Below are 56,377 nucleotides of genomic sequence, written 5' to 3' on the forward strand. Positions count from 1 at the left end.
GCGCTCACGCAGCTCGTCCGTGTACTTCCTCGGAACAGGCATGACTCCACCCTTTCGTGGGATCAGACCCTCCACCAGACCCGGGGCGATTCAGTAGTGGTGCACCAGGCTCGCGGTCGCGCTGGTGGTGGCGTACCGGATCTCGGTGGACCCGAACGGACCCTGGTCCGCGTAGAGGGTGGCGCCGCCGGCGTCGCGGGCGATGAGCAGGTTGCCGTCCGCGTCGTACACGTTGGAGGTCGTACCCGTTGGCCCGCTCGTTCCGGTGAGCCGCTCGTGGGCGTCCCAGGTGAGGGTCGTCGTCGCGGAGCCGGTGCTGATGCTCTTCTCGTTCCCGGCCGCGTCCCACCCGTAGGTGGTGCTCGAGGAGGCTGCGCCCGTCGTGGACGCCTGGGACACGGTGTGGGGCTGGCGAGCCTGGGCCGCTGGGTAGGCGTAGCTGGTTGTCGTGGTATCGCCAGCTGTGGTGGTGCTGGTCTGGGTGGTGCGGTTCCCGGTGGCGTTGTCCCAGGTCCAGCTCTGCCAGTAGGGCGCGGGCCCGCCGAGCAGGCCGGCGGCCGGGGTCTGGGCGCACCCGCCGCTGCCGGGTGTCCAGGCAAGAGTTAGATGGCCCAGCGGGTCGTAGCCGAAGCACTGGGTGTCTGACGTGGTTCCCGCTCCCGGGTCGGTCGGGCTGTCCACGACCGACGTGAGCTTTCCGGCGTCGTCGCGGGTGAAGCTCTCGTTCTCGAGGTAGCCGGTCCCCTTGTCGCGTGTGACCTGCCGGTTGAGCAGACGCCGGGTGCCGTCCTCATAGCTGTATGCCGTGTAGATGCTGGACGTGGCCACGCCCTCGGTCAGCAGCCCGACCTCTCCGTAGGCGGAGTAAGACGTCCCGGCGACAAGGCCGCTGGAGCCTCCGTTGAGGCTGTACGGGTGGCCCAAGGAGTCATAGCCAGGGCCCTGGCCCACGGCCGCGACTCCGGCGATGGTGGGCTGCACGTACGTCCGTACGCCCCCGTCGAGGTTGTACGTCTCCGTGGTGGTGTAGGTGCCGGACAGTCCGGTCTCGGAGCCGGGGATGCTCAGGTTGGTGCCGGTGGGCTGATAGAGGTTGTTGTAGCCGGTGACGGCACGGATGTATGCGTCGCCGGCCGCGTCGTAGGTGGTGGACGACGTCAGCTGGCCTTTCACGATGGTGTCGTACAGCCAGGAGGCGGTCTTGGGGCCCGCGCTGCTGCCGGTGTGTTCTTCGATCTTGCGGCCGAGCGGGTCATAGACGAACGCGAGCGTGGATCCTGTGCTGTCGGTCGTAGTGGCGATGGTGCCGTCGTCGTTGTAGCTGGTGGCGCTCGTCCCGGCGTCCGGGTCGGTGCTGGTCGTTCGGCGTCCCATGAGGTCGTATCCGCGGGTCCAGGAGTTGCCCGCGGGGTCAGTCATTGCGGTGGGGTTGCCGTTGGCGTCGTAGGCGTAGGTCGTGTCTTGGTATGCGCCGGCGGTTCCCGAGGTGGTGGTGTACTGCCGACGAGTGATGACCTGGTCGCGGGAGTCTGTCACCGTGGCGGTCGCGGTGCCTCCGGAGGGTGGGGTGACCGTCGTGGTCGGGCCGTCGTATGCCGTGACGGTCGGGTAGTAGTGGTACGTGCCGATCCCGGCGCGCATGGTGGACGTGAGCTGGCGGCTGTCGCCGTCGTACGTGAAGTCGGTTCTGGCGGGCAGGGCGCCGTTGTCGGCATTGACCAGCCCCGTGCCGGGTGCTCCGGTGGCCTTCACGGGTCCGAGCGTGCTAGCGGTGAGTCCTCGGGAGTCGTACAGCGTCTGGGTGACGATCCTGGTGCCTGTGGTGAGGTCGGCGGCAGGTGTCTGGGTCTCGACCGGGCGCAGCATCCCGTCGTAGTACCCGTATGCCGTGGTGTACGTGCCGTTGTTACGCAGCTCACCGGCGGAGACGAGGCTCGGGGCCGTGGCGTTGCCGAGGGTGTAGCCGAAGGTGCGGCTGGCTGTGGCGGTGGTCGCGCGGCCGGGGAGCCAGACGCCGGTGAGGCGCCCCATCGCGTCGTACGTGGTGGTGGTCACCTTGTTGTTCGGGTCGGTGACCGTCAGCGGCAGCCCTCGGTTGACGTCGAAGGTGGTCGTCGTCGCCTGGGGCGTGGTGGTCCCTGCTCCGGTGGTCACGGTCTGCGAGGACGTGAGACCGGCCGTGTTCTGCGTGTCGCTGGTCGTTGTCTGGTGCCCTACGGCGTCGGTCACACTGGTGACCCTGCCGTAGGTGCTCTCATAGGTCGTCGTCGCGGTGGTGACGTAGTTCGGCGTCGTGCCGGAGTAGCTCTTGAGCGTGAGGACCTTGGTCGGGTCGCCCTTCGTCAGGGCCGGGTTCGCGGTCCAGGTGGCTGCTCCGTCGTAGAGGGTCTCGCTTCCGGAGACGACATCTCCCGGGATGGCTGGGGTTGCGGCACAGCCGACCTTGACCCTCTGCACGCTGGTGCTGGCGGTGTGGATCCAGTGGGTGGTGTCGTTGGCATAGGTTGGGACGATCTGTAGGTGTCCGGGTCGATGACAACCGGGTACTGGGTCGAGTCCCCCCGCAGGAGAGCCAGATTCGGCGCTATGGTCATCGCGGATGACGTCACGGCCAGGGCGACGCCGCTTGCGTGGTCGCCCGCCACGGGCTGCTGCAGCCTCGTCGAGGCACCCGCTCCATCGACCGAGGGCGCGTTCGGGCCGCTACCGAGCAGCGCCCCGGAGGCGTCCCACATCAACGGGCTTCCGCCCTGCATGACAAGGCTTTCGGAGTCGCTGCGGACCTCGAACCCGCCCTGTGCCGTTCGCGCGAGCATGCCGCCGGTCGTGTGGACGCCGAGAGCGATGTGTTCCAGCTGGGTTTGGGCCGCGCCACGCGCTGACTTGACGACCAACGCCTCGCCGAACCCGTCCGCATGGGCTACCAGTCGCAGGTCTACGTCCGTGAACACGTCCGGGTAGGTGACGGTGTCACCCGCGACCAATGGCACGGGCAGTGTGCCGGGCCAGGACCAGGCCATCGTCGTTCCACCTCGCGAGAACGACACGAGCGGCCTCGAGCTGCCGCCGCCGGAGAACGACATCAGCGAGGTAGCGGCGACCGGGGACCAGGTCCCGTCCGGCTGCTGCATGAGGGTCGTGTCGACCGGCACCCATGTTGAGCCGGAACGCACACGCACCGGTTCCGAGGCCACCTTCAGGGTGAAGGACCCATCCGGGTTCGCGAACCGCTGCTCGGTCTCCGATGTCTCCGCAGTCACCTCCACGGCAACGCCAGAGGACCGGGCCTGCTCCGCGGCTGCGTCTGCTCCTAGGACGGCCGGTGCCCCGGGAGTGGCTGCCGCGGACGTGGCCTCGGCCTTGACCACCGCGCCTGGAAGACAGGCCCCAAGTGTGAAAGCCGCCATCACCGAACAGAATCGACGCGCACGTCCCGAGCGCTTGTAAGAACCCCTCGCCTGCGACACATCACACCCCTGTGAACTCGTGACCCACGCACACGCCACTCCGATATGGCGCTTCGAACGCGAACCGTCCTTGAAGTTGCGCGCCGCGTCAATCACCCGGAGATGTCCCGTTTCCAAAAGATGGGCAGTTTCTCGGAGTCACTGGTAGTCATCGGTGTCGTGACTGAAAGTCGTTGTGCACCAACCGAACTGGATCCGCGTTGCTTGACCTAGAACGGGAATGGCCGGTCTCTGGACCATCTCGGCGTCGCCGGAATCGTTATAGGTTCTTTATGGAGTTCCCAGCCGAAACTCATGACTCACCCTGCTATTTGGCAGCCGTACTTTACTGCCTCGTGAATGTAGGAGTGACAGGGATGCACTCGTGCCCGAGCCGGGAGGCCGGCTCGGGCACTAACGAGAGGGACGGCATACGTCGTCGGTGGACTCAGCCGCGCGAACGGGTCACCTCGTGCTGATGACCACCTTGAGCGCGTGCTGCTCTGCGGCATTCGCGAAGGTGTCGTAGGCCTCGAGCATCTGGTCGAACGTGAACCGGTGCGTCACGAACTTGCCCGGGTCGATCTCGCCCTTGGTGATCTGATCGAGAAGGTCGGGCGCCGTGGTGGCGTTGACGAGGCCGGTGGTGATGGTGATGTTGTTGATCCAGTCGCGCTCGATGGGGAACGACACGGGCGCACCGTGGACGCCGACGTTCGCGACGCGTCCGCCGGGACGGATCGAGTCGAGCGCCGTGCCGAACGTCGCGGGCAGGCCGACGGCCTCGATGGCGACGTCGACGCCGAGCCCGTCACGGCTCAGGCGCTTGAGCTCGCCGACCACGTCCGGCGTCGTCGTGATGTCGATGGTCTCCGTCGCGCCGAAGTCCTTCGACTGCGCGAGCCGGTAGGCGTTGCCGTCGACCGCAATGATCCGCGATGCACCCTGCGGGGTCGCGGTCATGATCGCGGCGAGGCCGACCGGGCCGGCGCCGATGACGGCGACGACATCGCCCTGCTTCACCGCGCCGCTGAGCACGCCGATCTCGTATCCGGTCGGCAGGATGTCGCTGAGCATCGCGCCCTGCTCGGCTGTCACTCCGTCGGGGAGCGGGATGAGGCCGTTGTCGGCGAACGGGACGCGGACCAGCTCGGCCTGGGTGCCGTCGATGAGGTGGCCGAAGATCCAGCCGATGCCGCCGAGCGTCTGGCAGTGCGACGTCAGCCCCGACCGGCAGTACTCGCACGTCCCGCACTTGCTGATGCACGAGACGATGACCCGGTCGCCGACCTTGGTCGTCGTGCACTCGGGACCCACCTCGGTCACGACGCCCACACCTTCATGGCCCAGGATCCGACCGTCGGCCACGGCGGGGACATCACCCTTGAGGATGTGCAGGTCCGTGCCGCAGATGGTCGTCGTCTCCATGCGGACGATGGCGTCCGTCGGGTCCTTGATGGTCGGGTCAGGTACGTCCTCCCAGGCCTTCTGACCGGGTCCGTGGTAGACGAGCGCTTTCATGGGACAACCCTCCTGGTCGTGCGGGCGCGGTCCGGTCCCGATGGCCGAGCCGTCAGCCCTCGAGACGATGCTCGTGTTCGCGACGGCCCCTGCCCACGGACGAAAGTCCCGAAGGATGCGCGCGGCGAGATGAGAGCGTCATACCTCCCGGCGTACCCTTGCAGTTACGTAACTGACTGGGTACACTATTGGAATGGACGCGGTATTGCAGGCTCTGGCAGATCACAGCCGCCGCACGGTGCTGGAGATCCTGAGGGACCACCCGGCGACCGCCGGCGAGCTGGCCGATGCGCTGCCGATCGCCCGTCCGGGCGTGTCCCGCCACCTGCGGGTGCTGCGGGAGGCCGGGCTGGTCGACGTACGTCAGGAGGCGCAGCGACGGATCTACAGCCTGCGGCCCGAGGCGCTGATCGAGGTCGACGAGTGGCTGGAGGGCTACCGCGCGCTGTGGGAGCACCGGCTCGATGCGCTGCACACCGAGATCGCACGAGGAAAGAAGGCGAGGAGATGAGAACCATCGGAACCATGCGGGCACTCGACGACACCCGCGGAGCGGTGCGCGTCGAGGACGTCTACGACACCGACATCGACGACCTGTGGCAGGCGTGCACCGCGCCGGAGCGGCTCGCGCGCTGGATGGCCCAGGTCTCCGGCGACCTGCGCGAAGGTGGGACGGTCCACGCCGTCTTCACCAGCACGTGGAGCGGCCCCGCCAGGATCGAGGTCTGCGACGCCCCCCACCATCTGCTGCTCACCTCCGAACCAGGCACCGACGACGAGGGTCAGGTCGAGGCCTGGCTCACCGCAGAGGGTCAGCAGACCAGGCTCGTGGTCGAGGAGCGCGGCCTGCCGCTCGGCGCCCTGCACTCCACGGGGCCGGCTGGCAAGCCCACCTGGAGGACCTCGGACGATCGCTGGCGATCGACGGGCCGGTGCATGTCGGCGGATGGTCCGAGCAGACACCGGCAGCTGGCTGGCACGCGCGCTGGACCGAGCTCACTCCCGCGTACCTGGACACGGCGGCCCGCTGATGTCCGACCTCATCACGCTGGACGGGACCACGGTCAACGCGCCCGATGCGCTCGCCCTGGCTCAGTTCTATGCCGAGATCACCGGCGGCGTCGCGAGGGGCACCTCGCACTGGGCAGCAGTCACCGGCCCGAACGGATGCATCGCATTCCAGCAGGTCGAGGACTTCCGACCCCCGCAGTGGCCCGGAAACGATGTCCCGATGCAGATGCATCTCGACTTCTTCGTCGAGGACCTCGAGGCGACCGGGGCGCGAGTTGTCGCCGCCGGGGCCACGCTGCTCGACTTCCAGCCCAACGCCGATCACTGCTTCGTGTATGCCGACCCTGCCGGGCACCCGTTCTGCCTGTCGACCTGGAGCGGACAGGGACTCGTCCGCGGTTCCGGCGGAGACGACGCCGGTTAGGCCGCTCGCTTCGCGCTCAGGGCAGATGCCGGTCCAGGCGGCGCAGCAGTGGTCCGACAACCGGCTTCTCGTGCCAGTGGTGCTCCATCACGAAGCCGCGGACGGAGTCGACCGTCCGCGCCAAGCGTGCCGACACCGACGGTGGCCCGTGACCGGCCCCAGATCGGGACCGGCGCAGGAGCCACCTCGCACAGTCGGCGCAGACGCCGACCTCCGGGTGCTGGCCCAGACGGGTCAGCTCGGCCTCCTCGAAGGTGCCGCCACAGCACCAGCACTCGGGACGACCGATTCCTTCTTCCTGCTGCGCCGCGGAGCTCACCACTACAGTGTGCGTCGCGGGGCCGCCACGCGGCGGCTTGGCGGGTCGGTGACGCGAGCCGGCCGGCATACCCCGGCCGCACGGACGGCATACTCAGGCTTCAGGAATGTCGACGACGGCCACCGGCCGGTCGGCATCGTGGAGGACCTGCCGGCTCACCGAGCCGAGCAGGGCCCGGCGGACCAGGCCCTTGCCGTGCGTGCCGACGACGATCAGCTGCGCGTCGTCGGCATGGCTCAGGATCGCTTCTGCGGCAAGGCCCTCCACCGCGACGCGCTCGACCTCCACTGACGCGGTGCCGCCCTGCGAGTCGCGAAGCGCACGCGCGATGGTTTCCTCCGCCTCCGCCTCGACGCTGGCACGCAACCGCTCGATGAGCTCCGGGTCGGCCGGAAACGCCTGGTGCATGACGTCGTACGCGGCGACGACTCTCACGCCGGTCCTACGCACTGCCGCCTCGGCGATGGCGTATCGGAGAGCGTTCGTCCCGAAGGGTGAGTCGTCGAGGCCGACGACGACCGGGCCGGTCGTCGGGAGCTCCCCCTCCCCCACGACGACGACCGGGCATTTCGCCTGGACGGTCAGCCGGTTGCTCAACGAGCCCAGCAGGGCACTCGCGGCACTGCCCAGACCGCGGCGGCCCACGACGACCAGGACGGCATCCTCGGAAGCCGCCACCAGCGTGGGGGCTGGATGGCCCAGCGTCGATCTCAGGGTGCAGGTCACACCGGGCGCCAGCTCGCGCACCCGCGCTGCCGCGGCCTCGAGCATTTCCTCGGAGAACTGAACGAACCACTCGGCGGGCTGGCTGGACGCCATGCCGTGGTAGCCGAAGAAGTCGAGATCGGGAGTGAGGCTGTACGCGTGGACGAGCTCGAGCTGCTCAGCCCCGAGCCGCGCGCGGGCCACAGCCCACTCGAGCGCCCTGCCGCTCTGAGGCGAGCCGTCGATGCCGACGACGATCCGACCGGTCATGAGAACCCCTCCCGCGAGCCAACGTCTTCGACCCTAACCCCGCGACCTAGGGATGTTCGGCTGATCCCCGTTCAGCCGTCCGCTCGGCGGCATCGAGGATGACGTCGAGTCCCATCGCGTACACGTCGTCGTCACGGAGCGAGCTGAGCTCGGCCCGCACCCGGGCAACATGTGGGTGGACGCCGGGGTCGATCGGCGCGAGGTCGCCGAGCCAGGTCGCGGTGACGTCGCTGCTGCCACCTGGATCGGCCAGCCGGTGTGCGGCCTTCGTGCTTGCCACTCCGAGTGTGTAGTTCGACAGGACTGCGTAGAAGTGCACGGCCTCGCTCGCGGGCAGGCCGGCCTTCGTCAGAAGCGCCAGGAGGATCTCGACACAGCACATCTCGCCCGGGCCGCCGGTGGTGAGGGTGTGCGCCTCGACACCGATGGAGGGGTGCGACGCGCATGCTTCCCAGGTCAGCCGCGCCAGCGCGTAGGCCTGGTCACGCCACGGGAGGGTCTGGTCGACCCCCTCGCAGACCTCGGACAGGAGCTGGTCGAAGGTCGCGCGGACGAGCTCCTCCTTGTCGCGGAAGTGCCGGTAGACGGCGGTGTGGTCCGCGTCAAGGGCGGAGCCCAGGGCACGGAAGGTGATCTGGCCGCCTTCTGCCGCAATGCCTCTCGTCGCCTCGAGGATCGACTCGCGGTTCAGCTGTGCGCGTCGTCGACCAACCCGCTGGACGCGCTCCACGGTCATCTGGGTCTCCTCCTCGAAGTTCGCCCACCGGTCGGGCGCTCGCCGGTCGGGCGTTCGCCGATCCTGACAGATCCGGCGGCACCGACCATCCAACCTCGATGTAAACAATGTAGTCAACATCGTTGACTCGACAGTCGGGTGCCACCTACTCTCGCCGCAACACCGAGTGAGAGAGGTCCTCATGGGTCCCTACGCAGATGTCGCGTTCGTCAACGGATCCCTGTTCACCGCGGGTTTCGCGCGGTCTCGGCCTGGGGCACTCGCTGTCAGGGATGACCGGATCGTCGCCGTGGGCGACGACGCGACCGAGCTCATCGGCACCGACACCGAGGTCGTCGACCTCGCGGGCGGGCTGCTCGTGCCCGGCTTCCAGGACGCCCACGTCCATCCCGTCATGGCCGGGGTGGACCTGCTGCGCTGCGAGCTCCACGGCACCCGCTCCGCGCAAGAGTGCGTGGACCGCATCGCCGAGTATGCCGTTGCTCACCCTGGGCGGGAGTGGGTCACCGGCGGCGGGTGGTCCATGGAGTTCTTCACCGGTGGCACTCCGACACGCCAGCTGCTCGACGCGGTCGTGCCGGACCGTCCCGTCTTCCTCACGAACCGCGACGGGCACGGCGCCTGGGTCAACACGGCAGCCCTCGCCCGCGCGGGTATCGACGCCAGCACCCCCGACCCCACCGACGGCCGGATCGAACGCGAGCCGGACGGCACCCCGAGCGGGACCCTGCACGAAGGCGCCATGGCACTCGTGACCAACCACACGGGCCCGGTCGGGTTCGACGACCAGTACGCGGGCCTGCTCGCCGCTCAGGACGTCCTGTTCAGCCACGGCATCACCTCGTGGCAGGACGCAGCGGTCGGCGACGTGTTCGGCCTCGGCGACGTCTTCGAGGTGTATGTGAAGGCAGCCGAGTCCGGCGAGCTCAAGGGCCGGGTCGTCGGCGCCCTGTGGTGGGACCGCGCCCGCGGCATCGAACAGGTCGAGGAGCTCGTCGACCTGAGAGCCCGAGGCACGGTCGGTCGCTTCCGCCCGCGCTCGGTCAAGATGATGCTCGACGGGGTCGCCGAGAACTTCACCGCCGCCATGACGGAGCAGTACCTCGACGGCTGTGGGTGCGCGTCCGGAAACAGCGGGCTCTCCTTCATCGATCCGATCTCCTTGCGGGAGTTCGTGACCCGTCTCGACGCGGAGGGGTTCCAGGTGCACTTCCACGCGCTGGGCGACCGCGCCGTCCGCGAGGGACTCGACGCGCTCGAGGCGTCGCGCCGCGCGAACGGCCCCACGGACAACAGGCACCACCTCGCCCACCTGCAGGTTGTCCACCCCGACGACATCGAGCGCTTCGCCCAGCTCGACGCGACCGCCAACATCCAGTCCCTCTGGGCCTGCCACGAGCCACAGATGGACGAGCTCACCATCCCGTTCCTCGGCGAGCGCCGCTCCTCCTGGCAGTACCCGTTCGGCGATCTCGTCACGGCAGGCGCCTCGGTCGCAGCGGGAAGCGACTGGCCGGTCAGCAGCCCGGACCCGATGGCGGCCATCCACGTTGCCGTCAACAGGACGTACCCGAACGCCATCCACCCGCGTCCCTTCCACCCCCGCAACCGCATCACGCTGGCCAAGGCACTGACGGCATACACGTTCGGATCGGCCCGTATCAACCATCACGATGACGAGACGGGACGGCTCCGCGTGGGCGCTCTGGCCGATCTGGCGGTTCTGGACCGCGACCCGTTCGCGGGTCGGCCGGATGAGATCGCCGAGACGCAGGTCACCCGCACCTACGTCGGCGGCGAGCTCGTGTATGCCGCCGGGTGACGCGACCCCCACCTGACCCCACCCGAAATCCCTTCCCCAACAACGACGTCGGAGGAACTCATGACCATGCGCACCGCGCGCCGACCCGCCCTTTGGGCCGGGCTCGTCGCCCTCGCACTCGGAGCCACAGCGTGCAGTGGCACTGCCGGTCAGAAGGCGGGCGGTGACGCCACCGCTGCGCAGGCGGCATACGAGCTGACGGAGTCCACGCCACAGCCGAGGGGCGACATCGACTCGTTCACCTGGTCGGTCTACGCCGAGCCTGGCTCCCTGGACTACGCGTACGCGTTCGACTACCCGCCGAACCAGGTGCTCGCCAACGTCTGCGAGAGCCTCCTGCGCTGGAAGCCCGACCTGACCATCGCGCCTGGGCTCGCGGAGAAGTACGAGAACCCGACCCCGACCACGTGGGTGTACACGATCAGGAACGGCGTCACGTTCCACGACGGGACGACCTTGACGGCGGACGACGTCGTCGCATCGCTCAAACGCCACCTGGACCCGAACGTGGGGTCCTACTGGGCCAGCGTGTTCCAGAACGTCAAGTCGATCGCGAAGACGGGTGACCGACAGGTGACCGTCACCCTCGTCAAGGCGGACTCGATGTTCAACCAGCTCATGGCAGCCAGCCCCGGCACCGTCGAGTCGGCACGGACTCTTGCCGCGGCCGGCAAGAACTACGGCAACGCCTCGACCGGCGTGAACTGCACCGGCCCCTTCGCCTTCGACTCATGGCAGCCGGGGCAGAGCATCACCCTCAAGCGCGCCGCCAGCTACTGGGACCCGGCACTCAAGGCCAAGGCCGGGTCGGTGAAGTTCGTCTTCCTCTCCGACCCGAATACCCGCGTGAACGCGTGGTCCTCCGGGCAGGTCGACGGCGGCTGGATGGTGCCGGCGAACGCCTACGCTCAGCTCAGCGCCGGCGGCGCCGGGAAGGTCTACTACGGCATCAACACCGCCGTCGTGGACCAGATCGTCAGCAACACGTCCGGCATCCTCGGCGACAAGCGCGTGCGGCAGGCGCTGCTGATGGCCACCGACCGGGCCGGCGTGGTCAAGACCGGTGAGCAGGGAGTGGCCGAGGTCGCCTCCTCCCTCGTCACCGACAGCACCCGCTCCGGGATGTCGTCGGAGCAGGTGAGCGCCGTGACCGGCGCGCTGCCGAAGTACACGTACGACCCCGCGAAGGCCAAGGCGCTGGCCAAGCAGGCGGGCGTCAACGGCCAGCGGATCGTCATCGCGACGAGCCCCGTCTTCCAGGCTGCCGACGTCGCGACCGCAGCGGTCGCTCAGGCAGCCAAGGAGATCGGCCTCGACCCCAAGATCGAGACGATCTCGCCGGACAAGTACACGACGCTGTTCTCGGACCCCGCGGCGCGCAAGGGAATCGACCTGTTCCTCACCGTCTGGTACACCTCGTCGGCCGACCCGGTCGAGTTCTACAGCGTCCTGCAGACCGGACAGTTCAGCAACTACGGAGCCTGGTCGAACAAGGCGTTCGACACCGCCATGGAGAGCGCCATCGCGACCTCGGTGACCGACCCGGCGCGCAACCAGCACATCGCCGACGCCGAGAAGATCGCCATGGAGGAGCTGCCTTGGCTGCCGCTCTACACCGCGCCGACGAGCGTGTGGCTCGGCAACCGCATCACGGGAGTCCAGCCCTCGATCGACTTCATGTACTACCCGTGGGCCGCGACGATCGGAGCCCGGTGATGGAGCTGCACCACCTGACCGCCACCGAGGCCCGTGACCTGTTCCGTCGGCGCGAGCTTTCGCCGGTCGAGCTGCTCGATGCGGTGGTTGCGCGTGCCGAGAAGGTCGAGCCGCTCGTCAACGCGCTCACCGAGACGATGCTGGACGAGGCTTACGACGCGGCGCGCGAGGCGGAGCGACGCTTCGCCGGCGACGGTCCCGAGCCGCGCGCACTCGAGGGAGTCCCCTTGGTGTTCAAGGAGGAGCAGCCGATCGCCGGCCGGACGATCGAGGAGGGGTCCATCCTGGAGCGCGGTCGCATCTCCGACGCGAGCCACCCGATCGTGCACCGCGTCTACGGCGCGGGTGCCGTCGTGCACGGCCGGTCCACCACCCCGGAGTTCTCCTGCGCCCCCTTCACCCACAGCAAGCTGTGGGGCGTCACGCGGAACCCGTGGAACCTGGACCTGACACCCGGCGGGTCGTCCGGCGGCGCCGGAGCCGTGCTCGCGGCCGGGGAGACCGTGCTGGCAACGGGATCCGACATCGGCGGGTCCATCCGGATCCCCTCGTCCTTCTGCGGCGTGGTCGGCTTCAAGCCGCCCTTCGGGCGGGTCCCCGGCATGGCGCCGTTCAACTCCGACACCTACTGCGCGGACGGGCCGATGGGACGCAGCGTCGCCGACGTGGCGCTGCTCCAGAACGTCCTGGCCGGGCCCCACCCGAGCGACCAGGCGTCGCTGCGGCCCGCGCTCGCCGTGCCCGCCGACTCGCGGCCAGTTCGCGGCATGCGCGTCGCGCTCTGCATGAACCTCGGTGACTACGAGGTGGATCCCGTGATCGAGGCGAACACGCGCGCCGCGGCGGACGCGCTCCGCTGGGACGGGGTCATCGTGGAGGAGGTCACGCTGCCGTGGATGCGGCAGCGCCTGGCCGAGACCGCCTGGGCGCACTTCGGGGCCATCTTCGGGCCGTTCATCGAGGAGGTCGCCGGCGGGTCCGGCGACCAGCTCATGGCCTACACGCGCAGCTTCGCCGCCCAGGCTCGCGAGTGGCGCGACAAGAGCTCCTCGTATGCCGCCGGGCTGGCGGCCGAGGCCGAGGTGTACCAGCCGCTCGGGGAGCTTCTGGAGAGGTACGAGGCGCTGCTCTGCCCCACGGTCGGCACCCAGGGCATCGAGGCCGCGCCTGACGACGCCGAGCCGCTCGTGTCTGTCGGAGACCGCCTCGTCCCCTGGATCGACGCGCTGCTGACCGTGCCGTTCAACATCATCGGTCGGGTCCCGGTGCTCTCGGTGCCATCGGGCATCGCGCCCAACGGCGTGCCGACGGGTGTCCAGATCGTCGGGCGCACGTACGACGACGTGACCGTGTTCCGCCTGGGATCCGCCCTCGAACGCGCCCTGGCGCTCACCACCAGCGGCGAATGGTGGCCGACCCCATGACGTCTGGCGCGGCATACGTCGCACGGAAGATCGCCGCCGTACTGACGACCCTGCTCGCGGCGTCGTTCCTCGTGTTCGCATCGCTCTACGTCGCACCGGGTGACCCGATCGACTTCCTCATCCGGGGTCGCAGCCCGTCGGCGGAGGCGATCGCCGCGGTCAAAGCCCAGTACTGGCTCGACCAGCCGTTCCTCTCGCAGTACCTTCACTGGCTCAGTGGGGTGCTGCACGGCGACCTGGGCCGCTCGTTCCTCTTCCGGGAGGACGTCCGGACGCTCATCAGCGCGCGGCTCGGCACCACGCTGACGCTGCTGGCGATGTCAGCAGTGCTGATCACCATGGTCGGCCTCGGAGCCGGGATCATCGGGTCCCTCGCCGCGGGTGCGTTCGCCGACCGCGCCGTGCTCGTGCTCACGACGGTGCTTGCCGCGGTGCCATCCTTCGTCGCATCGATCCTGCTGATCTCCGTGTTCGCGGTCCGGCTCGGGTGGTTCCCGACCTTCGGTCCCGGCGACGGAGGCTGGGACCGGATCCAGCATCTGTTCCTGCCGGCAGTCGCCCTGTCTCTCACGTTCATCGCGCTCGTCGGACGCGTGACGCGGTCGGCCATGCTCGAGGAGCTGGGCCGCGAGCATGTCGAGGTCGCGATGAGCCGGGGACTGCCTCGGCACACCGTGGTGCGTCGGCACGTGCTGCGCAACGCACTCGGCCCCATCACGACGATCTCCGGTCTGCTCGTGGCCGGGCTGCTCGTCAGCAGCTCGGTCGTCGAGTCCGCGTTCGGGCTCAACGGTCTCGGGTCACTGCTGGTGCAGTCGGTCGACACCGGCGACTTCCCCGTCGTGCAGGCGATCGTCCTGATCGTGGTCTCGGCCTTCGTGCTCGTGAACCTCGTCGTCGATCTCCTGCAGCCGGTCATCGACCCGCGCACCGTCGCCGGGGCAGGTGCCCGATGACCGCGCTGGCTGCGACCGCGCTCGGCTCTGGTCGCATGACCGCGCTGCGTAGGCGGGGCGGATCCTGGCTGGTCGTCGTGTCCGGTGCGGTCCTGTTGGCGTTCGTCCTCGTAGCCCTGCTCGCGCCACTGCTGGCGCCATACGACCCGACGACTCCCGACCTCGCCGACGCGCTCGCCCCACCCAGCCCGCAGCACTGGCTCGGCACGGACCAGCTCGGCCGTGACACGTTGTCTCGCCTGGTCTTCGGCGCCCGCAGCAGCCTGATCGGCCCGCTCGCCGTCGTCGTCGTGTCCACGCTCCTCGGCGTCGTGCTCGGACTGGTCGCCGGCTGGCGCGGCGGCTGGGTCGACGCGACCCTGAGCCGGGTCTTCGACATTCTGTTCGCGTTCCCGGGTCTGCTGCTGGCGATTCTCGCGGTGTCGCTCTTCGGAAAGGGCCTGGGGGCACCGGTCGTCGCGATGGCGATCGCGTACACGCCGTTCCTGGCACGGCAGGTGCGCGGGCTGGTGCTGTCGGCGAAGTCGCGAACCTACGTCGCGGCATACCTCGTGCAGGGTTTCGCCCCGACGGACGTCGCATTCCGCCGGGTGCTGCCCAACATCGCACCGACCGTGCTGGCGCAGGCGACAGTCATGTTCGGCTACGCACTCCTGGATCTGGCGGCGCTGTCGTTCCTCGGGCTCGGCGTCCAGCCGCCGACGCCCGACTGGGGTGCGATGATCAACGAGAGCCGCGGCGCGGTGCTGCTCGGGGAGCCGCTGAGCGCCGTCGTGCCATCGCTGGCAGTGATCCTCACGGTGGTCGCGTTCAACGTGGTCGGCGAGGAGATCGGCGACCGGATCTCGGGGAGGAACGCATGACCGCCTCGCTCTACCGTCGGCCGTTGCTGGACCTGTCGGGCCTCGCGGTGCAGGTACCCGGCGCTGCGCGTCCGGTGCTCGCCGACGTCGACCTGACGCTCATCCCGGGCGAGGTCGTCGGCCTGGTCGGCGAGTCCGGATCAGGCAAGTCGGTCACGGCGCGCGCGGTCCTCGGCCTGCTGCCCCGAGGTGCAAAGGTGTCAGGCAGCATCACGGTGGACGGGGTCGACGTCCTGTCCGCCAGGACGGACGCGCTCCGGGCGCTCCGCTCCGAGACCGTCTCCATGGTCTTTCAGGACCCCCGAGCGGGGATCAACCCGCTGCGGCGGATCGGCGACTACCTGACGGAGTCGCTGCGGCTCAATGCCAAGGTCGACGTCGCCGCGGCCACCGCTCGTGCCCTCGAGCTGCTTGGTGCCGTGGGGCTCCCGGACCCCGAACGACACCTGCGTCAGTACCCCCACGAGCTGTCCGGCGGAATGCTGCAGCGTGTCATGATCGCCGGCGCGCTCATGGGTCGCCCGAGCCTGCTGCTCTGCGACGAGCCCACGACAGCCCTGGACGTCACCACCCAGGCAGAGATCATGACCATCCTCGGGCGGCTTCAGCGGGAGCAGGAGATGGGGATGCTGTTCATCACCCACGACCTCGACCTCGCGGCCCAGGTCTGCGATCGCGTGCACGTCTTGTATGCCGGCCGGATCGTCGAGCACGCCACTGCCCGTGAGCTTTTCGACTCACCGCGTCACCCGTACACAGCCGGGCTGCTGAGCTCGACGCCTCGCCTCGACTCGGTGAGCACACGGCTCGTGCCCATCCCGGGAAGCCCGCTGAGCCTGGACGAGGACCCCCCGGGCTGCGCCTTCGCACCGCGCTGCGTCTTCGCCCGGTCAGGGGTCTGCGACGCCGAGACACCACCGCTGGTCGAGTCAGCCGGCCGGTCCCTGCGCTGTGTCCGCGCGGCCGAGCTCGGCGAGGCTCTCGACGGGTCGCGCGAGATCGCGAGGAGCACCACATGACGACGACCGCTCCCCCGCTGCTCGAGGTGCGGGACCTGCACAAGAGCTACCGGAGTCACGGGACCACCGTCGACGCGGTTTCCGGGATCGGCTTCACACTCCGACCGGGCCGGTCGCTCGGCATCGTCGGCGAGTCCGGGTCGGGCAAGTCGACGACAGCCCGGCTGCTGGTCGGGCTGGAGGAGCCCGATGCCGGGCACATCCTCCTGCACGGGGCCGCGCCGGCTGGCTCCCGGGGGCGACGTGCCAGGCTGGCGCGGGCACAGGGCATGCAGATCGTGTTCCAGGACCCGTACCTCTCGCTCGACCCCCGGGTGCCGGTCGGCGCGGCGATCGAGGCCGTGCTGAGGCTGCACACCGGCCTGCGGCGTCGCGCCCGTGGCACCAGAGCTACCGAGCTGCTGCACCAGGTGGGACTTGGCCCCCGGGAGGCGGATGCGCTCCCCCGGCAGCTGTCGGGAGGCCAGCGCCAGCGCGTCGCGATCGCTCGGGCCCTCGCCGTCGAGCCCCAGGTGCTCGTCCTGGACGAGGCGGTGTCGGCGCTCGACGTCTCGGTCCAGGCCCAGGTCCTGAACCTTCTCGGTGATATCCGGCGCGACACCGGGATCGGGCTCGTGTTCATCAGCCACGACCTTGCTGTCGTCCGCTACGTCTGCGACCACACCCTCGTCATGCGTCGGGGCCGGGTCGTCGAGGACGGTGCGACGGCCCAGGTGCTGGGCAACCCGCGGCACGCGTACACCCGGCTGCTGCTGTCAGCCGTGCCGCGACCACGCTGGGCGACGCGGTAACGGCGCACGTGGGCGGGGCCGGGGCGGATGGCTAGGTGCGTTCGTCACGCGAAGATATGTGGCCGTGGCGGCGTAGTGGCTCGACCGCGTCGGCAGACTCGACCGCCGGACGGGCGCTGCGGGCCCACGACCCGTAGCGCTGCGCCCAGGGCGTCGCCGTGAGGCCGTGCGCGAGCACGCTGAGCACGACCGTGATCGCGACGACGCCCAGCACGGTAGCGACCGCGGGCTCGGCGTCGAGCGACTCGTACGCGATCAGCGCGAAGATGATCGACGCCAGTCCGCGCGGGCCGAACCAGCCGACGAATGCGATGGTCTGCGGCCGCAGCCCGGACCCGAGAAGCGAGAGTGCGACCGGCACCATGCGCAGCACCGTCAGCGACAGGACGGCGAACACCAGGTTCTGCCACGTGGCAAGCGGCGCGAGATGTGCCGCCGCGACGGCACCGAAGACCATCCAGACGCCGAAGCCCAGGAGGGTCGACGTCAGTCCGGTGTAGGCGACCGTGTCGTGCGCGTCCGTCACGCTCGTCTGGCTCGCTGCGTATGCCGTCCCGGCCACGAACGCGGCTATGAATCCGTTGCCGCCCAGGGCGTGCCCCCCGTAGTAGCAGAGCACCGGGACGGCAAGCGTCGCGAGAGGAAGCAGAGCCCGCTCCGCCCAGGCGCGGTTTCGGGCCAGCTCGACCAGGAGCCCGGAAAGGTATCCGACACAGGCACCGACGACGGCACCGACGACGATCTCCCGCATTGCCGTCACGAAGCCATGCTCCGCCGAGCCGTCGGCGAACCCGCTGGCCGCAGCAACTGCGAACAGGACGACGGGAGTTGCCAGTCCGTCGTTGAGGCCGCTCTCGACGTTGAGGATGCGGCGGACCCGTGAAGGCACGACGGGGTTCTGCACGGTCGCAGCGCCCAGGCCGGCGTCGGTCGGCGCCAGGGCCGCAGCCAGCAGGAGGGCGAGCCACACGCCGATCTCCGGGAACATGACCCGCGCCAGAAGGAACCCCGCGCCGATGGTGAGCGGCAGGCCCACGAGCAACAGTCGCACGGTGAAGCCCGCGTCCGACCGCAGCTCACGCGGCTGGAGCTCCGCCGCGTCGTGGAAGAGCACCAGGACCAGCGTGACCTCGGCAAGCGTCCGGATCGCTGCACCCTCGCCCTCGGGCTCGAGCACGGACAGCAGCGCAAGACCGCTGCCCGCGACGAGGAAGACCATGGGACCGGTCAGGTAGGCGCGGCTGAAGCGGGCCGAGAGGCTGACGAACCCGATGACCAGCAGCGCGAAGACACAGATCGCCGCGACCATCGCACCCTCCTCGCCTGCCGCACCGCACCGCGGCCTCGCGGGGAAGTCCGGTGCGGTCGGATCCATGCTGATGGCGAGGGTCTGTGCGACGGCACACCCGCCAGGGGTGACTTGAGCGCGCGAGCGACCATGGCACCGGGCGACGCAGGCACGGGGAACCCTGCCAGCGGGCAACCCTGGCAGCGGGCAACCCTGCACCTGTCCGGCCGACCGGGCCTCCCTCCCGGTCGAGTGGGCGCCCCGTCCCACCAGTCACACGACGTGGCTCAGGGGCAGGTCAGGATGCCGGCCACGTATGCCGGCATCCTGATCTGCCACTACTGAAGGCCGGCCGGAACGCCGCCCGCTCAACCCGTGGTCGCGCTGAAGATGTCGTTGTTGCCGAAGCTGCCCGCGCAGTCGAGCGGCCATGGCGCCGGCAGGACCACGTGTCCTGCGTCCGAGGACGCCTGACGCCAGGAGTCGAACGCCGGGCAGTCGACCGTGCGCCGGGTATCGGTCCAGACCCCGGCACCGTAGGTCTCCGTCGCAACGGCGTACACATAGTCGCCGAGGAACTCGTTGTAGAGGATCCGGCCCTGAGTCGCACCGCGAGCGTCACCGAGCGGCCCTGTGTACTCCGTCACCCAGCCGCCGGGCGCACCACCTGCCCCGACAGCCGCAGACAGCAGCACCCCGTGCTCGGGTCGCTCAGCGGCCGTGGTGGTCTGGAACGGCGCGGTGAACGCCTGGTACACGACATACACCCGAGCACCGTTCGGGCTGATCGCCGGAGCGGCGTAGGTCGGGATGTCCCGTGGCTGGGTTATCGCCACCGGCGTGCTGAACGAGGCGGCTCCGTCGGTCGAGTACGCCAACATCGTCTGCTCCTTGTCGGGGCCCTGGGCTCCATCGACCCAGACGTCGACGATCTCGTTCGTCGCCTGCGCCCCGGTGGGCGCACCGTTGGCGATGTCGACGCTCGGCATGGCGGCCAGGTCGGTCCGAGCACCGGCGATGCCGTCGATGATGCACCGGCCGGTCACGCTGTCGGTGTGGAAACACGGATCGGTGATCGCCACCACGTCCTGCGGCGCCCGCCAGGTCTGGCCGCCGTCGAACGACTTGACGACGGCGTGGTTGCCTGCGAGGCCGGTCCCGCCGTAGTGCGTGAAGAAGGCGTAGACCACGCCATGGCTGTCGGTCCGCAGGGTGCACCCGTCGTAGAGGCCCTGCTTGGCGTTCGCGATCGCCGGGGCGACCTGGTGCTGCTTCCACGTGACGCCGCCGTCACGAGACGTTGACACCATCGGCTTGAGCGGGAACGAGTTGCCCCCGCTGAGGCTGTGGAAGTCGGAGTAGCACACGTAGACGTTGCCGAAGAAGGGGCTGGATGCCGCGTTGTCCGCCCACACCTGCTCCTTGTCCAGGCCCGAGCTGAACGCCGCGTGCGGAGCCGCGAAGTACGGGCGCGACCAGTTGGACTGGTCAGCGACCCGTGTCGGCGTCACGTTGTCGATGTGCGACACCGTCACGCCGAAGGTGCCGTTCTGGCCCTGGTCGACGTCGCGCATCACCGTGTCGGTGAGGTTCGTGGCCAGGCTCGAGAAGTACAGCCGGTCGCCGTTGGCCCAGGAGAACCCATCAGGCCCCGGTGCCGGCCCAAAGGTCACTCCGGTGTCGCTTCGCGAGCGCAGGCCGTTCTCGTAGAAGTTGGGCACCGTGTGGATCGGGCCCACATGGGGGGTGCACGGCTCCACGGTCGGGCTGCAGTCGGCAGCGGTCAGCCCGGAGTACGTCGGCTGGACCCAGTGGTGGCCGCTGTCGAACGAGAAGTGGACGGCGGACAGGCCGACGCCCAGGTTGAACGTGCCGAGTGGGAACGAGCAGGCCGCATGCTGGGTTGCGGCCGCCTGGGAGCACGGCTGCATGTCGACCAGGTCGTTGGAGCCGGCAGCCAGGACGTTCGGCCGAACGGCACTGACCGCCAGGGACGGCTCGTTGGACGAGTTCTGTGGATGGTGGTCGGTGGGACTGGCCACGCTGACCAGCGCGTCGGAGGCCGGTGCGGCATACGCCGTCTGAGCTCCGAAAGCCACGCCGAGCTCCAGTGCCGTGGCCAGGACCAGCCATCGTCGCAAGAAACGCACGGGGGACTCCTCTCCGCGCGACCCAGGTCCGGGCAAGCGGAGCGTTCACCACAGGGGATGGCCTGGGCCGTGACAAACGTGTCCGCCGATCAGGCTACGCCCGCTCGCCGCCCTGGACGACCCCAGTCAGGCTGGGGAAACGCCCGAGCTCCACGCCGTGGTGGTGCGCCGACCGATGGCAACGAGCCGCCAGGTCAGGACCTTCGGCACTGCATTCGCAGAGCGCCACGAACGACAGTGAAGGTGCTGGAGAGAGTCTCCGTGCGATGCGAAGGAGTGCGGTCGATGATGTGGGATTGGGGACACATGAGCATGGGGAGCTCGCAGGTCCTGTTCTGGCTGGTCCTCTTCGCGCTCATCGCGGGAGGCACGGTGGTCGCGGTGCTCGTCCTGACCCGGGATGAGCGGGCCCGCAACCGAGGTCGACCCGACGACGACGTGTCGGCGACGGGCGGTGCCGCTGGCAGCCCGGCGGAGGCCGAGCTCGAGATGCGGTATGCCCGTGGAGACATCGACGCGGAGGCCCTCGCACGCGGCCGCGCCGCGCTCCGTCAGCGCTGACGAGCCGACCGCCGGAGGACCTTCGGCCCTGACCGCCCGGCGGCTTTGTCGCGAGCCTGAAGAGATGACGAGTCCGACCACCGACCCGCTTCGAGGCCACGCCATCAGCGAGATCCCGGCGTCGCAGCTCGACCTCGTCCAGTGCCCACCGGTCGCCGCCCTCACGACGGTCTCGCGCGACGGCTCCCCGCAGACCTCGGTCGTCTGGTGCGACTATGACGGCGGCTTCGTGCGAGTGAACACCATGCGCGGCTTCGCCAAGGAGCGCAACATGCGCCGCGACCCGCGGGTCACCCTGCTCTGCTACGACCCTCGACGACTCGCCCGCTACCTCGAGGTACGCGGCATCGTCGTCGACCTCATCGAGGACGGGGCGCGGAAGCATCTCGACGACATCGCATCGAGGTATGCCGGCCGGCGGGTCAGCTACTTCGGCGACGTGATCCCCGCTCGCTTCGCCGAGACCGAGATCCCTGTCCTGTGCCGGATCGCGCCGACCTGTGTCGTCGTCGGCCAGGGCCCGATCGCACTGAGCGGTGCAGAGCCGCGGCCGAAGCGCAGCCCCACGACGCCGACAGGGTCGCTCTCGGAGTGCCGGGTGCCGCCCTCACACGTCGACCTGCTCAGCGGAGCGACCTGCGGCGTCCTCACGACGATGGGTGACACCGGCCAGCCTCACTCGAGCCTGGTGTCGGTTGCCTACGACGGCGACGCCGCCTTCGTGACCACCTCGCGGGAGCGTCAACCAGACCGGGACCTGCGCGTCGACGCGCGGGTCGCCCTGCTCGTCGTCGACCCCGACAACACCTCACGCTACGTGCAGCTCCGCGGCGATGCCGTGGTCGTCCCCGCCGATGCCGTCCCCGCCGAAGCCGGGGCCTGCACGTCGGCCGGGACTCGGGTGACCTGGCAGATCCATGCGCGTCGTGTCATCTGCGACGCGATCCACGCCTGAAGGAGAGCGAGATGAAGGTCAAGGAACTCGTGGGTAGCGGTGACCGGATCGGCCTGTTCATGGTGCCGTTCGTCGTGGTCGGGCTGAGCCTCAACATCGCGTTCCCGGCAGCGTTCGATGTCGGTGGGCCGCCCCCCGGCCTCCGGGCCGCGTCCATCGCAATCCTCGTCGCGGGCATCGTGGTGTGGGCCTGGTCTGTCGTGCTCATCCTCACGAAAGTCCCTCGGGCAGAACTGATCACGAGCGGGCCGTTCGCCATCGTGAAGCACCCGCTCTACACCGGCGTCGCCCTCCTGGTCCTGCCCTGGGCGGGCTTCCTCCTCGACACCTGGCTGGGCGCCGCCCTCGGCATCGCCATGTACGTCGGGACCCGCAGGTACGCGCCGGCGGAGGAGGCTGAGCTGTCGCGGGACTTCGGCACCTCGTGGGACCAGTACACGAGCACGGTCAAGCTGCCCTGGTTGTGACGCGCCGTCAGTCAGGTGGAACGGTCGCGGTCGCGCCGGAGCATGAACCACCAGAGCAGGATCAGGGGCACGATCTGGAGGCCGATCCCGAGCACGAGGAAGTGCCCGAACCCGCTCATGTTGTCGACGAGCCACTGGAAGTTCTGTCCGAAGAACCCGGTGACGAAGGTCAGCGGCAGGAACACGGTGGCCAGGATCGTCAGGCGCTCCATCGTCCGCCCCTGGTGAACGCTGAGCTGCGTCTGCTCGACGGAGATCACCGCCATGTTCGCCTCGAGGATGGTGGCCAGCAGGTCGCGCTGAGCCGCAACCTCCTCGTTGATGAGCAGCAGGTAGTCGTGCACGTCGTGGAAGTACGGTGCCAGGGGGCCTTCCCGGTGCGACTTCTCGATCGTCGTGAGGACCGTCAGGAGCGGGTGGACGGCGCGGTAGAAGTCGGTCACCTCGCGCCGCAGGAAGTAGATCCGCTCGGTCGGTGCGGCCTCACCGGCGAAGACGGTGCTCTCGACCTGCTCGATATCGCGCTCGAGCTCGGCGACCACCGGTCCGTAGCTCTTGATGACCTGGTCGAGGACGGCCCAGAGCACCGCCGGGGTGCCGATGGTCAGCAGGTCAGGATGGTGCTCGAGCTTGGTGCGGGCCGAGTGCAGCTCGCTCGCGGGCCCCTGTCGAACGGTGATGACGAACGTCGGCGCGATGAAGACGCTGATCTCGCCGAAGTCCACCTCTTCGCGCGCGTCGTCGTAGCGGGCGGTGCGGAAGATGACGAGCTCGACCCCCTCGTCGTACTGCTCGACCTTGGGTCGCAGGTGGAAGCTCTGGACATCCTCCACCGCGAGCTCGTGCAGGCCGAAGCTGTCGCGGATGTGGAGCAGCTCTTCGGGATCGGGCTCAAGGGTCCCCAGCCAGGCGAACCCCTCGCTGCCGTCCTGGTGCAACGCGGCCGCCTGCTCCAAGGTCAGGGTGTCGACGTGCTGGCGACGCCCGTCTCGGTACAGGGCACAGTCGATGATCATGGCGCCTCCTGTGGCTCTTGACGCTCAGTGTGACCAGTGTTCGCAGGGTATCGAGTGCAGCTCACAGAGGTTTGGACGCGGACGCCCCGGGATCACCAGTGGGCCACGACCGTCCCCTGGAGCAAGTGAGAGCCCCGGAAAGCGTTCTCCCCGGGCATCGTCGGACGACTGCGCCCGCAGAGGTCAGGTGTCCAGCTGGGCCTCGGCTCCGGCGATGAGCTCGACCACCCGGGTGCCGAAGACGATGTCCAGCTCGTGCGGCTCGCCGGCCGCAGCGGCGACGAGCTGGCCGACGGCGGTGCGGTACGCGTCGACGTACGTATCGTCGGGTCGCGGCGGCATGAACGACAGTCCGGCCTCGCCCCAGACGGCTGCCTCGAACCCGACCGCATCGGACGGCGCGAACTGGGTCAGAGTCGCGGTGCTCAGTGCACCGGACTCGTGCTGGAACGCGAGGTTGACCAGATCCCCCGCGCCCTTGGCCGCGGTCACAGACCGGATCGGCCCGAGGCAGGCGCTCAAGGTCGAGATGGCGTGCGGGCCGATGTCCCAGAGCGCACCGCGCTCCTGGCGCCACGGCGACGAGCCGAACGGGTTGCCGGGATCCTGCAGCGCGCTGAACCATCGGAGCCAGGCGCCGCGCCACCCGCGCTGCGCGGCGACCTGGTCGAACCAGGCCAGCGACACCCCGACGAACCGGTCGGTGAAGAAGACCAGCGTGGCGACGCCGGCTTCGAGGGCGGCGTCGCGAAGTCGACGCGCGCTCTCGGCGTCCATGGCCACGGGTTTGTCCAGCAACAGGTGCTTCCCGGCACGCGCCGCCACCAGCGCCATCTCAGCCTGCACAACCGGCGGGACGGCGAACGCCACCGCATCCACAGCCGCGAGCAGCTCGTCGTAGTCCTCGAAGACAGCGGTGCCCAAGCTATCGGCCAGGACCCGGCATTTGTGCGGGCTGCGTCCCCACACGCCCACGAGGTCGACACCGCTCGCGGCGACCAGCCCTGGGCCGTGTGTCATCGTCGCCCACGGACCGGTACCCACGAGACCAAACCGCATGCGCGCACACTACGCCGCGAGGGGTCCCGCAAGGCAGTCCCACCCTCGAGAAGGAGAACGTGAGCAGGATGCGCACCATCGCCGCGGCCGTCGCCCTCGTCGTGACCGCGCCATACGACGGCGACCTCAAGTCGGGCGGCGAGGGGGCCTGCATCGACCCCGGGCGTTTGCACACTCACGCGGCGGAGTCATGAACACAGGCCCCATCCACCGTTGATTGCGTAGTTTGCCAGCAAACGGCCATTTGCTTTGAGTTAGCGTGAGACTCGTGGTTGAAAGTCCGTCTTTCGGAACCCGGTTCGTCGGCCGGGAGCGGGAGCTCGGGGAACTGCGTGACGTGATCGCGGTCAACCGCTTGGTCACGCTGGCCGGTTTCGGCGGCGTCGGTAAGACGCGCCTTGCGGCACGCGTGACTGAGCAGATCGGTACCGAGTTCGCCGACGGCGCTTATCTGGTGGCCCTGGCTGACCTGACCGACGCGGCTCTCCTGGGGCATACCGTCGCCGGAGTGTTCGGTCTGCAGGTGCCCGGCTCAGGGTGGGATCCGGCGGTCCTGACCGACTTCCTCCGCGATCGGAGGGTGTTGCTGTGCCTCGACAACTGCGAGCACCTCGTCGACCACGTGGCGCCGCTGGTCTCCCAGGTCGTGCGGGCATGTCCGGGTGTGACGGTTCTGGCCACGAGCCGCATGCCGTTGGGTGTCGCAGGCGAGGCCGTGTACGACGTTCCGCCGATGGATCTTCCACCGACAGACACTGCCGGCGGGTCCGGAGTGTCGCCCGAGGATCTGGCGGGTGTGGATGCGGTGGCGCTGTTCGTGGACCGCGCCCGTGCGGCCTCGGCCTCGTTTCGGCTGGTCCCGGAGAATGCGGCCGCGGTGGCTGAGCTGGTCGGGGTTTTGGACGGGATCCCGCTGGCGGTCGAGCTCGCGGCGGCCAGAGTCCGTGTCGCGGCACCGCAGGTCATGGTGCGCAGGGTGCACGAGCTGCGGCTGCTGAGGGGCGGGTTCGTCGATGCCCCTGCGCGGCATCGGTCGATGGCGGCGTCGGTGGAGTGGAGCTACCGGCTCTGTCCCCCGGACGAGCAGGTGGTGTGGCGCCGCCTGAGTGTGTTCGTCGGTGGGTTCGACATCGAAGCCGCCGAGTCCGTCTGCGCCGCGGGCGACCTGGTGGCCGAAAGCGTGCTGGCGCAGCTGCTGTCGCTCTCGGACAAGTCGGTGATCTCGCCCGACCCCGACCATCCCGGTCGGTACCGAATGCTGGAGCCAGTGCGCCAGTACGGGGCTCGCCAGGCCGAGAATGCCGGCGAGCTGGCCCCGTCCCGGGACGCTCACCTGGCCTGGTTCGAGGAGCTCACGACCGACATGTGGTCGCACTGGTCCGGCCCCGACCAGACCCTCTGGCTAGCTCGGCTACGGCGCGAACACGCCAACGTGCGTGCTGCCCTCGAGCACGCCGTGGCCGATCCGGGCACCTCGCCGGCCGCGCTTCGGATCTGCCGCAACCTCGAGCCGTACTGGAACTGCGGGGGCCGCTTCAACGAGGCCCGGCACTGGCTGGATCTGGCCCTGGCCCAGCCGTCCGGAAGCCCGTCAGAGCGCGGGCGGGCCGCTGCCCTGGCAGCTTGGTTTGCCGCACCCCAGCTGGACTTTGAGTACGCTCGCGCCCGGCTCGCCGAGTGCCTGGCCCTTGTCGACACCGACTTGGCAGTCTCCACGGAGGAGTCCCGCGTGCACACCCACGCGGCCGACAGGTGGACGCCGGACTGCTACGCACCCAGCGACGCAATGATCGCCTCTGCGCTCGTCTCGCTGTACGACGGCCGGATGGACGATGCTGTCGAGCAGCTCACGACCGCCGCCGCCGAGCTACAGCGGACAGGTCACGCCGGGGGACACAGCTATCTCCAGACGAGATATGTCGTCGGGCTGATCCGTGCGCTGCAGGGCGACCACGTCGAAGCCACGCGACTGTGCTCGGAATCGCTCGCACTCAGTGAGGCGCTGGGTGAGAAGTACATGAGGTGCACCAGTCACTGGGTCCTCGGTCTGACCGCCTTCAGAACCGGACAGCTGGCCACTGCCGAGAGGCACCAGCTGCAGGCCCTACGGATCGCGTCCGAGCTGCAGGACAAGTTCCAGACAGCCATGGGTCTCGAGGCGCTCGGCTGGACGGAGTCAGCGCTGGGACGCGGCATCGCCGCAGCAACCCTGCTCGGCGCCACCAAGACTCACTGGCGGCTCATCAACATGCCTGCCGTTGCCGCGCCATTCCTCGCAATCCGGACCACCGCCGTAACCCAGGCCACGACCGCCGCCGGGCCCGGGGCCTACGACGCCGCGTTCGCGCGCGGCCTGGCCATGGACTCGCCCACCGTGGTTGCCTTCGCCGTCGAGGCAGCCGCGCATGTCACGAAGCAGGACCCCTCGGCGTTCTCCCCGCTCACCGCCCGTGAGGCCGATATCGCCGGGCTCGTCGCCGACGGCCTGAGCAACCGCGAGATCGCCGAGCGGCTCGTCATCTCCGAACGCACCGTCCACGGCCACATCCGCAACATCCTGACCAAGCTCGACGCCACATCCCGCGCCAAGATCGCCAGCTGGTACGTGCAACGGGCTGGGTCAGACCAGGCACTTCCGTCCGACGAACGCACGTGACGGCTGCAGCGCACGGCCCCCTGAGCCGGCGTGTGGAGGTTCGTTGTCGTCAGGGCAACGACGAATCTCCAAACCCTGCCGTGCCAGGTCGCCGCGAGGCGTCGATGGGTGGTGGGACGATGGACGATGCGTGAGGTCGACCGAGACTTCGCCATCTACGTGCGGGCCCGGCAGCACCAGCTGCTCCGGGCGGCATACCTGCTGCGCGGTGACCAGCAGAGCGCGGAGGACCTGGTCCAGGACGCCCTCGAGAAGCTGGCGCTGCGCTGGGACATGATCCGCGACGAGCACCCGGACGAGTTCGTGCGCACGGCGCTGTACCGGGACGCCGTGCCGTCCCGGCGATGGAGCCGTCTCCGGCAGCCGATCCCCGATCCCGTGCTCCCGCGGCCCCCCGGAGACGCCGCTGTCGCGACCCGGGTAGGCCTCGAACGCGCGCTCGGCCAGCTGAACCCACGCCATCGAGCCGTCCTCGTGCTCCGGTTCTTCGAGGACCGCAGCGAGGCGGAGACCGCCCACACGCTGGGCGTCTCCATGGGAACGGTGAAGATCCAGACCCACGACGCCCTGAACGGGATCCGAGAGCTCGTCCCCTCCCTCGCGGTCACCGAAGGCGATGGCGTGAGCCTCCACCGACTTGGGCAGCTGCTCGAGGAGATCGCCGCCGACGTGGACGAGGTCGACTGCGCCGAGCGCGCCTGGAGCGGGGCGGATCGCCGACGATCGCGGTCGCGACGACGGCGAAGGCTCATCGCGGCAGCCGTCCTCGTGGCCCTGCTCGCCGGCGGCGGGACGTCCTGGGTGGTCTCTGGGCAGGACCAGCCGGCCCGAGGGCCGTCGCAGACTCCTGTTGCCGAGGCTCCCAGCAGCGGCACGGTGCCCCTGTTGACACTCCCGGCGCCTCCCGCCTCGGCACCGTCGGCGTGGATGCCGCCCGGTGGCTGGCTTCCGGCGCCAGGCGGCGTCGAGTACGTCGTCGGCCCTGGAGCCGACATCGCCAGCCTGCCCCAGCTCTCGATCGGCCTCCCCGCGCAGTCGCCCTCGCCGCGCACCGACCTGTCGGACCTGGCGCCGGGCAGGCCGCTGACCATCCCTGCCGCCGTCGGGTTCGAGATCCCCGACTTCCGTCCTCCGGACGAAGGCACCTACCAGCCGGTGCTGATCGGTGGCGAGGACACCGTCGTGCTGGACACGATCGATCTACGATTCCCGCGCGAACCCGACACCTTCACCTTCCTGGCCGGACCACAGGCGGTCTCGGCCAGCGGGAGCCGGATCGTGTTCGCGCAGCATCGCGAGGTCGTCGTCTTCGACCTGAGCACCAGGCGGGTGAGCCGAGTTGCGGTGCCCGACAATGCGATAGCGGATGCCGGGTGGTCGGCCACCGACCCCGACACCATCGTCGTGCGTTCGGCATCCACCACGTGGCTCGTCCATCCGGACACGGGCGTCGTGACCCGGGCCCCGGGTGCGTCGGCTAGTCGCTGGACCGTAGCCGGGGACACCGACAGCCACGCCAGCCTGCTCCTTCGGTCCCAGGTCGGAGGACCTGCCACCTCGATCACGCTGGACGCGAGCTGGCTCGGGCCGCCGACCCGCATTCCGTTGGACACCGGGCTGGCTCACCAACCGGTGGTCTCCGGCAGCCTGCTCGCGTTCACCACAGGCCGCGCCCCGGCCGGCGACAACCCGAAGACGGTCGACCTGCCGAAGCTCGTGGTCGTGGACACCTCCCACGGTGCGTCTCGGCCGGTCGTCCACGCAGCGCTGCTCACGCAGAGGTTCTGGGCCGAAGTGGTCGGCTGGGACCCCAGCGGGCGCTATGTGCTGTTCATGTCGAGCGCTGCCCGCGGGGAGGACCTGCTCGCCTGGGACCCGGAGAGTGGAGGCTTCTACAAGGTGACCAGCGCCCTCGATCTCAGCATGCCGTCGCTCGGGCCCGCCTACCCCCACCAGTGACCGGCGCGGCCGCCCTCAGGTGCGGCCGCCGCCTTGCGGTACGGCTCCCACCAGGGGCATCAGCAGATGAGACCCTGGTTCGGTCTCCTGCTGCACGAAGCGTTCGGCCAGGTCGCCCAGGGCGTCGCGGAGGTCCGCGTCGGCGACGCCCCAGTCGCCGAGCTCGTCGGAGAGCCAGGCGTAGACGGCGTCGACGAGCTTGCCCATCTCGGCCTCGCCGGCTGCCGTGAGCGAGAGGCGGTCGCTGGGCCCCTCGATGTAGCCATGACCGGTGGCGGTGTCGACGGCAGGCTGCAGCACCGTGTTGGGCACCAGATGGCGGCGGCTGATGTCCTCGAGGCTTGCGGTGTGGCCCAGGCGTGTGCGCAGGTAGACCTGCCCGACGACCCAGCCGTCCGAGCTGTCGAGCGCCGACCCGGAGCTCTCCCGGACCGCCGTCATCGCCGCGGGCCCCTTTCGGCGCACCAGCCGGGCGATGACGAGCTGCAGCTGCAGCCGCGCGTCGGCCGCTTCGGGCATGGCGAAGCCTTCGCCGACGTCCGTTGCCGTGCTGCGGGCCGTTCCTCGCAGCGGCACCTCCTTGAGGAAGAGCGCGAGGACGAACGCCACGAGCGGGACCGGGACCGCGGCGAGGAACACGACGTGGATCGCATGGGCGTAGGCGTCGACGATGGGAGCGATCTGCTCGGGTGGGTAGGCGTGCAGCGCTTCGGGTGTGGAGATCGCCTGCGGGTTCACACCGGGCGAGGCAGCGACTGCGGCGGGCAGCTGGTTGCTGAGCACGTTCGCGTACACCGTGCCGAAGACGGCAGCACCGAACGAGCTGCCCAGCGTCCTGAAGAACGTCACGCCTGAGGTCGCCACCCCCAGGTCCTCGAAGGCCACCGTGCTCTGGACGACGATGGTCAGCACCTGCATACATGAGCCGATCCCCAAGCCCAGCACGAACATTCCGAGCGCGAGCTGGGCATACGGCGTCGACGCGTCGGCCCGGGACAGCAGGAACAGGCCCAGCGCCATGACCACCGAGCCGACCACCGGGAAGATCTTGTAGCGCCCGGTCCTGCCCACGATCGTGCCGGACGTGATGGACATGACGAGGAGCCCGACCACCATCGGCAGGGTCTGCAGGCCGGACTCGGTCGCCGAGGAGCCCTTGACGTACTGCAGATACGTGGGCAGGAAGGTCATCGAGCCGAGCATCGCGAAGCCGACGATGAAGGACAGCACCACGCAGATGGTGAACACGGGCGAGAGGAACAGCCGCGGCGGCAGGATCGGCTCGGCGGCCCGGCGCTCGACGAGCACGAAGATGCCCAGCGAGATCACCGAGCCGATGATCATGAGGATGATCGTCGCCGAGGCCCACGGGTACTGCGTCCCACCCCAGGACAGAGCAAGCGTCAGGCCGGCCGCGCCGAGCGAGACGAAGACGATCCCGAGGTAGTCGATGACGACCCGGCCCTTCGCGCGGATCGAGGGCATGGTTACCGCGGCGAGCAGGATCACGGCGATCCCGACCGGGAGGTTGATGTAGAAGGCCCACCGCCACGACAGGTGGTCGGTGAACAGGCCGCCCAGCAAGGGGCCGATGACCGTCGTCACCCCGAAGACCGCGCCCAGCGCGCCCTGGTACTTGCCCCGTTCACGCAGGGGGATGATGTCGGCGATCACGGCGGTCGCGGTGACCATGAGGATCCCCGCGGCGAAGCCCTGCACCGCACGCCAGGAGATCAGCCACGTCATCGACGCGGAGAAACCGCACAGGGCTGAGGACACGACGAACAGCGCGGCCGAGCCCTGGAACATGAGCTTGCGACCGAACTGGTCGCCGAACTTGCCGGCGAGCACCGTGGCGATCGTGTCGGCGAGCATGTACGACGTGACGACCCACGACAGGTGGTCCGCTCCCCCGAGATCGCCCACGATCGTCGGCAGGGCCGTCGAGACGATGGTCTGGTCGAGTGCCGCGAGCAGCAGCCCGGTCATGATCGTGATGAACACGAGGTTCATCCGGCGCCGGTCGAGCGGCTCCGCCTCAGGCTCGGGTTGCTGCGTCCTCAGTCCCGCCGTAGCGGCTGTTTCCTGCGCGTCCACTACCGCCCTCCAGAGAGTTGGCCTGCACCACGGCACACCCTGGTCGAGAGGCGAGGGTCTGCGTGCTGCTCCTCTACTGCCCTGTGCCTGCATCCCCACCGCGGGCTCGGGAGGCCGATACCCACGACACTGCAGGAGACACTCGACAACATAGTAGGGCGGCCGATTGCCAGCGCTTTCCGGTCGGGCATCGTCCGGATCATCCACGAGACTGGGCGCACTCCGCCCACGCCTCGAAGGGGACCGCATGAGCCTGCTGGCCGACCTGATCACGACCGCGACGACCGCGTCGCAGCGCGCGCTGGATCCCGTTCTCGACAGGGACTGGAGCGTCACCGCGGGCGACCTCGAGTGGACCTGCCGGCATACCGCCGCGCACATCGCCGACGATCTCTTCTCGTACGCCTCGCAGGTCGTCGCTCAGCCCCGGGAGACCTACCTGCCCGTCGAGGCGGCCGTCGACCCTGCGGCCACACCGCGGCAGCTCGTCCGGTGCATCGCGATGTGTGGCGAGCTCCTTCGCCTCGCCGTCACCGCGGCGCCGGCGACGTCACGGGCCTGGCATCCCTACGGCATGTCGGACCCGGACGGCTTCGCGGCCATGGGGATCACCGAGACGCTGGTCCACACCTACGACATCGCTCGTGGTCTCGGCCTCGGCTGGGCGCCGCCGGGCGAGGTCAGTGCCGCCGTGGTGGCTCGGCTCTTTCCCGAGGCACCGGTCGGCGACCCTTCGGCCGTCCTGCTCTGGTGCACCGGTCGCACCACGCTGGCTGACCACCCTCGCCGCACGAGCTGGCGATGGGACTCCGCCGTCCGGGACGCGGCGGCATAGACCGAAGCAGCCCGTCGAAGGGGCACCTCAGAGGTAGAGGCCGGTCTGGCCGTCCTCCATCCGCTGGGCTGCGACGGCGTGGAGGTCGCGCTCGCGGAGCAGGATGTAGTCCTGGCCGTGGAGCTCGACCTCGGCACGGTCCTCGGGGTCGAAGAGGACCCGGTCGCCGAGCTGGACCTGGCGCACGTTGGCGCCCGTGGCGACCACCTCGGCCCACGCGAGGCGCTTGCCGACCGACGCCGTCGCCGGGATGAGGATGCCTCCGCCCGAACGCCGCTCCCCCTCGGACTCGACCGAGACGAGCACCCGGTCGTGAAGCATGCGGATGGGGAGCTTGGCGGCCGTCGACCCACCGGAACTGCCTTTGGTCACAGGGTGTTCGACCTCGTCCCGATCAGCGGCGCAGCCGGCGCAACAGCCCGACGACGACCACCACGGCAACCGCCGCGGCGACCACAGCCACGACCCGCTCGACGCGCAGCTCGCCGTCCTCGGTGTGGGTGGCCGCGTCCAGCTTGAGCTTCAGCGACTGGGCCTGGCGCTGCGCGATGACCTGAGGCTGGCTGCGGTACGCCAGCTCGTTGACGGTGCCCTGGAGACGTGCCCGGGCGGTCTGGATGTCCTGCTCGATGCGCGCGGTGTCGGTCATCTGCCCTCCTATCGGCTTGGTCCGACTCTAGTCGGCGATTCCGAGGTCGCGGCGGAGCTTCGACACGTGGCCGGTCGCCTTGACGTTGTAGAAGGCGTGGCTCAGCGTGCCGTCCTCGTCGACGACGAACGTCGAGCGAAGCACGCCCTCGACCGTCTTGCCGTAGAGCTTCTTCTCGCCGTAGGCGCCATAGGCCTGGTGCACCGCGAGGTCCTGGTCCGACAGCAGGAGAAGCGTGAGATGGTCGCGCTCACGGAACTTCGCGAGCTTGGCCGGCGCATCCTTGGAGATGCCGACCACGTCGTAACCGTCGCGCTTGAGGGAGTCGAGCGACTCGCTGAAGTCGCAGGCCTGCGTCGTGCAGCCGGGCGTCATCGCCGCCGGGTAGAAGTACACGATGACCTTGCGCCCGGCGAAGTCCGACAGGCTCACGGTCGCGCCGGTGTCGTCCGGCAGGCTGAAGTCGGGGGCCTTGTCCCCGGGCTCGAGGCGGGCGCTCACGGCATGCTCCTTCGTCGTCGACGGATGGTCTCGTTCGTGCGGACGGCGGGACTCGAACCCGCACACCTGAGGCACAGGAACCTAAATCCTGCGTGTCTACCAGTTCCACCACGTCCGCCAACCGGTGCGCCCCCACTGTAGTTGGCGCGTCGCCCACCAGGAGCAGGGGTGAGGCCGAGCGCCTACGGCTACCCTCGTGGGATGCGCCAGAACGTCGACTCAGGCAGCGCGTGGGAAGCGGCCGTCGGCTACTCCCGGGCCGTCCGGGTCGGCGACACCGTCCATGTCGCGGGCACGACGGCGGTGCGCGACGGCGACGTCATCGGTCGCGGCGACCCGTACACCCAGGCCCGAGTCGCGCTCGAGATCATCGCGGCCTCGCTCGCAGAGTGCGGTGCCGACCTCGCCGACGTCGTGCGCACGCGGATCTTCGTCACCCACATGTCCGACTGGGAGGCCGTCGGCCGCGCGCACGGCGAGGTGTTCGCCGACATCCGGCCGGCGGCCACGATGGTCCAGGTGGGCGCGCTGATCGACCCTGACCTGCTCGTCGAGATCGAGGCGGACGCGGTCGTCAGTCGACCCTGACGTTGACGACATGGATGCCGGTCGCGCCATCCGGCGCGGGCGGCGCCTCGAGGGGCGACTGCACCTCGCCCTTCCCGTCGTAGGCACGAACCCGGATGTCGTGGTCCCCGGGGGTCGCGTCCCACTCGTAGACCCACTGCCGCCACGTGTCGATGCTCGCGTCAGCCGCGAGTCGTGCTGCGGTCCAAGGCTGCTCGTCGACCTGCACCTCGACCTTCGAGATGCCGCGGTGCTGTGCCCACGCGACTCCCGCGACCGCGACGGTGCCGGCCTTGACGGTCGCACCCGCCTGGGGCACGTCGATCCGCGAGGCGGTCTTGATGGGACCCATCGGCGACCACCCGCGCGGCGTCCAGTAGGCGACGTCGGCGGCATACGTCGTCACCTTGAGCTCGGTCACCCACTTGCACGCGGACACGTAGCCGTAGAGCCCCGGCACGACGACCCGCACAGGGAAGCCGTGCTCGAAGGGAAGGGGCTCGCCGTTCATACGGATGGCGAGCAGCGCGTTGCGGTCGTCGGTCAGTGCGCCGAGCGGCGTCGAAACGGTGAAGCCGTCGACGCTCGTCTGAAGCACCATGTCGGCTCCGGGCTTGGGGCCCGCCATGGCGAGCAGCTCGCGCACCGGCCACCCCGTCCAGACCGCGTTGCCCGCGAGGTCACCGCCGACCTCGTTGGAGACGCACGTCAACGTGATCAGGGCATCCTTCATCGGCTTGCCCTGCAACGTCTTCCAGTCGATGACGACCTCACGGTCGACCATGCCGGTCACCTTGAGGCTCCAGGTGCTCGCGTCGACGCGGGGTACAACGATCGCGGTGTCGATCCGGTAGAAGTCGGCGTTGGGCACGACGTAGGGCGTCAGCCCCGGGATCTTGAGGTCAGCACCTTCGGGGATCGGGACGCCCGTGGCCTTGACGGGCACGTTCTTCAGCGCGTCGCGCGAGGAGGTGGCCGCGGCCGAGTCGCCGGTGATGAAGGTGCCGAGGTATGCCGTCACCACCCCGGCCGCTCCCCCGAGCAGCCAGCGCCGGGTCGGGGCGGAGGGTGGCGCGCTCGCGTCGCCCGCTCCGTCCGTCCCCGCGCTGGACGCCCTTCGACTCAGGAACCACAGGCCTGCGACAGTGCCGACGACGGTGGGCAGGATGTCGACCGGTCCCGATCCGGGTCTGGACAGCACCGCCCCGACGCCGACCACGCCGAGCACGACGAACGCCGCGAGGGCGAGGCTCAGGCGACGACGTGCGAGGACCCCGATGCCGGCGCAGACCAGGGTGAGCACCACGACGACGCCGACGAGCAGGGCTCGCTTGTCGTTGGTGCCGAACGTCGACACGGCAAAGTTCTTGAGCCACGGCGGAGTCCGGTCGATGAACGCCTCGCTGACTGCCGCGATCGGCGCCGGCTGCCCTGAGGACCAGCCGAGGCGGGTGAAGACCGCGGCGACCAGCGTCGCCAGGCCGACGGTGAGCAGCCCCGCCACGATTCCGTCGATGGCGCCCCACCAGACGGGCGCTCGTGCCGCCGGGGCGGTCTCGGGACGGGTGACCGGACTGGTTGTGGTCATGGCCTCAGATGCTCCTTCAGATGTGGCACGAGCGCACGGAAGGCAAGGGCGCGGTGCGAGACATTGTTCTTCTCGGCAGCGTCGTACTCCGCGAGCGTGCGACCGTTGCCGTCAGGCTGGTCAGCCGGGACGAAGATCGGGTCATAGCCGAATCCGCCTGTGCCACGGGCCTCCCGGCCCACGGTGCCGGGAAACCGGCCGAGCTCTGCTGCGGACCGTCCGTCAGGGAGCACCAGCGCGGCGGCGCAGACGAAGGCCGCAGCGCGATGCTCGTCGCGGACGTCGTCGAGCTGCTTGAGCAGCAGCTCGAGGTTGGCGCGGTCGCCACCACCACCCGACCAGCGGGCGCTGAAGATGCCGGGCGACCCACCGAGCACGTCGACAGCCAGACCGGAGTCGTCGGCGAGAGCGGGCAGGCCCGTGGACCGGGCTGCCGCGGAGGCCTTGAGGATCGCGTTCTGCTCGAACGTCACTCCGTCCTCGACCACATCAGGCGAGTCCGGGAACTCGTCGAGCCCGACGATGTCGAGATCGAAGTCGGTGCACACATCGGACAGGATCGCCCGAAGCTCCTCGACCTTGTGGGCGTTTCGGGTGGCGAGCACGACCTTGGTCACGCGACGGACCCCCCGTCGAGACGCTCGGCCCGGGCCGCCTGCTGGCGGGCTGTGAGGTCGGCACACCCCTTCGTCGCGAGGTCGAGCAGCTGACCCAGCAGCGCTCGGTCGAACGGGTCCCGCTCGGCAGTGCCCTGCACCTCGACGAAACGGCCGTCACCGGTCATGACGACGTTCATGTCGGTCTCGGCGGTGGAGTCCTCCGGGTAGTCCAGGTCGAGGACCGGACGACCACTGACCAGACCAACCGACACCGCGGCCACCGAGCCGGTCAGGGGCTGGGCGTCCTTGCCGATGAGCCCCTTGGCGCGGGCGTCCTCGATCGCGTCGGCGAGGGCCACCCAGGCGCCCGTGACGGCAGCCGTCCGCGTGCCGCCGTCGGCCTGCAGCACGTCGCAGTCGAGCACGATGGTGTTCTCGCCGAGGGCCTTGGTGTCGATGACGGCTCGCAGGCTCCGGCCGATGAGCCGCGAGATCTCGTGGGTGCGCCCGCCGATCCGGCCCTTGACGCTCTCGCGGTCGGACCGCGTGTTGGTCGCCCGGGGCAGCATGGCGTACTCCGCCGTGACCCACCCGGTGCCCTTGCCCTTGAGCCACCTCGGGACGCCTTCGGTGAAGGAGGCCGCGCACAGCACGCGCGTTCGACCGAACTCGACGAGCACGCTTCCCTCCGCATGGTCGAGCCAGTTGCGCGTGATGCGCACCTCGCGCGTCTCGTCGGGGGCACGTCCGTCATGTCGAGTGGTCATGCCCAAGAGGCTAGCCATGGCTTCACGCTAAGTCGGAACCGCGCCCAGGACACCCGCGACCAGGCAACTTGTAAGCAGGCCGTAACGGGGGCGGCAGCCGGGCGGTCAGAGCCGGTGGGTGTCTCCGGCCTCGGCCAGCTCCACCTCGCCCGGCCACACCTGGGCCGCCTGGGCCAGACACACGTCTGGGTCGTTCCACGCCGGCAGGTGGGTCAGCATGAGGCGCTTGACGCCGCCGGCGCGGACCGCGGCCTCGGCCGCACGTCGACCGGACAGGTGCACGCCCCGGGCGTGGTCGCGCCCGTCGATGAAGGCAGCGTCGGCCAGGACGAGGTCCGCTCCTGCCATGAGGTCGGACAGGGCGTCGCAGTCGTCGGTGTCGCCGGTGTAGACCAGCACCCGGCCGTCGCACTCGACCCGGAAGCCGTACGCCTCCACGGGGTGTTTGACGCGCACCGGGGTCACCGTGAACGGCCCGACGCGGATCGGCTCGCGATCGCGCAGTTCGTGGAAGTCGAACACCCCGAGCACATCCTCGCCGTCGGAGCTGCCGTAGGCGCGAGCGAGGTGGACCCCCGTGCCCGAAGGCCCCCAGGTGGGAATCGTGTCGCGGCCCGGCCCTCCCGGGACGTACTTCATCATCACGTACAGGCCGCACATGTCGATGCAGTGGTCGACGTGCAGATGGCTGAGCAGCACCGCGTCCAAGGCATAGGGCTTGATATGCCGTTGAAGCGAGCCGAGCGCTCCGCTGCCGAGGTCGAGCAGGATGCTCCACGTGCGGCCTTCGTGCTCGGCGCGCACGAGGTAGCTCGACGCAGGTGAGTCGGGCCCGGCGAAGGAGCCGGAGCAGCCGACGATCGTGACATCCACGGAGTGAAGCCTAGGTGGCTCACGCCCCGCCCACTGCGGACCTGAGCGTCTCGTGTGTCACATGCGCGTGTCGCCGCCCCGGCGGCCATCATCGTCCAGGCCGCCGTCCACCCCGTCGTCCGTCAGGTCGTCGGTCAGGTCGTCCCACTCGTCGTCGTCGGCGAACGTCGCCCCGACGTCGGACAGGTCGGTGCCCATGAGCGCGTGCGTCAGGGTCTCCTGCAGCCAGGTGAGGAAGTCGTACCAGGCCATGGCATAGCCCAGCGGGTCGTCGTCGTCGATGACCTCCATGGCCCGGTGCAGCGCCTCGGCGTCCTCCTCGGTGCGCATCCCCATGCGCTCGCCGAGCAGCAGCCGGACGTCGGTGAGCGCCATGAGGAACGACGGGGCCTGGTCGGGGTCGAGCTCGACACGGTCCTTGGTCGACGCCGACAGGCGGGCAAGAGCCACGTCGAGGTTGCCGCTCTTGCGCTGTCGCAGCCCCTCCTCGGTGAGCCTGCGGAACTCCGCGGCGATCGTGTCGTCGCCGCGGTGGGCGTCGGGCAGGAGCCGGTCGAGTGCCGGGTCGCGCATCCCAATGACATCCGGATCGGCTTGTGCCACAGCCGCTTCCGGGTCGAGGGAGACGCCGATCGACGCGGCGAGATCGTCGAAGACGTCGCCCGTCGACTCGACCTCCGGCGAGAGCAGCATGCGCGTCTGCTGCATGAGCCCGTACAGCACCGTGCGCTCGGTGTCGTCGAGTATCGCCACGTAGCGGCCGTCCTCGTGCAAGAAGGCTCGAGCCATCACTCGTCCTTCTCGAACGTCGCCCACAGGCCGAACCCCTGCAAGGCCTCGGCGTCGCGCTCCATCGACTCGCGCGGGCCGTTCGACACGACGGCGCGACCCTTGGTGTGAACATCCAGCATGAGCTTCTCGGCCTTGGCACGGGCGTAGCCGAAGTAGGTCTCGAAGACCCACGTCACGTACGTCATGAGGTTCACCGGGTCGTTCCAGACGATCGTGACCCACGGCAGGGCAGGGGCCACGACCTCCTCGGTCGCGACCTCCTTCTGCTCGACGGGAGCGAGCGACAGGGTGGATGACGTCACAGGCCAACCCTAATGGGGGTGCATCACAACGGACCCCCGTGTGATGGCTGACCTCGCCTCCGCGCCGAGCCGACCGTGCATGCATAGGCTTTGGGACGTGAGCCCGACGAGCCCCCGCGCCGCGAGCACGGCGCTGCTGACCGACCACTACGAGCTGACCATGGTCCAGGCCGCGCTCGCCTCGGGCGAGGCCGGCCGCCGGTGCGTCTTCGAGGCCTTCGCGCGCCGGCTCCCGGACGGGCGGCGGTACGGCGTGCTCGCCGGCACCGGGCGCCTGCTCGAGTCGCTCGAGAGCTTCCGGTTCGGCGACGACGAGCTGCGGTTCCTCGCCGACAACCACGTCGTCGACCGCCCCACCGTGGACTGGCTCGAGCGGTACCGGTTCTCCGGGACCATCAGCGGCTACGCCGAAGGCGAGTGCTACTTCCCCCAGTCACCAGTGCTCGTCGTGGAGTCGAGCTTCGCCGAGGGGGTCGTGCTCGAGACCCTCGTGCTGTCGGTCCTCAACCACGACACGGCGATCGCATCGGCGGCCTCCCGGATGACGACCGCCGCGGGCGGACGGCCCTGCATCGAGATGGGCTCACGCCGCACCCACGAGGACGCAGCCGTCGCGGCTGCCCGGGCGGCATACATCGGTGGCTTCGACGCGACCAGCAACCTCGAGGCGGGGCGTGCCTACGGTGTGCCGACCACGGGCACCGCGGCACACGCGTTCACCCTGCTCTACGACTCCGAGAAGCAGGCGTTCACCGCCCAGGTCGACTCACTCGGTCGCGGGACGACGCTGCTCGTGGACACCTACGACGTCAAGACCGCGGTCGACCTGGCGATCGAGATCGCCGGCCCCGAGCTCGGCGCGGTCCGGCTCGACTCCGGCGACCTGCTGATCCAGGCCCGCGAGGTGCGCGCCCAGCTCGATGCTGCCGGCAACCGCGACACCCGGATCATCGTCACCTCCGACCTCGACGAGTTCGCCATCGCGGCACTCGCGGCGAGCCCGGTCAGCGGCTACGGCGTGGGCACCGCCCTCGTCACCGGCTCGGGTGCACCCACGGCGTCGATGGTCTACAAGCTGGTCCAGCGCGAGGACGCGACCGGCGCCATGCAGGGCGTGGCCAAGAAGAGCAAGGACAAGATGTCCGTCGGCGGGCGCAAGTGGGCGATGCGACGGCTCAGCGACTCCGGGGTCGCTCAGGCCGAGGTCATCGGGATCGGCGACCGGCCAGCAGGCGACGACAACGACCGTCCGCTCATGGTCGAGCTCGTCCGCAACGGCGATCTCGTCGAGCGACCCGACATCCACGCCGCCCGCGACCGTCACGCCGTCTCGCGTGGCGAGCTGCCCCGGGCCGCCGCCCAGCTGTCCCGTGGCGAGCCTGTCATCCCGACCATCTACGAGGAGGAGGACTGAGCCATGGGCGAACGCGCGCTCATCATCGTCGACGTCCAGAACGACTTCTGTGAAGGCGGCTCGCTCGCCGTGGCCGGTGGCGCCGACATCGCCCGCGAGGTGACCGAGCACGTCAGCCGGCACGCGGCCGACTACGACCACGTCGTCGCGACCGCCGACTGGCACATCGACCCGGGACCGCACTTCAGCCCGACGCCCGACTTCGTCGACACCTGGCCGGCGCACTGCGTCGCGGACAGCGACGGAGCCCAGTTCCACCCACGCCTGGCCGGCGCTCTCGGCCACGTCGAGGCGGTCTTCCGCAAGGGTGAGCACGCGGCTGCATACAGCGGGTTCGAGGGGACCAGCGACGACGCCGAACGAGCGAGCCTCGCGACCTGGCTCCGCGAGCGACACGTGTCCCGCGTCGACGTCGTCGGCATCGCCACGGACCACTGCGTCCGCGCGACCGCGCTCGACGCGAAGCGCGAGGGCTTCGACACGACAGTCCTGCTCGACCTCACCGCCGGAGTCGCACGGGCCACGACCGACGATGCACTGTCGCAGCTGCGCGAGGCCGGAGTGCACCTGCTCGGCTCCCCCGTCGTGGCCGGCTGAGCCGCCGCGGCCGGCTGACCCGTGGTCGCCGGTGGGCGGTCGCGGTCGCGGCCGCCCGGGCCAGGCGCACCGCGACCCCCTGATCGCGGCGCGCCTGCCCGTCGCTCGTGTGAGCGACCGCGACGTCACTTCCCGTTGCGGCTGACCTGGACCTTCTGCTCGACGAACTGTTCGGTGCACTCGATCAGGCCGCAGGCGAAGACGACGCTGACGTTCGCCGCCTTGCCACCCGCGAAGAGCCCGTTCTCGCTGGTGACAAGGGCCTGCCACGGGTGCGTGGATCCGTCGCACTCGAGGCCGAAGAGGTCGAAGAACCCGGTGATCTTGACCCGGCCGACCCGCTGCACGACCTGCCCCGAGAGGTCGCTGAAGAAGTCGGCGTTGGTGCACGAGTAGGTGCCAGACAGCAGCATGCTGCCGTCCTTGTATGCCGACGCGCGCGATGACACGGTCAGCGCGGCCGTGGGCGACGGCGGAGCCTTGTCGAACGTCGCGACGAGGTTGCCGCCGACGACGCCGGGCGTGTCGGAGAACGCCATGACGTAGTAGGTCGTGCCGGCGGGCCCACCGACGGTTGCGGTGACGCCGGGACCGCAGGCCACGAGCTCCCCACCGTTCGTCGGGTCGCCCTGCACGATCATGGCTCCGGCAGAGAAGTCCGAGCCACTGACGTCGACGACGAGGCCTGCTCCGGTCGTGTCGGTGTAGGTGAACCAGACACTGCCGTTCGTGACGGGGGCTCCGCAGTTGGCGTTGAGGCTGGCGTCGAGTGCATCCGTCGTCGCCTCGGTCGTGGACTGGCTCTTCGTCGTCGGGACGCTGGTGATGGCGACCGCCCCCGACGGTGTGTCGTTGCCGGGCGGTGCGGCCAAGGCCGTGGTCGCCGCCGCCGGGACGAGCATTGCGGCCGTGACAGCCGCGACGAAAATGTGTCTTCCCCTCATGGTGTATCCCCTGCCGATCTGGGCGCTCGTCGTTGAACGCCTGCATGCTTAGGACACCGCTCGAGGCCAAACGGTTGCCACGGGAGCGAAACCCTGACCAAACCTTTAAGGTCGCACGCTGCAGGTCGCACGCTGCAGGTCGCACGCGCAGGACGCTCGAGGCGGGGGCTCGTTCAGCGCAGGACGGATCGCAGTGCACGGGCGGCGCGCTGCAGCCGTGGGCCGACGGTGCGCGCGTCGAGCGGCTCGAGGGACACGACGCCGACCGAGGCCTCCACCGCCGACGCGGGCCGCTCACCGGGCCCGACCGGCTGGCCGGAGGTCGCCACGACGGGGACGGCGAGCCCGTGGGCGCCTGCCTGGAGCTCGCTGTCGGTCGCGACGACACCGGACCGGCCGGCGCGGCCCGCGAGGATCGCGCGTCCGGCCGCACCCTGGTCGAGGCGGTGCCGTGCTCCGGACCGGTAGGCGACGTGCAGGTCGGTCCACGACGGCTCGACGACGACGAGTGCCAGGGCCTCGTCGCCCTCGGCGATGGTCAGGTGGGCGGTGGCACCGACGGCGTCCGCCAGCTCGCGCAGCACCGGGCGGGCCTCGTTGCGCACGATGGGCGTCACGGCGGCTGCCAGCCGGCTGATGCCGAGCGCGAGCCGGACCTTTCCGTCCGCGTCGCGAGAGACGAGATGGTGCTCCTCGAGCGTCGCCACGAGACGGTAGACGACCGGACGGCCCACGCCGAGAAGGCCAGCCAGCTCGGTGATCGTCGACCCAGCGGCATACCCGGGACGGGCCAGCAGCTCGAGCACGCGGATCCCACGGTCGAGCGTCTGTGACGCCTCGGGCCGCCCAGGCCCGGATGTGCCGGATGTGCTCGATGTGCTCGCTTGGCGCGCCGCGCTCGTCGAGCCCGATCGGCGCGATGCCGGGGCGACCACCCCGGTTCAGCCCTCGGAGTGGACGCCGCGGCCGGGCTCGGCGCTCACCCGCGACATCCCCTTGGACCACGACATCGCGTAGAGACCGTCGTCCACGGCGAGGCCCGCCTCGCCGAGCTCGAGCGGCCGGAAGGTGTCGACCATGACCGCCAGCTCGTCGAAGCGCTCGACCCCGAGCGACCCCTCGGTGGCGCCGGGCTGGGGACCGTGGGCATGGCCACCGGGGTGCACCGAGATCGAGCCCTTGCCGATGCCCGAGCCCTTGCGTGCCTCGTAGTCACCGTCGACGTAGAACATGATCTCGTCGCTGTCGACGTTCGAGTGGTAGTAGGGCACCGGGATGGCGAGCGGGTGGTAGTCGACCTTGCGCGGCACGAAGTTGCACACGACGAAGTTCCAGCCCTCGAAGACCTGGTGGACCGGCGGTGGCTGGTGGATCCGGCCGGTGATCGGCTCGAAGTCGCGGACGTTGAAGACGTACGGGTAGAGGCAGCCGTCCCAGCCGACGACGTCGAGCGGGTGGAACGGGAGGGTGTGGACGGTCCCGACGACCCCGCCCGGACCGTTCCCGCGATGCTTGATGTACACCTCGGTCTCCTCGTCGGGACGGGCACCGATGTCCTCCGCGACCAGTGGCCCCTCGGGCTGACGCAGGTCGCGCTCGCAGTAGGGGGCGTGCTCGAGGAGCTGGCCGTACTTGGACAGGTACCGCTTCGGCGGTGCGATATGGCTGTTGGCCTCGATGCAGTAGGTGCGCAGCGGGTCCTTCGTCGAGCGTCGCGGCAGCCACCGGTGCGTCGTCGCCCTCGGGATGATGACGTAGTCGCCCTCGCCGACCTCGAACGAGCCGAACACCGTCTCCACGCGTGCCCGTCCGCGCTCGACGTAGACACACTCGTCGCCGATCCCGTTGCGGTACCAGGGACTTGGCTCAGCGGCCACCGCGTAGGAGATCCGGACGTCGCCGTTGCCGAGGACGAGACGCCGGCCGGTCACGACGTCGGTGCGCCGGATCGCCTTGGCGTCGAACAGGTCGTGCAGCTTGAGGTGGCGGGGCGTCAGGGGATGGTTCGGAGTCGTGGACTGGTCGGGCAGCTCCCAGACGGCCGCGCCCACAGTCGTAGACGGGATGTTGCGGTGGTAGAGCAGCGACGAGTCGGAGGAGAAGCCCTCCTCCCCCATCAGCTCCTCGTAGTAGAGCTCGCCGGGCGCCTTGCCTCTGCCGGGTCGGCGGTGCTGGGTATGCCGCTTGGGCGGGATGCTGCCGACCGCGTTGTAGTGCGCCATGTGCCGAGCCCTTCCTCGCGCGTCCGATTATCGGACGGACGTGTATCACTAATGCAACAGTGGAGTACGCTCCCGGTCATGTCAAGGACGCCGTTCGCGCCGCTGTTCGACCGGCTCGTCGACGACGCCGCCGTCTTCCCACCCGGACTCGCGCCGGTCGACGTCGCCGTCCGCGAGCATCTCGACCGCCGCTCGGGACCGTATGCCGCCCACATCGGCCCGCTACTCGTGCCGGCCACAGCCGCCGGTGAGCTCGCAGAGCACGCGGCACGCGACGACCGAGCGGCCCGCGAGCCGCTCGAGGTCGGTCTGGTCGTCCGGCCCGACAGCCCGATCGACCCGCTGCTCGACGCGGTCGAGCTGCTCCGCGACGAGCCGAGGGTCCTGGTCACGCAGGCAGAGCTCGGCTGGAGCAGCGAGTGGCGGCGGGCCCTGCCGACCGAGCTACCGCTCGTCGTCGAGGTCGGCGTCGGGACCAGCCGGGACGCCGCGCTCGACGACATCGCCGAAGCCGTCGACGACGAGCAGGACGTGGTGGCCAAGTTCCGCACCGGAGAGACGCCGGCGTGGCCCTGGCCGGACGAGCAGGCGCTCGCCGCGTTCCTCGACGACGTGATCCTGCGGGGCCTGCCGTTCAAGCTCACCGGCGGCCTGCACCACGCCGTGCGCGGCGACCACTCCGGCAAGCCGATGCACGGGCTGCTCAACGTCCTCATCGCGACCCAGCACGGCCTCGACGGTGCCGAAGCCCCAGAGCTGGCCAGCATCCTGGCCCGCCGCGACACCGAGATCGTCGCCTCCGCCGTGTCCGCGATCCACGCCGACGACGCCGAAAGGGTCCGGCGCAGCTTCACGGCATACGGCTGTTGTGGAGTCCTCGACCCCCTGACCGAGCTCGAGGCACTCGGCCTGCTGACCCCGGGAGCGAAAGCGTGACCTGGCTCGACATCCCCGCCGACCATCTCTTCGGCATCGACAACCTGCCCTACGGCGTGTTCAGTCGCCGCGGTGGCGGCAGCGAGAAGCGGGTGGGCGTGCGGATCGGTGACCTGGTGCTCGACGCCGGCGCCGTCGCGGCCATCGGCCGTGACGCGGGCCTCGTCGGAGACGGCCCCGACCTGGCCACGGCGTGGCTGACCCCGAGCCTCAACGCGTTCCTCGCACTGGGCCGGCCCGCCTGGACGGTGGCACGCCAATGGCTCACCGAGATCCTCACCGACGAGGTCCACCGGATCGGGGTCGAGCCGCACCTGCATCCGCTCCACGAGGTCGAGCTGCATCTGCCTTTCGAGGTGGCCGACTACGTCGACTTCTACGCCAGCGAGCGCCACGCGACCAACGTGGGCAAGATCTTCCGGCCCGACAACGCGGCGCTGCCCCCGAACTGGAAGCACCTGCCGATCGGCTACCACGGGCGAAGCGGAACCGTGGTCGTCTCCGGCACCGACGTCGTGCGGCCGACCGGGCAGCGCAAGGGCCCCACGGACCCGGACCCGGTGTTCGGCCCGAGCATCCGCCTCGACATCGAGGCCGAGCTCGGCTACATCGTCGGTGGCGCGACGCCCCTCGGCTCACGAGTCAGCGTCGACGAGGCCCCCGACCACCTGTTCGGCCTCGTCATCCTCAACGACTGGAGCGCCCGCGACATCCAGGCCTGGGAGTACGTGCCGCTCGGCCCCTTCCTGGGCAAGTCGTTCGCAACCTCCGTCTCCGCGTGGGTCACCCCGCTCGACGCTCTCGAGCAGGCCCGTGTTTCCCTTCCGGGGCAGACTGATCCGCCGGTCCTGCCCTACCTCGAAGGGCGCGCTCGCGGCATCGACATCCACCTCGAGGTGAGCCTCAACGGCACGGTGGTCTCGCGGCCGGAGTACTCGACGATGTACTGGTCGCCCGAGCAGATGCTCGCCCACCTCACCGTCAACGGCGCATCCCTGCGCAACGGCGACCTCTTCGGCTCCGGCACGGTGAGCGGCGCCGAGAAGGACTCGCGCGGGAGCCTGCTCGAGCTGACCTGGAACGGCACCGAGCCCCTGACCCTGTCGGACGGGTCGACCCGAGGCTTCCTCGAGGACGGGGACACCGTGACGATGACCGCCTGGGCCCCCGGTCCCGGCGGCGCGCGGATCGGCCTGGGCGAGGTGACTGGCACGATCCGGCCGGCGTCCTGACCGTCCAAACCTCCACGACGGGTGCGAACCGGGCCGACCAGTACGCCTGTGCACCTGGGGCCCAGGCGCCGCGCCGTGGACCGGGCAGTGGATCTCAGGACATGCCAGAACGCGGCTGGGCTCGCGGCCGGTGAGGTGCTGCACTCGCGGCTAGCGGCGGCAGGCAGGCATGCTGGGCTCCTCGGCCCGGACCTGCCGCCAGCAGCCATCGGTGTTGCGACCACGCTAGGGCCCGTTGCGCGACCCGGTCCACCAGACGAATTCGCTTTGAGCCGTGCGGATTGTGCATCATCCTCGTCCGACAAACGCGCCCGAAAACGTCACTCCTCAGCGACGACGGCTCGAACTTCGATTGGTGAGATCCCGAGCCCGTCTTCGGTGCGCACCAGCACCTCTCCCTTGACGGCCGCCTGCCTCAGGCGGGTGGCGTCCTCTGGTGTCGCACAGATCAGGTGCACCTGGGTGGAAGCAGCCTCCAAGCGCGGGAATGCCCCGACGTCACCTGCGGTCGCGAACGCTATCGGCCCCGGCCCCAGCACGCAGTCGAGCATCCCGACGATGCCCGGCTCCATACCTGACTCGTCCAAGCAGTCACGCATCCGTTGGACTCGGTCCCGGAGCCACGCGTCGGTCTTCACATCGTCGGTCTTCATGCTGACTTCTTCCGACTCACCTTGGCCTCCTCACGGTCGGCACTACCGCGAGTGCCCGATCCCACCTGGCTCATGTTTTCCCCTCATGGATCAGCCTCGTGAGCCTTTCGCCGAGTCAAGCGAGTAACGGTCCTCCTCAGCCGGTGATCGGGCAAGCCCTGTCGCAGGCTGTCGACTTGGCTCTGCCTCGACGAGCCGCCCTCGATCAGGGCCTGCTTGTGCTGCTCAGACGTCATGGCAGATCTGGCCACCTGCGGCACCAGCCGGAACAGGATGGCCATCGGCCAGGCCCGCCTTCTGTAACGCCTGTGCCCTGAAGCGGAAGAACTCGGCCTGGTCGACATAAGGGCGAATTCCCTTGCGCCACTTACAGTTTGCCGTCTGACAGGCCCGCCCCAACCCCAGCGGGCCACAGTTGGCCGCTGGGCGACTTTCAGGCCTTGCCGGGCACCGCCATCCCCGGCAAGTTCAGGGCGCTCGTAACTGAGATCACATAAGAGTCCCATAGAAGCCTGATAGAACCCTGATAGAGTTGGGTTAGCCACACGAGACGCGAGAGGGCGTTCGCCCGCTGCGCGAACACGGCAACTCACCAACCAAGGAACACGGAATGAACAACACCCTCAAGTCCACCCTGGCTGCGGTGGTCGTCGCCGCCGCCCTCGTCACCACAGCTGCCGCGTGCGGCTCTGTCGACGGAGCCGGCACCGCTGCTGACCGGGCGGTTGCGGCCGAGCAGTCGCAGCAGGCGCAGAAGGGCGCCAGCAAGCCCACCACCGAGACCAAGAGCTCATCCGCCCAGAAGAAGAAGGCCGAGCCCACGATGACCACGGCGCAGAAGAACGCCGTCGGGGCTGCCCGTGACTACCTCGACTTCAAGGCGTTCTCCAAGAAGGGCCTGATCAAGCAGCTGTCATCGGAGTACGGTGACGGTTTCTCCAAGGCCGACGCCACCTTCGCGGTCAACTACATCGCGGTGGACTGGAACCAGCAGGCCGTCAAGGCCGCCAAGGACTACCTCGAGTTCAAGTCGTTCTCCCGCAAGGGGCTTATCCAGCAGTTGGAGTCTGACTTTGGGGATGGCTTCACCCACGCGCAGGCCGTCTACGGCGTGAGCAAGAACGGCCTCTGAAGCCGCCATCCGGGCGTAGACCTGCGCGACGCAGTCGAGTGGCCACGGTGGTGCGGCCTGACCGACCGATCCGCGTGCGCGTCTCCGGCCGCCGATCGTCCGGAACCGGCGCTACGGTCGCCCCATGGCCGAACACAGCAACGAGGATCTCAGGGGATCGCGGTTCGAGCGGGTCGATCTGCGCGACAGCATGTTCCGGTCCACCGACCTGACCGGCTCCACCTTCCGCAACGTCGACTTCCGACATGTGCTCATGCGCGGCGTCGAGCTCGAGGATGTCGACATCACCGGCGAGCTGCTCGATGTGCGAGTCAACGGGGTTGAGATCGGGCCTCTGGTCGAGGCCGAGCTCGACCGACGTGACCCCGAGCGCGTCAAGATGCGCCCCACCGACGCGGACGGCTTCCGTGAGGCGTGGGACGTTGTCGAGCGGCTCTGGACGGGAACCGTCGAGCACGCGAGGCGACTGGACCCGGAGCAGCTCCATGAGTCCGTCGACGGCGAATGGTCGTTCATCGAGACCCTCCGACACCTGTGCTTCGCGACCGACGCATGGGTGCGCCGTTGCATCCTCGGCGACCCGGCTCCGTGGGACCCGCTCGACCTGCCGTGGGACGAGATGCGCGACACTCCGGGCATCCCACGCGACCGGGAGGTTCGCCCGTCCCTTGAGGAGGTGCTGGAGCTGCGTCGCGGTCGGATGGCCACGGTCCGCCAGGTCGTCGACGGGCTCACCGACGAGTCGCTGGCAGCCCACACCGTGCCCGTGGACGGGCCGGGATGGCCACCTGCCCAGAGCTTTCCGGTGCGGGAGTGCCTGCTCATCGTCCTCAACGAGGAGTGGGAGCACCGCCGCTATGCCGAGCGCGACCTCGCCGCTCTCCAAGGTCGCACCACCTGAGGATGCTCGTGTGCCGGGGCGCTCACTCGACGGGGTACGTTTCCTCGGTCGAGTGGGCGCCCTGTCCCATGCGTCACACGCAGCACCGACGCGTGAAAAGCCGACGGCCGGCCTGGTCGCGGGGACCAGGCCGGCCGTCGGAACGGGCCGATGGCTCGTCAGTGCAGGACGGCGGGCGCGGCTACTTCGGCCTCGTCGTCGAGCAGGTGCGACTCCTCGTGCTTGCGCGGCAGGAAGAGCGACGCCACGAACGTGACGGCGCAGAGCACCGCTGCGACGAGGAACGTACTGCCGAAGACGTTGGCCAGCGCCGTGATGGCTGCCAGCATGCCCTTCGGACCGAGCTGCTCGGCAATCGCAGGGTTGGAGTGGGCGGCCACCGCGGCCCCAGCGAGCTGCGACTCCTTGACGTAGTTGGTGAACACGACCGAGATGACCGCAATACCGATGGAGCTCGCGATCTGCTGGGTGATGTTGAGCAACGTCGAGCCTCGGGCCACCTGGTGTGCACGCAGCGTCTTCAGCGCCGAGGTCATGACCGGCATCATCGTGGCACCCATGCCGAGACCCATGATGAACAGCACCGGGATGATGTAGCCCCAGTAGGACGTCGCCGGTCCGACCTGGGTCAGGGCGAACATGCCGCCCGTGATGAGGATGAGGCCGAACGGGGCGATGCGGCCGACCGGGATGCGGTCGGCCAGGGCGCCGGCGATCGGCATCGTGATCATCGCACCAATTCCCTGCGGGACCATGAGGTACGCCGCGTGGAGCGGGTCCTCGCCGCGAACCTGCTGGAGGTATTGGGGGACCAGCAACAGTCCACCGAAGAACGCCGCGGCGAACAGGAACATGACGATCACCGCGACGGTGAGGTTGCGGTTCGTGAACAGCCGCAGGTCGAGCAGCGGATGCTTCGGCTTGAAGCTGTAGATCACGAAGGCCAGCAGCATGGCCAGGCCCACCAGGGTCGGTATGAGGACCTTGGTCGAGAAGAACGTGCCCTCGCCCGGGATCGAGCTGATGCCGTAGAGGAAGAGCGCCAGACCGGGCGACATGAGCAGCATGCCGATGAAGTCGAACGACTCGGAGGGCTCGGGCCGGTCGGACGGCAGGGCCCAGAGTGCGTAGATCACGGCGGCGATGCCAATGGGCACGTTGATGAGGAAGATCCAGTGCCACGAGTAGTTGTTGATGAGCCAGCCGCCGAGGATCGGGCCGAAGATCGGGCCGAGCAGCATCGGGATGCCGAGCACCGCCATGAGCCGGCCCATCCGGGCGGGACCGGCCGCGCGCGTCATGATCGTCATGCCGAGCGGCATGAGCATCCCACCGCCGAGGCCCTGGAGCACCCGGTAGCCGATGAGCATCTGGATCGAGCCGGCGGTGGCGCACAGAGCCGAGCCGGCCGTGAACAGGACGACCGCCATGATGTAGAGCCGCTTGGTGCCGAAGCGGTCGGCGGCCCACCCGGTGAGCGGGATGACCGTCGCCAGGGCCAGCGTGTAGGCGGTGACCGTCCAGGCGACGGTCGAGTAGTCGAGAGGGTGCGACGGGTCGCTCGCGAACACGGTCTGGAACCGCGTCAGTGCGATGTTGACGACCGTGATGTCGAGGATCGACATGATCGCGCCGAGCACGACCACGCCCGCGACCTTGAGGACGGCACCGTCGATCTTCTCGGGATACTGGGTATTTATCGGTGGAGCAGATGTGGACACGGGTTGACTCCCCTGATCAACGGAAGGTGGAACGGCGTCGTTGCCGTGGCTGCGGTTTGACCCGCGCAAGACAACATTCTGCCTCGCACCCCCGACAACGGTGCAAACGACTTGTCAGCCCTGCTTCTTCGGCTGCTTGCCCTCGACCACCTGCGTCTTGGCCACCTTGTCGTGCAGAGCCTGCCGTTTGTCGTCCCAGAGCGGCCAGAGGTAGTCGATCAGGGTCAGCACGGAGACGAACAGCCCGGCGAGCGGGACGAGCCGGCGCGCCAACGATGTGCCGATGCTGAGCGGGCCGGGCTGGTCCATCCGGCGCACGCTGATCCCGAGCGCCATCTTGCCCGGCGTCTGCGCGACGGTGGTCCAGAAGACGACGCAGTAGGCCGTCACGATCAGCCAGAAGATGATGTTGAACTGGAAGGTCGGGGCGATGATCTCCTGCGAGAGCCGGTTGGCCGCCGCGGTCTCGTTGCCGCTCGACACAGCGTCCACGTAGTTGCTGATCGCCCGGCCCAGGTTCGGCGTTGCGGCCCAGGCGATAGGCAGGCCGATGACGGCCAGGATGACACCGTCGATGAGCCAACCGGCCGCCCGCTTGCCCCAGGAGGCGAGCGGGACGCCGTCCGCCGTGGTCTTGATGTTGTACATCCACTGGGCGTTCTGCGGAGCACCGGGGTACTGCGGCGCCTGCTGGTAGGGCTGGTACTGCTGCTGCGGCTGCTGGTACTGCTGCGGCTGCTGGGTCTGCCAGCCGCTCCCCTGCGGCATCGGGCTGGTCGGCGTCGGCACGCCCTGGGTCGTCCCCGCGTCAGGCGGCACCTGCCCCTGGTAGGGCAGGCCGATGGTGCTCTGCGACGCGGTCGGCGACTTCTTCGGCGCGGTGTGGTTGGTCCACGTGACGCCGTCCCAGTAACGAAGCATGTCGGGGTTGCTGGGGTCGTCGTACCACCCAGAGGGCTGCTGGCTCATACCCCAACTCTGCCACGCCCGGCGGGCGCGTCCGCACCCGCCGGGACGATCGAATCAGGATCGTTGTGCCGCATCGCCACCTGGCGCGGGGAACCGCCCCCGCAACCGCTCGGTACCCGCGCTGGCCTGCACGTCAGAGGTTGCCGCGCTTGTCCTGCTCGCGCTCGATCGACTCGAACAGCGCCTTGAAGTTGCCCTTGCCGAAGCCGAGCGAGCCGTGCCGCTCGATGATCTCGAAGAAGACCGTCGGGCGGTCGCCGAGCGGCTTGGTGAAGATCTGGAGCAGGTAGCCGTCCTCGTCGCGGTCGACGAGGATCTTGCGCTTCTTGAGCTCTTCGATGGGAGCGCGGACCTCGCCGATCCGGGCACGCAGCTCCGGGTCGTCGTAGTACGTGTCAGGGGTGTCGAGGAACTCGACGCCCTCGGCGCGCAGCCGGTCGACCGTGTCGAGGATGTCGTTCGTGGCCAGCGCCAGGTGCTGGGCGCCCGGGCCGCGGTAGAACTCGAGGTACTCGTCGATCTGGCTCTTCTTCTTGGCGACCGCCGGCTCGTTGAGGGGGAACTTGACCCGGTGGTTGCCGTTGGCCACGACCTTGCTCATGAGCGCGGAGTAGTCGGTGGCGATGTCGTCTCCGATGAACTCCGCCATGTTCACGAAGCCCATCACCTTGTTGTAGAAGGTGACCCACTCGTCCATCCGGCCGAGCTCGACGTTGCCGACGATGTGGTCGAGGGCCTGGAAGAGGCGCTTCGGGGAGCCTTCGCGCTTGACGAAGGTGGACTGGGAGGGCATGTACCCGGGGAGGTACGGGCCGGCATACACCTGGCCGTCGACGCCGCGCTGGACCAGGGTGTGGCGGGTCTCGCCGTAGGTCGCGATCGAGGCGATCCGGACGGTGCCGTGCTCGTCGGTGTGGTTCTCCGGCTCGACGAGCACCGTGGCGCCGGCCTTCTTGGCCTGGGCGATGCAGCGGTCCACGTCCGGGACCTCGAGGGAGATGTCCACCACGCCGTCGCCGTGCGCGGCGTGGTGTGCGACCAGCGGGCTCTCGGGGTCGACCGCACCCTTGACGACGAACCGGATGGAACCGCTCTTGAGGACGAAGGCCTTGTGGTCGCGGTTGCCGTTCTCCGGGCCGGAGTAGGCGACGAGCTCCATCCCCCACGCGCTCTGGTAGTAGTGCGCGGTCTGGGTCGCGTTGCCGACGACGAAGACGATGGCGTCCCAGCCCGTGACCGGGAAGACGTCCTTCTCCTCGTCGTACTCGACGAGTCCGACGAGCTGCTTGAGCTGCTCGAGGTCGAGGTTGGCCTCGCGCTCCTGGTCGGTCAGCTCGATGTGGGCGGCCTGAGACGGCATCGTGTCAGTCATGCCCCGAGCGTGCCGGGAGCCTCCGGTGGTGGTCAACAGAAGCCGATGTGGCTGGGCACCATGCACAAAGTGTTGCCCGTATGCCGTCTCGTGCTGGACACTTTGCCCATGTCGTCCCAGCCCTCCCGCGTCACCGTCGATGCGCTGGACTGCCGCATCCTGCTGCTGCTCCTGCGCGAGCCGGGCGTCGGGGTGCTCGGCGCCTCACGCCGCCTCGGCGTGGCCAGGGGCACGGTGCAGGCGCGCCTCGACCGGCTCCAACAACGCGGCGTGCTGCGCTCCATGGCGCCGGACGTCGACCCGGCGGCGCTCGGCTATCCGGTGACGGCGTTCTGCACCCTCGAGATCCGCCAGGGCCGGGGCGGCCACTCCCCTGTCGTCGAGCACCTGGCTGCGATCCCCGAGGTCCTCGAGGCGCACACGATCACCGGGTCGGGCGACGTGCTGATCCGCATCGTCGGCCGCGACAACGCTGATCTCCAGCGGGTCATCGACCAGGTCGTCGACGACGAGCACGTCACTCGCGCGTCGACGGTGATCTCGCTCGCGACCCGCCTGGACCATCGCACCATTCCACTCGTGGAGCACCTGCTTGACACGACAGACTGAGCCCCGTCCGGACCACCGAACACCAGGAGAGCCCGTGCCCCTCAACGCCTACGAGCCGGCCCCCGAGATCCGTGTCACCCATCCCGAGTGGAGCCGGAGCGCGACGATCTACCAGATCAACCAGCGGCAGTTCACGCCGGAGGGCACGTTCCGCGCAGCGGAGGCACACCTGCCCCGGCTGCGGGACCTGGGCGTCGACATCGTGTGGATCATGCCGGTCAACCCGATCGGCGAGGTCAACCGAAAGGGCCCGCTCGGCAGCCCGTATGCCGTCAAGGACTACCTCGCGGTGAACCCCGAGTTCGGCACGCTCGAGGACCTTCGCCACTTCGTGGCGACCGCGCACGACCTGGGCCTGCACGTCATCCTCGACTGGGTCGCCAACCACACCGCGTGGGACAACCACCTGGTCACCGAGCACCCTGAGTGGTACGCCCGCGACTGGAAGGGCGACTTCCGGCCCACCCCGTGGTGGGACTGGGAGGACATCATCGACCTCGACTTCTCCCAGCCCGGGCTTCGGGAGTACATGACCGAGGCGATGAAGTACTGGGTCCGCGAGGCGGACATCGACGGGTTCCGCTGCGACGTGGCCGGGTTCGTCCCGGTCGACTTCTGGGACAACGTCCGTCGCGAGCTGGACGAGATCAAGCCCGTCTTCATGCTCGGCGAGTGGGAGGCCCGCGACCTTCACGTCGGCGCCTTCGACATGACCTACGCGTGGAGCTGGAACGAGACGATGCACCGCATCGCCAAGGGCGTCACCGACGTCGAGGCTCTCAAGGTGTACTACGCCTGGAACGACCGCTTCTACCAGCGCGACGCCTACCGCATGCTCTTCGTGAGCAACCACGACAAGAACGCCTGGGAGGGCACGGAGTACGAGCAGTTCGGCGACGCGCTCGAGCCGGCCATCGTGCTGTCCGTCGTCAGCGAGGGTATGCCGCTGATCTACAACGGCCAGGAGGCGGGCTCGGACAAGCGGCTCGCCTTCTTCGACAAGGACGAGATCGAGTGGCGGCAGGACCCGCAGGGCGAGCTCTACCGCCGCCTGTTCGCCCTGAAGAAGGCGCACCGCGCGCTGTGGAACGGCTCCTGGGGCGGGCGCATGGTCCGCGTGCCCAACACTGACGAGAAGTCGGTGCTCAGCTTCGTGCGCGCGGCCGATGGTGACCGGGTCTTCGCGGCTTTCAACCTCAGTGCGGCGCCGCAGACCGTCACGCTGGGCGACGGCCCGCAGGTGGGCGCATGGGTCGACGCGTTCGACGGCACACAGGTCCGTCTGGGCCGGGACGACCAGATGACTCTCCCGGCGTGGGGCTACCGCGTCCTCGTCGGCGCCTGACCCGCGGCCCCACCACGTCGAGTGGCCCCGCATTCACATCCGACCGCGTGACAACGCGGCCACTCGATGTCGAGTGGCCCCGCATTCACACCCGACCGCGTGACAACGCGGCCACTCGATGTCGAGTGGCCCCGCATTCACACACCCGACCGCGTGACAACGCGGCCACTCGATGTCGAGTGGCCCCGCATTCACATCCGACTGCGTGACAACGCGGCCACTCGACGTTGGTGGGTGTATGAAAACGACCACTCGACCGGGGAGCTCCCCAGTCGAGTGGTCGTTCTGATTCGGCCCGAGCCCTAGGACCTCAGGGGGTGATCGTCACCGGGGCACCGTTGCTGACGAGCTTCCAGTCAATGCTCGCGAACTTCGCCGGGTCGATGACCTTGTTGGCCGTCGTCCAGTCGATGAGCATCTGCCGGATCTCGATCTGGCGGTTGTAGACCACCGGCGCCGCCGTCACGTGCGGGAAGCCGCCACCGCCGGACTGGCGGTAGTTGTTGATCGCGATGACGAACTGCGCGTCCGGCGCGACGGTGCTACCGGCATACGACAGGTTGAGGATGCGCGAGCCGACCGGCTTGGCGATGTCGATGTCGTACGTGAGGTCGGCGTCGAGCCCGCCCATGATGTCGTAGTTGTAGTCCGGGGTGCCGTTGTTGTTCGTGACGGCGGATGCCGCGAACGGGCCGGGGCCGCTGACCTGCTTGAAGTAGCTGGCGCTCTTCTCGAGGTAGTCCTTGATCTGTGCGCCGGTGAGCACGATGCCCAGCAGCGTGTTGTCGTAGATGTAGAGCCCGGCGACGTCGCGGATGGTCACGTCGCCCTTCGGGATGGCGGCAAGGGCGTTGAACGGCGCCGCGATCGACAGCACCGGCAGGCTCGCCTGCGGGGTGCCCGCGAGCGCGGCCTTGACGGCGTCAGCCTGCACGTAGTTGATGAAGTCCATCGCAGCGGTGTCCTCGTAGCGGGACGTTGCCGCGGACATCGCCTCGGCGCAGGTGCCGACCACGCCGTTGACATAGCCGAGCACCTTCTGGTGCGCGGCCGCGACGGCGTTGGCCACCGCGGGGTCCTCGGGGACGGCGTTGGAGTTCCACAGCTTGGCCGCGGTGTCCACGACCTGCCACTGTCCGCGGACCTTCTGCAGGCTCAGCGTCATCTCGGCCACGCGCATGCCCCAGTAGAGCGGCTCGACCAGCAGCACCTTCTTGCCGGTCTCCTTGTTCGTGGCCCAGTCGAGGACCTCGACGTGGGAGTGGCCCACGAGGATCGCGTCGATGCCGGGAACCTCCTCGGCAAGCATCTTGCTGGCGTTCTCGACGTAGGGCAGGGCGTCGCCCCAGGAGGACTGGCCGTTCGTGCCCGAGTGCGCAGAGACGATGACGACATCCGCGCCGGCCGCCTTGAGGCGAGGCACGAAAACCTTTGCCTGCTCGACGATGCCCGGGAATCGAAGCCTGCCATCGACGTTCGCCTTGTCCCAGATCGCGACGCCCGGCGTGACGAGGCCGAGGATGCCGACCTTGATCGGCTTGCGGTCCTCGAGCTTGACCGTCTTGATGACCCACGGCTTGAACGCCGGCGCACCGGACGTCCAGTCGACGGTGTTCGCCGACAGGA

General features: G+C 69.2%; 52 protein-coding genes, 1 tRNA gene and 1 pseudogene (1 of these 54 cut by a window edge). 26 read left to right on the forward strand and 28 right to left on the reverse strand.

Features of this window, described 5'->3' with window-relative positions:
- Positions 1-90: 90 nt before the first annotated feature.
- On the reverse strand, positions 91-2,457 hold the full coding sequence (locus tag ACWEOW_RS12925) for an RHS repeat domain-containing protein (protein ID WP_452269611.1): 2,367 nt from the start codon (positions 2,455-2,457) through the stop codon (positions 91-93).
- A gap of 1,454 nt (positions 2,458-3,911) precedes the next feature.
- Positions 3,912-4,967: a zinc-dependent alcohol dehydrogenase family protein gene (locus ACWEOW_RS12930; RefSeq protein WP_452269612.1), complete on the reverse strand. Its 1,056-nt coding sequence runs from the start codon at positions 4,965-4,967 to the stop codon at positions 3,912-3,914.
- 193 nt (positions 4,968-5,160) lie between these two features.
- On the opposite strand from ACWEOW_RS12930, the gene ACWEOW_RS12935 reads away from it, so the two are divergent.
- The 3 genes and pseudogenes from ACWEOW_RS12935 to ACWEOW_RS12945 all read left to right on the forward strand — a co-directional run bounded on the left by ACWEOW_RS12935 (position 5,161) and on the right by ACWEOW_RS12945 (position 6,402).
- Positions 5,161-5,478 (forward strand): ArsR/SmtB family transcription factor, encoded by a 318-nt coding sequence (locus ACWEOW_RS12935; RefSeq protein WP_452269613.1) that lies wholly within the window; start codon positions 5,161-5,163, stop codon positions 5,476-5,478.
- Positions 5,479-5,603: 125 nt separating this feature from the next.
- Positions 5,604-5,771, forward strand: a pseudogene (locus ACWEOW_RS12940) (hypothetical protein); the annotation flags it as partial.
- Between the two features lie 226 nt (positions 5,772-5,997).
- Positions 5,998-6,402: a VOC family protein gene (locus ACWEOW_RS12945; RefSeq protein WP_452269614.1), complete on the forward strand. Its 405-nt coding sequence runs from the start codon at positions 5,998-6,000 to the stop codon at positions 6,400-6,402.
- A gap of 16 nt (positions 6,403-6,418) precedes the next feature.
- On the opposite strand, the gene ACWEOW_RS12950 is transcribed toward ACWEOW_RS12945, so the two are convergent.
- The 3 genes from ACWEOW_RS12950 to ACWEOW_RS12960 form a co-directional block, all read right to left on the reverse strand.
- Complete coding sequence (locus tag ACWEOW_RS12950; RefSeq protein WP_452269615.1) at positions 6,419-6,721, reverse strand: hypothetical protein; 303 nt, start codon at positions 6,719-6,721, stop codon at positions 6,419-6,421.
- Between the two features lie 93 nt (positions 6,722-6,814).
- Positions 6,815-7,696, reverse strand: a complete 882-nt coding sequence (locus tag ACWEOW_RS12955; protein WP_452269616.1) for a universal stress protein — start codon at positions 7,694-7,696, stop codon at positions 6,815-6,817.
- A 46-nt stretch (positions 7,697-7,742) separates the two neighbouring features.
- A complete protein-coding gene (locus ACWEOW_RS12960; protein WP_452269617.1) occupies positions 7,743-8,432 on the reverse strand; it encodes a TetR/AcrR family transcriptional regulator in 690 nt (229 codons plus the stop codon).
- A 181-nt stretch (positions 8,433-8,613) separates the two neighbouring features.
- Here ACWEOW_RS12960 and ACWEOW_RS12965 point away from each other — a divergent pair, with 181 nt between their 5' ends.
- From ACWEOW_RS12965 to ACWEOW_RS12995, 7 genes are read left to right on the forward strand one after another with little or no spacing between them, the layout of a single operon-like run.
- Positions 8,614-10,254, forward strand: a complete 1,641-nt coding sequence (locus ACWEOW_RS12965) for an amidohydrolase (protein ID WP_452269618.1) — start codon at positions 8,614-8,616, stop codon at positions 10,252-10,254.
- A gap of 60 nt (positions 10,255-10,314) precedes the next feature.
- Positions 10,315-11,970, forward strand: a complete 1,656-nt coding sequence (locus tag ACWEOW_RS12970; RefSeq protein WP_452269619.1) for an ABC transporter substrate-binding protein — start codon at positions 10,315-10,317, stop codon at positions 11,968-11,970.
- On the forward strand, positions 11,970-13,394 hold the full coding sequence (locus ACWEOW_RS12975) for an amidase (RefSeq protein ID WP_452269620.1): 1,425 nt from the start codon (positions 11,970-11,972) through the stop codon (positions 13,392-13,394). Before ACWEOW_RS12970 ends, ACWEOW_RS12975 begins: the two co-directional genes overlap by 1 nt.
- Positions 13,391-14,350 carry an ABC transporter permease gene (locus tag ACWEOW_RS12980; protein ID WP_452269621.1) on the forward strand — a complete coding sequence of 320 codons (960 nt, stop codon included), beginning with the start codon at positions 13,391-13,393 and terminating at the stop codon, positions 14,348-14,350. The genes ACWEOW_RS12975 and ACWEOW_RS12980 overlap by 4 nt, the downstream gene beginning before the upstream one ends.
- Positions 14,347-15,213 (forward strand): ABC transporter permease, encoded by an 867-nt coding sequence (locus tag ACWEOW_RS12985; RefSeq protein WP_452269622.1) that lies wholly within the window; start codon positions 14,347-14,349, stop codon positions 15,211-15,213. Before ACWEOW_RS12980 ends, ACWEOW_RS12985 begins: the two co-directional genes overlap by 4 nt.
- Entirely contained in the window at positions 15,210-16,232 is a 1,023-nt protein-coding gene (locus ACWEOW_RS12990; protein ID WP_452269623.1) for an ABC transporter ATP-binding protein, read from the forward strand. The genes ACWEOW_RS12985 and ACWEOW_RS12990 overlap by 4 nt, the downstream gene beginning before the upstream one ends.
- Positions 16,229-17,023, forward strand: coding sequence for an ABC transporter ATP-binding protein (locus ACWEOW_RS12995; RefSeq protein ID WP_452269624.1), 795 nt, complete (start codon positions 16,229-16,231; stop codon positions 17,021-17,023). The genes ACWEOW_RS12990 and ACWEOW_RS12995 overlap by 4 nt, the downstream gene beginning before the upstream one ends.
- Positions 17,024-17,054: 31 nt before the next feature.
- On the opposite strand, the gene ACWEOW_RS13000 is transcribed toward ACWEOW_RS12995, so the two are convergent.
- Together ACWEOW_RS13000 and ACWEOW_RS13005 are read right to left on the reverse strand one after the other, a co-directional pair.
- Positions 17,055-18,398, reverse strand: a complete 1,344-nt coding sequence (locus ACWEOW_RS13000; RefSeq protein ID WP_452269625.1) for a cation:proton antiporter — start codon at positions 18,396-18,398, stop codon at positions 17,055-17,057.
- Positions 18,399-18,679: 281 nt separating this feature from the next.
- Positions 18,680-20,461, reverse strand: coding sequence for a sialidase family protein (locus ACWEOW_RS13005; RefSeq protein WP_452269626.1), 1,782 nt, complete (start codon positions 20,459-20,461; stop codon positions 18,680-18,682).
- 285 nt (positions 20,462-20,746) lie between these two features.
- Here ACWEOW_RS13005 and ACWEOW_RS13010 point away from each other — a divergent pair, with 285 nt between their 5' ends.
- The 3 genes from ACWEOW_RS13010 (at position 20,747) to ACWEOW_RS13020 (ending at position 22,444) form a co-directional block, all read left to right on the forward strand.
- Entirely contained in the window at positions 20,747-21,022 is a 276-nt protein-coding gene (locus tag ACWEOW_RS13010) for an SHOCT domain-containing protein (RefSeq protein ID WP_452269627.1), read from the forward strand.
- 64 nt (positions 21,023-21,086) lie between these two features.
- Positions 21,087-21,977, forward strand: a complete 891-nt coding sequence (locus ACWEOW_RS13015) for a TIGR03618 family F420-dependent PPOX class oxidoreductase (protein ID WP_452269628.1) — start codon at positions 21,087-21,089, stop codon at positions 21,975-21,977.
- A gap of 11 nt (positions 21,978-21,988) precedes the next feature.
- On the forward strand, positions 21,989-22,444 hold the full coding sequence (locus ACWEOW_RS13020) for a methyltransferase family protein (protein WP_452269629.1): 456 nt from the start codon (positions 21,989-21,991) through the stop codon (positions 22,442-22,444).
- Between the two features lie 11 nt (positions 22,445-22,455).
- On the opposite strand, the gene ACWEOW_RS13025 is transcribed toward ACWEOW_RS13020, so the two are convergent.
- Together ACWEOW_RS13025 and ACWEOW_RS13030 are read right to left on the reverse strand one after the other, a co-directional pair.
- Complete coding sequence (locus ACWEOW_RS13025; protein ID WP_452269630.1) at positions 22,456-23,460, reverse strand: CorA family divalent cation transporter; 1,005 nt, start codon at positions 23,458-23,460, stop codon at positions 22,456-22,458.
- Between the two features lie 183 nt (positions 23,461-23,643).
- Positions 23,644-24,519, reverse strand: coding sequence for a Gfo/Idh/MocA family protein (locus ACWEOW_RS13030; RefSeq protein WP_452269631.1), 876 nt, complete (start codon positions 24,517-24,519; stop codon positions 23,644-23,646).
- A 59-nt stretch (positions 24,520-24,578) separates the two neighbouring features.
- Between ACWEOW_RS13030 and ACWEOW_RS13035 the strand changes: the two genes are divergently transcribed.
- From ACWEOW_RS13035 to ACWEOW_RS13045, 3 genes are all read left to right on the forward strand, one after another.
- Positions 24,579-24,713 (forward strand): hypothetical protein, encoded by a 135-nt coding sequence (locus tag ACWEOW_RS13035; protein WP_452269632.1) that lies wholly within the window; start codon positions 24,579-24,581, stop codon positions 24,711-24,713.
- A 74-nt stretch (positions 24,714-24,787) separates the two neighbouring features.
- Positions 24,788-27,175 (forward strand): ATP-binding protein, encoded by a 2,388-nt coding sequence (locus tag ACWEOW_RS13040; protein ID WP_452269633.1) that lies wholly within the window; start codon positions 24,788-24,790, stop codon positions 27,173-27,175.
- A gap of 126 nt (positions 27,176-27,301) precedes the next feature.
- Positions 27,302-29,134: a sigma factor-like helix-turn-helix DNA-binding protein gene (locus ACWEOW_RS13045; protein WP_452269634.1), complete on the forward strand. Its 1,833-nt coding sequence runs from the start codon at positions 27,302-27,304 to the stop codon at positions 29,132-29,134.
- Between the two features lie 15 nt (positions 29,135-29,149).
- On the opposite strand, the gene ACWEOW_RS13050 is transcribed toward ACWEOW_RS13045, so the two are convergent.
- Positions 29,150-31,231, reverse strand: coding sequence for an MDR family MFS transporter (locus ACWEOW_RS13050; protein ID WP_452269635.1), 2,082 nt, complete (start codon positions 31,229-31,231; stop codon positions 29,150-29,152).
- 247 nt (positions 31,232-31,478) lie between these two features.
- Here ACWEOW_RS13050 and ACWEOW_RS13055 point away from each other — a divergent pair, with 247 nt between their 5' ends.
- Positions 31,479-32,066 (forward strand): hypothetical protein, encoded by a 588-nt coding sequence (locus ACWEOW_RS13055; protein ID WP_452269636.1) that lies wholly within the window; start codon positions 31,479-31,481, stop codon positions 32,064-32,066.
- A 27-nt stretch (positions 32,067-32,093) separates the two neighbouring features.
- Here the strand turns inward: ACWEOW_RS13055 and ACWEOW_RS13060 are convergent, their stop codons facing one another.
- From ACWEOW_RS13060 to ACWEOW_RS13075, 4 genes are all read right to left on the reverse strand, one after another.
- Complete coding sequence (locus ACWEOW_RS13060) at positions 32,094-32,387, reverse strand: GroES family chaperonin (protein WP_452269795.1); 294 nt, start codon at positions 32,385-32,387, stop codon at positions 32,094-32,096.
- Between the two features lie 73 nt (positions 32,388-32,460).
- A complete protein-coding gene (locus ACWEOW_RS13065) occupies positions 32,461-32,715 on the reverse strand; it encodes a DUF3618 domain-containing protein (protein ID WP_452269637.1) in 255 nt (84 codons plus the stop codon).
- A 27-nt stretch (positions 32,716-32,742) separates the two neighbouring features.
- On the reverse strand, positions 32,743-33,216 hold the full coding sequence (gene bcp, locus ACWEOW_RS13070) for a thioredoxin-dependent thiol peroxidase (RefSeq protein ID WP_452269638.1): 474 nt from the start codon (positions 33,214-33,216) through the stop codon (positions 32,743-32,745).
- Positions 33,217-33,253: 37 nt separating this feature from the next.
- A tRNA-Leu gene (locus ACWEOW_RS13075) sits at positions 33,254-33,334 on the reverse strand.
- Between the two features lie 83 nt (positions 33,335-33,417).
- Here ACWEOW_RS13075 and ACWEOW_RS13080 point away from each other — a divergent pair.
- A complete protein-coding gene (locus ACWEOW_RS13080) occupies positions 33,418-33,804 on the forward strand; it encodes a RidA family protein (RefSeq protein ID WP_452269639.1) in 387 nt (128 codons plus the stop codon).
- On the opposite strand, the gene ACWEOW_RS13085 is transcribed toward ACWEOW_RS13080, so the two are convergent.
- The 6 genes from ACWEOW_RS13085 to clpS form a co-directional block, all read right to left on the reverse strand.
- Complete coding sequence (locus ACWEOW_RS13085; protein ID WP_452269640.1) at positions 33,791-35,371, reverse strand: molybdopterin-dependent oxidoreductase; 1,581 nt, start codon at positions 35,369-35,371, stop codon at positions 33,791-33,793. The two genes, ACWEOW_RS13080 and ACWEOW_RS13085, sit on opposite strands and share 14 nt — an antisense overlap.
- A complete protein-coding gene (gene rdgB / locus ACWEOW_RS13090; protein ID WP_452269641.1) occupies positions 35,368-35,988 on the reverse strand; it encodes an RdgB/HAM1 family non-canonical purine NTP pyrophosphatase in 621 nt (206 codons plus the stop codon). Before rdgB ends, ACWEOW_RS13085 begins: the two co-directional genes overlap by 4 nt.
- The gene (rph, locus tag ACWEOW_RS13095) at positions 35,985-36,737 is read right to left on the reverse strand and encodes a ribonuclease PH (RefSeq protein WP_452269642.1); all 753 of its coding nucleotides are present in this window, start codon (positions 36,735-36,737) and stop codon (positions 35,985-35,987) included. Before rph ends, rdgB begins: the two co-directional genes overlap by 4 nt.
- A gap of 105 nt (positions 36,738-36,842) precedes the next feature.
- Positions 36,843-37,610: an MBL fold metallo-hydrolase gene (locus ACWEOW_RS13100; RefSeq protein WP_452269643.1), complete on the reverse strand. Its 768-nt coding sequence runs from the start codon at positions 37,608-37,610 to the stop codon at positions 36,843-36,845.
- Positions 37,611-37,667: 57 nt separating this feature from the next.
- Entirely contained in the window at positions 37,668-38,399 is a 732-nt protein-coding gene (locus ACWEOW_RS13105) for a DUF2017 domain-containing protein (protein WP_452269644.1), read from the reverse strand.
- On the reverse strand, positions 38,399-38,704 hold the full coding sequence (gene clpS / locus ACWEOW_RS13110) for an ATP-dependent Clp protease adapter ClpS (RefSeq protein ID WP_452269645.1): 306 nt from the start codon (positions 38,702-38,704) through the stop codon (positions 38,399-38,401). The genes ACWEOW_RS13105 and clpS overlap by 1 nt, the downstream gene beginning before the upstream one ends.
- Before the next feature lie 97 nt (positions 38,705-38,801).
- On the opposite strand from clpS, the gene ACWEOW_RS13115 reads away from it, so the two are divergent.
- Both ACWEOW_RS13115 and ACWEOW_RS13120 read left to right on the forward strand, forming a co-directional pair.
- Positions 38,802-40,118, forward strand: coding sequence for a nicotinate phosphoribosyltransferase (locus ACWEOW_RS13115; RefSeq protein WP_452269646.1), 1,317 nt, complete (start codon positions 38,802-38,804; stop codon positions 40,116-40,118).
- Between the two features lie 3 nt (positions 40,119-40,121).
- Positions 40,122-40,715 carry an isochorismatase family protein gene (locus tag ACWEOW_RS13120; protein WP_452269647.1) on the forward strand — a complete coding sequence of 198 codons (594 nt, stop codon included), beginning with the start codon at positions 40,122-40,124 and terminating at the stop codon, positions 40,713-40,715.
- Positions 40,716-40,840: 125 nt separating this feature from the next.
- Here the strand turns inward: ACWEOW_RS13120 and ACWEOW_RS13125 are convergent, their stop codons facing one another.
- From ACWEOW_RS13125 to ACWEOW_RS13135, 3 genes are all read right to left on the reverse strand, one after another.
- Positions 40,841-41,659, reverse strand: coding sequence for a DUF6299 family protein (locus tag ACWEOW_RS13125; RefSeq protein ID WP_452269648.1), 819 nt, complete (start codon positions 41,657-41,659; stop codon positions 40,841-40,843).
- 173 nt (positions 41,660-41,832) lie between these two features.
- Positions 41,833-42,594: an IclR family transcriptional regulator gene (locus tag ACWEOW_RS13130; protein WP_452269649.1), complete on the reverse strand. Its 762-nt coding sequence runs from the start codon at positions 42,592-42,594 to the stop codon at positions 41,833-41,835.
- A gap of 6 nt (positions 42,595-42,600) precedes the next feature.
- A complete protein-coding gene (locus ACWEOW_RS13135) occupies positions 42,601-43,881 on the reverse strand; it encodes a homogentisate 1,2-dioxygenase domain-containing protein (protein WP_452269650.1) in 1,281 nt (426 codons plus the stop codon).
- Between the two features lie 78 nt (positions 43,882-43,959).
- Here ACWEOW_RS13135 and ACWEOW_RS13140 point away from each other — a divergent pair, with 78 nt between their 5' ends.
- A complete protein-coding gene (locus ACWEOW_RS13140; protein ID WP_452269651.1) occupies positions 43,960-44,817 on the forward strand; it encodes a hypothetical protein in 858 nt (285 codons plus the stop codon).
- Positions 44,814-46,049 carry a fumarylacetoacetase gene (gene fahA, locus ACWEOW_RS13145; RefSeq protein ID WP_452269652.1) on the forward strand — a complete coding sequence of 412 codons (1,236 nt, stop codon included), beginning with the start codon at positions 44,814-44,816 and terminating at the stop codon, positions 46,047-46,049. The genes ACWEOW_RS13140 and fahA overlap by 4 nt, the downstream gene beginning before the upstream one ends.
- Before the next feature lie 320 nt (positions 46,050-46,369).
- Here the strand turns inward: fahA and ACWEOW_RS13150 are convergent, their stop codons facing one another.
- A complete protein-coding gene (locus ACWEOW_RS13150) occupies positions 46,370-46,702 on the reverse strand; it encodes a hypothetical protein (RefSeq protein ID WP_452269653.1) in 333 nt (110 codons plus the stop codon).
- Between the two features lie 610 nt (positions 46,703-47,312).
- On the opposite strand from ACWEOW_RS13150, the gene ACWEOW_RS13155 reads away from it, so the two are divergent.
- Together ACWEOW_RS13155 and ACWEOW_RS13160 are read left to right on the forward strand one after the other, a co-directional pair.
- Positions 47,313-47,834 (forward strand): Ltp family lipoprotein, encoded by a 522-nt coding sequence (locus ACWEOW_RS13155; RefSeq protein WP_452269654.1) that lies wholly within the window; start codon positions 47,313-47,315, stop codon positions 47,832-47,834.
- Between the two features lie 124 nt (positions 47,835-47,958).
- Positions 47,959-48,735 (forward strand): DinB family protein, encoded by a 777-nt coding sequence (locus ACWEOW_RS13160; protein ID WP_452269655.1) that lies wholly within the window; start codon positions 47,959-47,961, stop codon positions 48,733-48,735.
- 158 nt (positions 48,736-48,893) lie between these two features.
- Here ACWEOW_RS13160 and ACWEOW_RS13165 read toward each other — a convergent pair whose 3' ends face one another.
- The 3 genes from ACWEOW_RS13165 to hppD all read right to left on the reverse strand — a co-directional run bounded on the left by ACWEOW_RS13165 (position 48,894) and on the right by hppD (position 52,797).
- On the reverse strand, positions 48,894-50,456 hold the full coding sequence (locus tag ACWEOW_RS13165) for a DHA2 family efflux MFS transporter permease subunit (RefSeq protein WP_452269656.1): 1,563 nt from the start codon (positions 50,454-50,456) through the stop codon (positions 48,894-48,896).
- A 114-nt stretch (positions 50,457-50,570) separates the two neighbouring features.
- Positions 50,571-51,425: an RDD family protein gene (locus tag ACWEOW_RS13170; RefSeq protein ID WP_452269657.1), complete on the reverse strand. Its 855-nt coding sequence runs from the start codon at positions 51,423-51,425 to the stop codon at positions 50,571-50,573.
- Between the two features lie 133 nt (positions 51,426-51,558).
- On the reverse strand, positions 51,559-52,797 hold the full coding sequence (gene hppD, locus ACWEOW_RS13175; RefSeq protein WP_452269658.1) for a 4-hydroxyphenylpyruvate dioxygenase: 1,239 nt from the start codon (positions 52,795-52,797) through the stop codon (positions 51,559-51,561).
- 108 nt (positions 52,798-52,905) lie between these two features.
- Between hppD and ACWEOW_RS13180 the strand changes: the two genes are divergently transcribed.
- Positions 52,906-53,406, forward strand: a complete 501-nt coding sequence (locus tag ACWEOW_RS13180; protein WP_452269659.1) for an Lrp/AsnC family transcriptional regulator — start codon at positions 52,906-52,908, stop codon at positions 53,404-53,406.
- A 34-nt stretch (positions 53,407-53,440) separates the two neighbouring features.
- Positions 53,441-54,751, forward strand: a complete 1,311-nt coding sequence (locus ACWEOW_RS13185) for an alpha-amylase family glycosyl hydrolase (RefSeq protein ID WP_452269660.1) — start codon at positions 53,441-53,443, stop codon at positions 54,749-54,751.
- A 310-nt stretch (positions 54,752-55,061) separates the two neighbouring features.
- On the opposite strand, the gene ACWEOW_RS13190 is transcribed toward ACWEOW_RS13185, so the two are convergent.
- A protein-coding gene (locus tag ACWEOW_RS13190; protein ID WP_452269661.1) for a bifunctional metallophosphatase/5'-nucleotidase crosses the window boundary here: on the reverse strand, positions 55,062-56,377 show its 3' portion. It continues 538 nt past the right edge of the window; 1,316 of the gene's 1,854 nt are visible here — the last part of the coding sequence; its start codon lies off the right edge, out of view; it ends in the stop codon at positions 55,062-55,064.

This window comes from Monashia sp. NPDC004114, assembly GCF_053603855.1.

What these genes read in the sequence shown, in the direction of transcription:
- ACWEOW_RS12930 (WP_452269612.1), bottom strand. Translation starts at nt 4,967, where the DNA reads ATGAAAGCGCTCGTCTACCACGGACCCGGTCAGAAGGCCTGGGAGGAC.
- ACWEOW_RS12935 (WP_452269613.1), top strand. Translation starts at nt 5,161, where the DNA reads ATGGACGCGGTATTGCAGGCTCTGGCAGATCACAGCCGCCGCACGGTG.
- ACWEOW_RS12945 (WP_452269614.1), top strand. Translation starts at nt 5,998, where the DNA reads ATGTCCGACCTCATCACGCTGGACGGGACCACGGTCAACGCGCCCGAT.
- ACWEOW_RS12955 (WP_452269616.1), bottom strand. Translation starts at nt 7,696, where the DNA reads ATGACCGGTCGGATCGTCGTCGGCATCGACGGCTCGCCTCAGAGCGGC.
- ACWEOW_RS12960 (WP_452269617.1), bottom strand. Translation starts at nt 8,432, where the DNA reads ATGACCGTGGAGCGCGTCCAGCGGGTTGGTCGACGACGCGCACAGCTG.
- ACWEOW_RS12965 (WP_452269618.1), top strand. Translation starts at nt 8,614, where the DNA reads ATGGGTCCCTACGCAGATGTCGCGTTCGTCAACGGATCCCTGTTCACC.
- ACWEOW_RS12970 (WP_452269619.1), top strand. Translation starts at nt 10,315, where the DNA reads ATGACCATGCGCACCGCGCGCCGACCCGCCCTTTGGGCCGGGCTCGTC.
- ACWEOW_RS12975 (WP_452269620.1), top strand. Translation starts at nt 11,970, where the DNA reads ATGGAGCTGCACCACCTGACCGCCACCGAGGCCCGTGACCTGTTCCGT.
- ACWEOW_RS12980 (WP_452269621.1), top strand. Translation starts at nt 13,391, where the DNA reads ATGACGTCTGGCGCGGCATACGTCGCACGGAAGATCGCCGCCGTACTG.
- ACWEOW_RS12985 (WP_452269622.1), top strand. Translation starts at nt 14,347, where the DNA reads ATGACCGCGCTGGCTGCGACCGCGCTCGGCTCTGGTCGCATGACCGCG.
- ACWEOW_RS12990 (WP_452269623.1), top strand. Translation starts at nt 15,210, where the DNA reads ATGACCGCCTCGCTCTACCGTCGGCCGTTGCTGGACCTGTCGGGCCTC.
- ACWEOW_RS12995 (WP_452269624.1), top strand. Translation starts at nt 16,229, where the DNA reads ATGACGACGACCGCTCCCCCGCTGCTCGAGGTGCGGGACCTGCACAAG.
- ACWEOW_RS13000 (WP_452269625.1), bottom strand. Translation starts at nt 18,398, where the DNA reads ATGGATCCGACCGCACCGGACTTCCCCGCGAGGCCGCGGTGCGGTGCG.
- ACWEOW_RS13010 (WP_452269627.1), top strand. Translation starts at nt 20,747, where the DNA reads ATGATGTGGGATTGGGGACACATGAGCATGGGGAGCTCGCAGGTCCTG.
- ACWEOW_RS13015 (WP_452269628.1), top strand. Translation starts at nt 21,087, where the DNA reads ATGACGAGTCCGACCACCGACCCGCTTCGAGGCCACGCCATCAGCGAG.
- ACWEOW_RS13020 (WP_452269629.1), top strand. Translation starts at nt 21,989, where the DNA reads ATGAAGGTCAAGGAACTCGTGGGTAGCGGTGACCGGATCGGCCTGTTC.
- ACWEOW_RS13025 (WP_452269630.1), bottom strand. Translation starts at nt 23,460, where the DNA reads ATGATCATCGACTGTGCCCTGTACCGAGACGGGCGTCGCCAGCACGTC.
- ACWEOW_RS13030 (WP_452269631.1), bottom strand. Translation starts at nt 24,519, where the DNA reads ATGCGGTTTGGTCTCGTGGGTACCGGTCCGTGGGCGACGATGACACAC.
- ACWEOW_RS13045 (WP_452269634.1), top strand. Translation starts at nt 27,302, where the DNA reads ATGCGTGAGGTCGACCGAGACTTCGCCATCTACGTGCGGGCCCGGCAG.
- ACWEOW_RS13055 (WP_452269636.1), top strand. Translation starts at nt 31,479, where the DNA reads ATGAGCCTGCTGGCCGACCTGATCACGACCGCGACGACCGCGTCGCAG.
- ACWEOW_RS13060 (WP_452269795.1), bottom strand. Translation starts at nt 32,387, where the DNA reads ATGCTTCACGACCGGGTGCTCGTCTCGGTCGAGTCCGAGGGGGAGCGG.
- ACWEOW_RS13065 (WP_452269637.1), bottom strand. Translation starts at nt 32,715, where the DNA reads ATGACCGACACCGCGCGCATCGAGCAGGACATCCAGACCGCCCGGGCA.
- ACWEOW_RS13080 (WP_452269639.1), top strand. Translation starts at nt 33,418, where the DNA reads ATGCGCCAGAACGTCGACTCAGGCAGCGCGTGGGAAGCGGCCGTCGGC.
- ACWEOW_RS13085 (WP_452269640.1), bottom strand. Translation starts at nt 35,371, where the DNA reads ATGACCACAACCAGTCCGGTCACCCGTCCCGAGACCGCCCCGGCGGCA.
- rph (WP_452269642.1), bottom strand. Translation starts at nt 36,737, where the DNA reads ATGACCACTCGACATGACGGACGTGCCCCCGACGAGACGCGCGAGGTG.
- ACWEOW_RS13105 (WP_452269644.1), bottom strand. Translation starts at nt 38,399, where the DNA reads ATGGCTCGAGCCTTCTTGCACGAGGACGGCCGCTACGTGGCGATACTC.
- ACWEOW_RS13120 (WP_452269647.1), top strand. Translation starts at nt 40,122, where the DNA reads ATGGGCGAACGCGCGCTCATCATCGTCGACGTCCAGAACGACTTCTGT.
- ACWEOW_RS13125 (WP_452269648.1), bottom strand. Translation starts at nt 41,659, where the DNA reads ATGAGGGGAAGACACATTTTCGTCGCGGCTGTCACGGCCGCAATGCTC.
- ACWEOW_RS13135 (WP_452269650.1), bottom strand. Translation starts at nt 43,881, where the DNA reads ATGGCGCACTACAACGCGGTCGGCAGCATCCCGCCCAAGCGGCATACC.
- ACWEOW_RS13140 (WP_452269651.1), top strand. Translation starts at nt 43,960, where the DNA reads ATGTCAAGGACGCCGTTCGCGCCGCTGTTCGACCGGCTCGTCGACGAC.
- ACWEOW_RS13150 (WP_452269653.1), bottom strand. Translation starts at nt 46,702, where the DNA reads ATGAAGACCGACGATGTGAAGACCGACGCGTGGCTCCGGGACCGAGTC.
- ACWEOW_RS13155 (WP_452269654.1), top strand. Translation starts at nt 47,313, where the DNA reads ATGAACAACACCCTCAAGTCCACCCTGGCTGCGGTGGTCGTCGCCGCC.
- ACWEOW_RS13160 (WP_452269655.1), top strand. Translation starts at nt 47,959, where the DNA reads ATGGCCGAACACAGCAACGAGGATCTCAGGGGATCGCGGTTCGAGCGG.
- ACWEOW_RS13170 (WP_452269657.1), bottom strand. Translation starts at nt 51,425, where the DNA reads ATGAGCCAGCAGCCCTCTGGGTGGTACGACGACCCCAGCAACCCCGAC.
- hppD (WP_452269658.1), bottom strand. Translation starts at nt 52,797, where the DNA reads ATGACTGACACGATGCCGTCTCAGGCCGCCCACATCGAGCTGACCGAC.
- ACWEOW_RS13180 (WP_452269659.1), top strand. Translation starts at nt 52,906, where the DNA reads ATGTCGTCCCAGCCCTCCCGCGTCACCGTCGATGCGCTGGACTGCCGC.